This is a genomic window from Caulobacter sp. BP25, assembly GCF_002737755.1.
Classification (GTDB): domain Bacteria; phylum Pseudomonadota; class Alphaproteobacteria; order Caulobacterales; family Caulobacteraceae; genus Caulobacter.
The window spans coordinates 554,794-608,356 of the sequence record NZ_PEGH01000018.1; the positions used below are offsets into that span (position 1 = coordinate 554,794).

The following is a 53,563-nucleotide window of genomic DNA, read 5'->3' on the forward strand; positions in this document are numbered from 1 at the left end:
GCGCTGTTGATCGAGGCCTCGGCGTCGGGGCCCAGGCTTCGCCAGTCGATCAGCGGATCGTGGTCGCCGGCCAGGATCAGGGCCTTGGCGCGGTCGTTGAAGCGCTCGGCCCAGGGCAGGGTCTCGGGGCGGCGGAAGTCGATGGCGCGCAGGTTGTGGACGATGTCGCCGCTGCCCAGGATCATCACGCCCTCGTCGCGCAGCGGCGCCAGGCGGCGTCCGGCCTCGTAGTGCCAGCGCTCGGGGCGGCCGCGATCCAGGCTGAGCTGGACCACAGGAATGTCAGCCTCGGGATACATCGGCCTCAGCACGCTCCAGGCGCCGTGGTCGAGGCCGCGCGTCGGGTGTTGCACGACCGGATCGGGCGACAGCAGCTGCGCCACCCGCGCCGCCAGGGCCGGATCGCCGGGCGCGCGGTACTGAACGTCGAACAGCGCCTGCGGAAAGCCGCCGAAGTCGTGGATCGTCTGCGGCGCGGTCGCGGCGCTGACCGCCGAGGCGCCGCGCGTCTCCCAATGGGCGCTGATCATCAGGATCGCGCGCGGGCGCGGCAGCGCGCGGCCCAGGCGCGCCCAGTCGCGGCTCCAGGCATTGTCCTCGATGGCGTTCATCGGCGAGCCGTGGCCGAGGAAGAGGACGGGGGTGCGAGACATGGGTTAGCTCATTAGAAACAAGATAAGTTACAGATAGGCGGCGTGACGCTCCATCGCAACTCGGCGCCGTTACGGAGCCTTTCCCCCCGTCGTCTGCTTTGGTATGCGCGAGCCGTGACCGCGCCGCTTGCCCCCTCCGCTTCGACCTCGACCGAGGCCGCGCCGTCGCCGCCCGGCAAGGAGGCCGTGCGCGGTGGCGCCTTGGATTTCCTGCGCTTTCTCGCCTCGCTGCTGATCGTGGTCTATCACTATGGGGCCGAGAGCCCGATGCGGATCGAGCGGTTCGCCCAGGTGTTCTCGCGCGGTTTCCTGGCCACCGACTTCTTTCTGATCCTGTCTGGCTATGTGCTGGGCCGGGCCTATGGCGGCTCGGTGCTGAAGGGCCATATCAGCACGCCGCGCTTCTGGGTCCGCCGGGCGGCGCGGGTCTGGCCGGGGCATCTGGCGGTGCTGGCCATGCTGGCGGTGCTGGTGCTGATCCTGAACGCCTTCGGCACCGACGCTCACAAGCCCAGCCGCTTTGCCTGGGACCAGCTGCCGACCCAGGCCCTGCTGATCCACGCCTGGGGCTTCCCCAGCGACGGCTGGAACCTGCCCAGCTGGTCGCTGTCGGCGCTGATCGTCTGCTACGCCCTGTTCCCCGCCTTCTGGCGCGGGGTCAGCAAGATCAGCCACGCCTGGCTGTTGCCTGTGCTGGGTCTGGCGATCCTGGCGGCCTTCCAGGTCTTGGCCGAGGTGATTTTCGATCAGGCCCTGGCTGACCTTCGCTTCCAGTTCGGTGTGGTTCGGGCGCTGCCGCTGTTCATTCTGGGCGTCTGCCTGGCGCGGGCCGTCGACAGGCGCTGGCCCTCGGAGGGCGCGGCCAAGGCCCTGCTGTGGGGCGGCGTGGCCTTGTTGGTCGTCACCCAGCCGCTGGACCGCTACGCCCTGCCGGCTCAGTGGATGTTCGACGCCCCTTCGCTGCTGGCGATCACCATGATCGTGCTGGGCGCCGGCCGCCTGCCCGTGAAACGCCCGCAAGCCTGGATCGAGGAGGGCGCCAAGCTGTCCTTCGCCCTGTTCATCACCCACATCTTCGTCGGCGTGATCTATTGGAGCGCCGTCCACAAGCTGATCGACACCGTGCCGATCGGCATCGGCTGGCAGTGGCTGATGTGGCTGGCCGGCTTCCCGCTGGCCTATGGCGCGGCGTGGCTGTTCCACACCTATATCGACCAGCCGTTGCAGGACCGGATTCAGCCGCTGCTGCGGCGATAGCGTCCAAAGCCCGGGCTCACGCGTAACGGCGTTATCCTTGGCTTCGGAGAGACCCCCATGCTGGCGCTGCTGCTCGCCTTTTCGCTGGAGGCGGCTGCGCCGCCGGCGCCGCTGACCGGCGACTGGGTTGTGGACCTGTCGTCCAAGCCGTCCGAGCCCTACTTCAAAGGCATGAGTCTGACGCTAGAGGCGGACGGTCGCGTCACCGGCAGCTTCTATGACAGCGACATCCAGGCCGGTCGCTGGAAGACCTCCAAGGGCCGGACCTGCGCCAGTTTCCGGACCACCGACGGCCAGGGCCCCTATCACACCAGCGTCTGTCAGGCCGCCGACGGCCTTGAGGGCCAGACCTGGGCCGAGCATCGCAACTTCGTCTTCCTCTGGCGCGCCAAGCCGGCGACCGAGGAGGACCGCAAGGCCAAATGGTGGTGACGCCGCATCCCTCTCGCCATCCGGCCGCGTCGCGGCTAAATCCCCCGGCATGACCAGACTGATCCCCCTGCAAGGCGTCGAGAACTTCCGCGACTTTGGCGACTACGCCGCAGGGGCGGGGCGGCTGAAGAAGGGCGTGCTGTTCCGCGCCGCCCACCAGGCCGAGGCCACCGACGAGGACCTCGAGGCGCTGGCGGCCCTGGGGATCGTCACCCTGGTCGACCTGCGCCGCCCCAATGAGCGCGAGCGCTCGCCCTCGCGTCGCTGGACGGGCTTTGCGGCCCAGGTGATCGACAACGACCTGGGCGTGACCGGGACCGACCCCTGGATCGAGTTCATCACCAGCACGGACCTGACCGAAGACGCCGTCCACGACTATATGGACGAGTACTATCGCCGCCTGCCGTTCAAGGCGCGGCACATCGACCTCTTCCGCCGGTTCTTCCTGGCCTTGGCGGAAGGTCAAGGGGCGGCGCTGATCCACTGCGCGGCGGGCAAGGACCGCACCGGCGTACTGGCCGCCCTGACCCACCACATCGCGGGCGTGGCCGACGACGACGTCATCGACGACTACCTGCTGACCAACGACCCCACGCGCTTCGACCGGCGCGGCCGCATCTTCATGGATCATATCCAGGAGCTGACCGGCCGCCGTCCCGACGAGGCGGCGATGCGCGCGGCCATGGGCGTCGAAGCCCGGTATCTCGCCGCCGCCTTCGCGGTGATCAAGGCCGAGTGCGGCTCGCTGGACGGCTATCTGGAGCGGGTGGTCGGGCTGGACAACGGCGTCCGCGAGCAGGTGCGGGCGCATATTCTGCTCTAGCCGACCTCCCCGGCGAATGCCGGGGTCCAGATCGAAGGCGCTGATCTATCCGGCAAGCCCGGCCTTTTGGCGCGTTCACCCCAGCCGCTCCGGATGAATCTGGGCCCCGGCATTCGCCGGGGAGGTCGGAGGAAATAGCGGCCTCATCCGTAAGGTGACAAACGATCGTTTAAGGTCCAGCCTCGCCGCATGGCCCCGTCAGAGGGCCGGTGACATTCGGGTGCGGCATGAGCGAGTTGGCGGGGTCGCCTCCGGGCCTGAGCGAGGTCGTGGGTCCTAAGGGCCACGAGGACGTCCTGGTCCCGCCCCCCCGAAAACGGCTCTCGCGCGGAGCGCTCAGCTGGATCCTGCACCAGGGCAGCCGCGACCCCTATGTCATCCTCGTCACCATCTATGTGTTCGCGCCGTACTTCTCGCGGGTGCTGGTCGGCGATCCGGTCAAGGGCCAGGCGGTCGTGGCCGACATCTCGACTGTCTATGGGCTGCTCACCGCCCTGACCGCGCCGCTGCTGGGCGCCTCGATCGAGCGCTATGGGCCGCGCAAGCCGTTCATGGCGATGGTGCTGGCGATCATGCTGCCGATCCTCTTGGCGCTGTGGTTTGCGACGCCCGGCGGTCTCTCGGTTGGGCTGGTCGGGGCGGCCCTGATCGTGCTGGGCGTGGCCTATAACCTGGGCGACGTACTCAACAACTCGCTGCTGTCGCGCGCGGCGGAGCCTGGCCAGGAGCCGGTGCTGTCGGGCCTGGGCTACGCGCTCGCCAACGGGCTGTCGGTGTCCTTGCTGATCTTCGTGATGTGGGCCTTCGTGCTGCCGGGCCAGGTGTCGTGGTCGTTCGTGCCCGCTACGCCGCTGTTTGGCCTCAGCCAGGCCGACAACGAGCCCAGCCGCCTGGCAGGACCCCTGTCGGCGGCGGTGATGCTGCTGGGCGCGATCCCGTTCTTCCTGTGGACGCGCGATGCGGCCCGCACCGGCGTCTCGATCGGCGCCTCGCTGAAGGAGGGCGTGCGGCTGATCCTCGACACCTTCGCCAACCTCAAGGGCCATGCCGAGGTCGCCAAGTTCCTGGGCGCGCGGATGTTCTACTGCGACGGCATGACGGCCATGATCATCTTCGGCGGCCTGTTCGCTGCGGGGCTGATGGGCTGGGGCGCGCTGGAGATGCTGGCCTATGGCATTGCCTTGTCGGTGTTCGGGGTGCTGGGCGGCCTGATCGCGCCGGTGCTCGACCGGACGCTGGGACCGCGACGCGCCGTCCAGGCCGAGATCGCCGGCTGCATCCTGATGCTGCTGGGTCTGATCGGCACGAGCCGGGAGAAGATCCTGTATCTCTGGCCCTGGCCGGCCTCGGCCCATCCGCCTGTCTGGGGCGGCCCGCTGTTCCAGACCCTGCCTGAGCTTGTTTATCTGGGCTGCAGCCTGATGATCGCGGTGTTCGTCACCGCCCAGTACGCCTCGAGCCGCACCCTCTTGGTGCGCCTGGCGCCGCCCGACCGCATGGCCGCCTTCTTTGGCCTGTTTTCGCTGTCGGGGACCGCCACGGTGTGGCTGGGCTCGCTGCTGGTGGCCTTTGCGACCAAGCTGGCCGGCGCCCAGGTCGCCGGCTTCATCCCGATCGCGGCGCTGATGCTGGTGGGGCTGATCGGGCTGTCGACCGTGAAGGGCGGGGGCCGGGAGATCTAGTTCCTCCCCCGCGCCGCGGGGGAGGTGGCCCAGAGGGCCGGAGGGGGCCAACTCGGCGCGAGTCCAGTTCGCCCCCTCAGTCGCTCCGCGACAGCTCCCCCGCATCGCGGGGGAGCATCTGGCGCGCCGCCTTCCGGCCCTGCTATCACCACCCCCATGCGCCGCGTCGCCATCCTCACCGCCCCCTGGCGCGAGCCGGTCTGGGCCCTGGCGCCCTTCCGGGACGAGCCTTACGCCTGCGCGCTGATGTCGGGCGGGCAAGGCGGGCGGTGGTCGTACCTGCTGCGCGCGCCAGACAAGACCTTCAGCCTGACCGCCGCCGACGCGAGCGATCCGTTCGCGGCGCTGGCGGACCTGCTGGGCGCGCACCAGCCAAGCCATCCGGACGGCCCGCCATTCCAGGGCGGCGTCGTGGGTCTGGCGTCCTACGAGCTGGGCGATCGGATAGAGGCGCTGGGCCTTGCGCGCTCCGACTGGCCCGACCTGGTCTGCGCCCTCTACCCGGCCCTGCTGGCCTTCGACCACCACGCCCGTCAGGTGCTGGCGGTCGGACGCGGCGTCAGCGAGAGCGACGCGGAGGCCCAGGCTCGCGCGGCCCTGGCCTGGCTGGATGCGCCAACCGCCGCGCATCCGGAGCCCAAGGGCCCTCTCTGCCCCGACCTCGCCGCCGACGACCCCGCCGTCTACGAGACGGCCGTCGCCGAGGTGGTCGAGCGCATCCTGGCCGGCGAGATTTTCCAGGCCAACATCGCCCGCGCCTGGACCGGCCGCCTGGCCCCCGGCGCCGATCCGTTCGACCTGTTCACGCGGCTACGCGGCCAAAGCCCCGCGCCGTTCGCGGCCTATCTGCGGCTGCCGGGGCGGGCGGTGGTTTCCAACTCGCCCGAGCGGTTCCTGAAGGTCGGGGCGGACGGCGCGATCGAGACCAAGCCGATCAAGGGCACGCGGCCCCGCGACCGCGATCCGGCCCGCGATCTGGCCTTGGCCGCCGAGCTCTTGGCCAGCGACAAGGACCGGGCCGAGAACCTGATGATCGTGGATTTGATGCGCAACGACCTGGCGCGTGTCAGCCCGCCGGGCAGCGTGCGCGCGCCCGATCTCTTCAGGATCGAGAGCTTCGCCAACGTCCATCACCTAGTCTCGACGGTCACCGCGCGGTTGGCGCCGGGGCGTGGGATCGCCGACCTGCTGCGGGCGACCTTCCCGCCCGGCTCGATCACCGGCGCGCCCAAGGTGCAGGCCATGAAGGTCATCGCGGAGCTGGAGCCGCCGCGTGGTCCATACTGCGGCTCCCTATTCTGGGTGGGTCATGATGGCGCACTCGACTCCAGCGTGTTGATCCGAACCGTCGCCTTGGTTGAGGATGCCGGCGGCTGGCGGGTCGAGGCGCGCGCCGGCGCGGGGATCGTCGCCGACAGCGATCCGCGCGCCGAGCGGCTGGAGACGCAGGCCAAGATCGCCGCCATTCGGCGCGCGCTGACGGAGAGCCTCGAATGATCGCCCCCGCCGCCACTTTCAAAGACGCCATTCCCTTCGATGACCGTGGTCTGCTGCTGGGCGAGGGGCTGTTTGAGACCCTGCTGGCTCTTGACGGCGAGATCCGTCACCTGGACGATCACCTCGACCGCATGGCCGGCGGTTGCGCGGTGCTGGGCCTGCCCTTCGATCGGGCCGAGGCCGAGGGGCTGTGCCGCCGCATGGTCCCGGCGACCGGGCGGGTGGCGCTGCGCCTGACCTTGACCGGCGGCTCGGGCGGCCGAGGGCTGGATCGCCCCGTCGCCCTGACGCCCCGGCTCTTCGCCCGCGTGGCGCCCGTCGCCCCGGTAACGACGCCGGCGCGGGCCATGCTGTCGAGCGTGCGCCGCAACGAAGGCTCGCCCGCCTCGCGCCTCAAGACCCTGTCCTATGTCGATAGCGTCCTGGCGCGGACCCAGGCGGTCGCCGCCGGGGCCGACGAGGCGGTGATGCTGAACAATCGCGGCGAGCTGGCCAGCGGCGCGGCGGCCAACCTCTTCTGGATCGCGGGCGGGCGGCTGTTCACGCCGGCCCTCGACTGCGGCGTCCTGCCGGGGATCACCCGGGCCCGCCTGCTGGCGGCCCAGGCCGTCGAGGAGGTCGCCGTCGGGCCGCAGGCGCTGGACAAGGCCGAGGCGGTGTTCCTGACCAACAGCCTGATCGGCGTGCGCCCGGTCTCGCGGCTGGGGGATCGGACGTTTGAGGCCCACCCGCTGGTCGAGCGTCTGCGCTCGGCGTTGCCGGCTTAAGGGTTAGCTGGCGACCGACCACAGCACCGCGTCCACCCGGCGCGGGCGCAGGTAGAGCGTGCGGTTGAAGGTCAGCGGCCTTGGCAGGACCAGCTGGATCGGCGAGCTGTAGACATAGGCGGCGCGGGCCAGGATCACGCTCTTGTTGGCGGGCAGCACGGCGTCGGGCACGTCGGTCAGGACCGCGCCCTGGGTCGGGCAGTTGGTCATGTCCCCCACCGAGGCCTGGGACCAGGCCACCGTATCCTTGCCGCTCGCGTCCGAAACCACGCTGGCGACGCACATCTTCAGGCTCGCCGTCGGAAACGGGGCCATGATGATCGCGCCGATATTGAAGATGTCGGTCATTCTGGCCGGGCCGGTCTGAGAGGCCTGGGCCGTCAGGTCGCCGATCGAGGAGGTGATGTTCGACAGCCGGCGCTGGGCCATCATCGCCTGGGTCATCTCGGCCATACCGCAGTAGAGCAAGATCAGGACGGGCGCGATCAGGGCGAACTCCACCGCCGACACGCCGCGCCGGTCGCGCCAGAAGCGCCGCTGGAAGGGCGGGCGGGCGCTCATTGCTCGTAGGGCTCGTTCATGAAGGCGGTCGCGGCGTAGATGATCCGCTTGCCGTCGACGCTGCGCACCCCGGTGTCCATCAGGGGCGTGACCAGCGGCCAGGTGTAATAGGCCCGGATCAGCACGATCGAACCGGCCTTGCCCGGGTCCCAGGCGGGCGTCTCGGGCGGGGCTGCGTCGGCGGCCGACGCGCCGACGCCGGCGAAGTCGGCATAGGTGCGTACGTCCAGCGACAGGGCGCCGGCGCAACGGTCGCCCAGCCAGTCCATCCTGCCGCACACCGCCGTCTTGAAGTCGCTGGCCGTGGTCTTGGCGCCCTGGACCTCGCCGGTGCGGATCGTGCGGCCGACGTCGATGATGGCGTTCTCAAGGGTCAGCGAGACCAGGAATACCAGCCCCAGTTCGATCATCGCCATGACCAGCATCAGGAACGGGATCGACACGAGCGCGAACTCGACGGTTGTCGCGCCCTGCTCGGCCCGCGCGAAGCGGGCGGCGGTCCGCGCCGGGCGGAGTCTGGCCAGCCTGCGCCGGGCGCGCGTGAGAAGGGAGCGATGGGCCATGCGGGCGGTGCGCCTCGTGAACGGACCACGAGCCTAGGGGGATCGGTCCTAATCACTGGTTAGAAAAGTCAGGCGTTTTCCGGCGGTCAGGGGCGCGAGGCGCTCGCGGCCGAGGGGAGCCGCGTACACTGGAGGCCGCAGGCATAGGTGCTGGTGGCTGCGCCGCGATAGACTGTGACGGAGCCGACGCCGCCTTCGGAGACCACGACCTGGCGGTCGGTCAGTGGGCGGCCGCCGGGGCCGTAGATCAGCAGGCTGGTGACGCCCGAACGCTTGCCCAGCACCACCAGGGTCCGCTCGTTGACGAGGCTGACGTCAGCGACCTCGGGATCGCCGATCACCACGTCGCGTATGGCGCTGTCCAGGGAAAGGGAGATCGCCTGACCCGCCGCCAGAGGCAAGGCGATCGGCCGCGACTGGGCGGCGGCCTCGACGTTTCCGGCGACCAGAAGTGCGGCGAAGATGAACGAAAAGCGGCGCATGGATGGCCTTGGGCTGATGCCGACGCCGTTCAGGATCGGGCTGATTGGTCAATAAAGGCCTAAGGGCGGCGCCGAGCGGTCCTGCTGCCAGTGTGGAAAGTTTCGAACTTTCAGTGAGTTGTGGCAGATTCAAGTGTCATGGTTAAGTCTTGATAATCATGAATTTGAATAAACTTATCTAAATATGAAATAAACCATTTCTAATTTACTACCAATTAAGTGCGGGGCGGGAATTTGGTCGTGTTCTTGAGGGGTGGGCAAGTCGAGCTGACTTGGAAGCCTCAAATCACAAGCCCTGGTTTTGGAGACCAAGTCATGACCAAGTTTGTCACGCGCTTCCTGAAGGATGAATCCGGCGCTACGGCCATCGAATACGGCCTGATCGTCGCCCTGATCGCCGTTGTGATCGTGACCGCCGTCACGACGCTTGGCACCAAGCTCAGCACGTCTTTCGGCAAGGCCGGCGAAGCGATCGAAAAGACCCCGGCGGCCGCCGCCAGCTAAACGCCGGCGTCAAAGCATCGCTTAGAGAAAGGCCGGGGCTTCCCGGCCTTTTTTCTTTTCGGCCCATGAGGTTCGAACAGAGCGTTACTCGGTAATACGGAATTAACCTCGGCGAATAACGTGAAATTCACGGCGCCGCAGGTAGGTTGAGTTTCATCGGATCACCCTTTGGAAACCGCGCTGTGACCCAACTAATCAAGGCTTTCGCCAAGGACGAGTCCGGCGTCGCGGGCATCCAGTACGGCCTTTTCGTCGCCGTGATCGCGGTGATCACCACCGTCTGCGTCACCGGCCTGGGCGTCGTGTTCAGCCCTTCGGCGCGGGTCACCGGCGTGGGCGTCGGCGTCGGCGAATAACTTCACTTCTTGCTCCCTGGCAGCGAGGGGCCGCGACGCGGGGGCGTCGCGGCCCCTTTGTCTTTGGGGAAACCATTGCTTCACGGGTCGCGACGCAGGATGCGCCCGTCCTCAACAGGCGCGCGACGCGATGCAGTCTCTCCAGATCTTGCTGCTGCTGGTCTTTCCAGCCCTGGCCATTGTCGGGGCCCTGAAGGACCTCACCAGCTATACGATCCCCAACTGGGTCTCGCTGGCCCTCGTGGCCGCCTTCGTTCCGGCCGCCCTGGTCAGCGGGGCGCCTCTGGGCGGGGTCGGTCTGTGCCTGGCCGCAGGCTTTGGCGCGCTGGTTCTGGGCATGGGCATGTTCGCGGCCGGATGGATCGGCGGCGGCGACGGTAAGCTCTTGGCCGCCTGCGCGCTGTGGATGGGCTGGCCGGCGGTGCTGCCGTTCCTGCTGTACACCGCCCTGGCGGGCGGGGCGCTGACCTTCGCCATCCTGGCCCTGCGGTCGGGCTGGGTCGCGCCGATCGTGGCTGGAGGGCCCGCCTGGGTGCGCCGGCTGGGCCAGCAGGGCGGGGCGCTGCCCTACGGCGTGGCCATCGCCGCCGGCGCCCTGATCGCGTTCCCCGAAGCGCTTTTGGTTCAAGGTGTTCTGGGTTGAGGGCGTGACCGCCCGCCGCAGGTGACGGCGCGCGGCGTTAACCGGAATTTCAGTCCTCGTTAACCATAAGCGGACGACCATGCGCTTCGGCCAGAAAGGCCGGTGTTGAATCGCGCGTGCTCGCCCGGAGGCGGCCCCGGTTTTCCAGAGTGACCGCACGAGTTCCGCCCGCGCATGAGCCCCGTCCGCCTCCTGATCGTTCTGGTCGCCGCCGTCTGCGCCATCGGCATGGCCGTGGTGCTGCAGCGCGCGCTGGGCGTTAAGGCGGACAAGCCACTCGCCGCCGCCGCCGCGCCGGCCGCCGCGCCGACCAAGCCGATGACCCAGGTGCTGGTGGCCAAGCATGACCTGGCCGTTGGCGCTCGCCTGACTCAGGCCGATATCGACTGGCTGGCCTGGCCCTCCGACTCCGTCAACGCCGCCTTCATCACCAACGGCGCGGCCCCGCCCCCCGGCGAGGGCAAGACCGAAGGCGCGGTCGCCCTGGCCAAGGCCGCCGTCACCGGCCAGATGGTCGGCGGCGATCCGGCTATGGCCCTTGAGGGCGCCATTGTCCGCGACCCTATCCTGGCTGGCGAGCCCATCACCACGCGCAAGATCGTGCGGGGCGGCGAGGGCGGCTATCTGTCGGTCGTGCTCACGCCGGGCAAGCGGGCCGTCGCCGTGCCGGTCTCGGCCGACACCACCGCCGGCGGCTTCATCCTGCCCGGCGACCGCGTCGACGTGCTTTCGACCCGGGACGCCCCCATGCCCAGCGCCGGCGGCGGCCGGGTGATCGTCGGCGAGACCGTGCTGCGCAATGTCCGCGTCCTGGCGCTCGACCAAAAGACCGCCGCCGATAAGGACGCCAAGACGATGGTCGCCGCCACCGCCACGCTGGAGGTCGGCGCGGCCGAGGCCGAGGCCCTGGCCAGCGCCAAGGCCGGCGGGCCGGTCACCCTGGCTTTGCGCGCCTATACCGACATGGGCGCGCCCTCGGGCGGCGTCGCCGCGCCGCCGACCGAGGCGGCCGCCGTCCGGATCAATCGCGGCGGTCAGACCACGGTCATGGCGGTGCGTCCGTGAGCCGCCGCCTGCTGACCGTCCATCTGGCCGCCCTGCTGGGCCTGAGTACGGCCACGCCGGTCCTGGCCGACGGTCCCGTGCGCGGCTCGCACGTCTATCCATCTGTCCCTCGCGCCACGCCGCGGTCGCCGGCGTCGGCCATGACGTCGACCTTGGCGAGCGGCCAGGTCGCCCGTGTGGTCCTGACCGCCGACCAGACCGCCGCCACCCTGGAGTTGGCCAAGGGCAAGTCGGCGATCGTCGAGCTGCCGTCGGATGTTCGCGACCTGCTGGTCACCAGCCCGACCGTCGCCGACGCCGTGCTACGCGACCGTCGCCGGGTCTATATCGTGGGCCTGGCCGAGGGCGTCACTGACGCGGCCTTTTTCGACGACGCTGGCCGCCGGATCCTGTCGCTGTCGATCAAGGTCGCCCAGCCGGTCGACCAGCTGGCCGACACCCTGAACCGCGTCTTGCCCGAGGCGAAGATCGAGGTCCGGCCGATCCGCGACAGCGTGGTCCTGAGCGGCTTGGTCCGCACGCCCGCCCAGTCCGACGCGGCCGCCCGCATCGCCGCCCAGTATGTCGGCGGCGCGGACAAGGTGCTGAACATGCTGGCTATCGCTGGCAAGGACCAGGTGATGCTGCAGGTCCGCATCGTCGAGGTGCAGCGCAACGTCATCAAGCAACTGGGCGTCTCGACCGACAATCTGCTGAACGACGGCTTCAAGTCCTACACGGTGGGGCGCGAGAACACCTTCGGCGTCAATGGCGCGCTGCTGGGCGGCGGCGGGGCCTGCTACGGCCGCGACAATCTCCGCACGAGAAACTTCAGCAACAGCAGCAACGCTTCCAGCCAGACCACGACCAACACGTCGAGCGGCGACTCCGCCAACGGGACGTCCAGCGCGGTCAGCAATGCGATCAGCAGCGCGGCCTCGGCCGCGTGGTCGGCCACGACGGGCAACAGCCTGGGCGCCTGTCTTTCGGCCTTCGAGCGCGTGGGCCTGGTGCGCACCCTGGCTGAGCCCAACCTGACCGCCGTCTCGGGCGAGGCTGGCCACTTCCTGGTCGGCGGCGAGTTCCCGGTGCCCACCGGCAGCGACGACACGGGCCGGGTCTCGATCGAGTTCAAGCCCTACGGCGTGGGCCTGGGCTACACGCCGGTGGTGATGTCGGGCGGCCGCATCTCGCTGAAACTGTCGACCGAGGTGTCGGAGCTGTCCAGCCTGGGCGCCTTCACGCTCAGCAATGGTTCGGCGTCGTCGGCGCTGACGGTGCCGGGGCTGTCGGTCCGCCGCGCCGAGACGACCGTCGAGCTGCCGTCCGGCGGGTCGCTGATGATCGCGGGCCTGCTGCAGCAGACCACCAAGCAGGCGATCGACTCCCTGCCGGGCATGACCAACATGCCGATCCTGGGCTCGTTGTTCCGCTCGCGCGATTTTCTCAATGGCGAGACCGAGCTGGTGATCATCGTCACGCCCTACATCGTCGATCCGGCCAGGCCGCGCGACCTGCAGACGCCGGCCGACGGGCTGGACCTGGCGGGTGACATGAGCACGGTTCTGCTGGGACGGTTGAACCAGGTCGTCAAGGCGCCGCCGGGCGCCAATGCGGGGCGCGCCTACCAGGGCCCCGTGGGCTATGTGATCGAGTAGGACGCCGCCATGACGCACGCTCCCGTCAAGACCGTCCTGAAAGGCTGCCTCTGGCTTGCGGCCCTGGCCAGCCTGGCCGCCTGTGCGACCCAGACCGCCCCGGTCCAGCGCCCCCTGGCCGCGACCGCCACCCAGACCTGGGCCGAGCGGGTCAAGGTGGCCCCGGCCCCTGACGAAATCCTGCTGGCGGTTCACGCCAGCGGCCTTTCGGACAATCAGCGGGCGGCGCTGCAGGCCCTGGTCGGCCGCTGGCTGGAGGCCGAAGGCCGCGAGCTGACGGTGACCGCGCCCAGCGACGCGGGCGCCATGGCCGTCCAGGTGCGCGAGCGCTTGATCTTCCTGGGCGCGCCCGCCGCCCACGTGCGCATCGTGGCCGCCGATCCGGCCGCGCCGCGCGATCCGGTCCTGCGCGTCGGCTTCGTCCGCTATCAGGTCGAGACGCCCAAGTGCGGCCAGGCCTGGGAGAGCCTGACCGCGACCCGCGACAACCGGGCTTATGAGAACTTCGGCTGCGCCATCGCCGCCAACATGGCCGCCCAGGTCGCGAACCCCGAGGACCTTGTCCGGCCGCGCGACACGGCGCCCGCCGACGCCGGCCGGCGCGACACCGTGCTGGGCAAGTACCGGCGCGGCCAGATCACCAGCTCGGCGCGCGACGACCAGGCCAGCGGCTCGATTTCCAGGGCGATCCCCTGATGGCGCCGGCCGACAACGATCCTTTCAATCTGGGCCTCGAGGAGGCCGAGAGCTTCACCACGGGTCCGGCCGATCCCTGGCGCGCCTCGGCGCCGCCGGCGCTGGAGCCGACGCTGGGCGGGTTCGAGGACCCGCTGGCGTCGCGCGGACCGTCCAGCGCGGCTAGCGCGCCGCCGCCGATCACCGACAGTGGCTTGGGCGGGGCGGTGGTCCCGCGCGTGACCATCCACGCCTTCTGCGCTCGAACCGAGACCGCCGCCCTGCTGGAGCACGCGGCCAAGGACCGGCGCATGGCGCGGGCGACCACGGTCGTCCGGATGGGCGGCCTGGCCGCGGCCGTCGACGCCTACCAGGACCACCCGACGCCCTCGCTGGTGTTGGTCGAATGCCTGGACGACGCCCAGCGGCTGCTGGACCGCCTGGACGCCCTGGCCCAGGTCTGCGACGCGGGGACCAAGGTCGTGGTGATCGGCCAGGCCAACGACATCACGCTCTATCGCGAGCTGATGCGGCGCGGCGTCAGCGAGTACCTGACCCCGCCGCTGTCGGCCCTGTCGGTGATCCGCGCGATCGCCGAGCTCTACGCCGATCCGTCTGCGCCCTTCGTGGGCCGCCAGGTGGCGTTCGTCGGGGCCAAGGGCGGGGTGGGGGCCTCGACCCTGGCCCACAACTTCGCCTGGACGATGGCCGAGCGGCTGCAGACGGCGACCGTGCTGGCGGACCTGGACTTGGCCTTCGGCACCGCCGGCCTCGACTTTAACCAGGACCCGGTGCAGGGGGTGTTCGACGCCCTCAGCCAGCCCGACCGCCTCGATCCCGTGCTGATGGACCGGATGATGGTCCGCTGCGGCGATCGCCTGTCGCTGTTCGCCGCCCCCGCGACCCTGGACGACGACTACGAGATCGGCGCCGACGCCTTCGACGAGGTCACCCACCGCATCCGCGCCGCCGCGCCCTATGTCGTGCTGGACCTGCCGCACGTCTGGAGCGCCTGGACCCGTCGCGTACTGCTGGGCTCGGACGAGCTGGTCGTGGTGGCCACGCCGGATCTGGCCTCCCTGCGCAACGCCAAGAACATGATCGACCTGGTGCGCGCCGCCCGCCCCAACGACGCGCCGCCGCGCCTGGTGCTCAATCAGGTCGGCGTCCCTGGTCGGCCGGAAATCCCTGTCAAGGATTTCGGCGAGGCCCTGGGCCTGGCGCCCTCGCTGGTGCTGCCGTTCGATCCCAAGCCCTACGGCCTGGCGGCCAATAACGGCCAGATGCTGGCCGAGATCGCGCCGCGCTCCAAGGCCGCCGAAGGGATCGAGCAGCTGGCCCGGCTGATCAGCCGCCGCGAGCCGCCGATGGCCGCGAAGGGCTCGCTGCTGTCGGCGCTGTTCAAGAAGGGCTGAGATGTTCGGCAAGCGCGCCCCGTCCGCCGAACAGAAGGCGCCGCCCCCCGCTTCGGCGGAGGGCGCGCCGATCGCCACGCGGCCTCGGCGGATCGAGACGCCCGCCGCCGAGCCGATCGCGCCGCCACCCAAGGTGACCGGCCCGCCGCCGCGCGCCCTGGCCAACCAGGCCGCGCCGCCGGCTGCGCCAATCGTCCGTGAACAGAGCGACTACTACCACCTCACCAAGACGACGATCTTCAACGCCCTGCTCAACACCATCGACCTGTCGCAGCTGGCCCAGCTGGACCAGCGCCAGGCGGCGGAAGAGATCCGCGACATCGTCGCCGAACTGGTGGCGATCAAGAACGTCTCGATGTCGGTGTCCGAGCAGGAGGCCCTGGTCCAGGACATTACCAACGACGTCCTCGGCTATGGTCCGCTGGAGCCCCTGCTGGCCCGCGACGACATCGCCGACATCATGGTCAATGGCGCGCACCGGGTGTTCATCGAGGTCGGCGGCAAGGTTCAGCTGACCAATGTCCGCTTCCGCGACAACCAGCAGCTGATGAACATCTGCCAGCGGATCGTCAGTCAGGTCGGCCGGCGCGTCGACGAGAGCAGCCCGATCTGCGACGCCCGCCTGCCCGACGGCAGCCGCGTCAATGTCATCGCCCCGCCGCTGGCGCTGGATGGTCCGACCCTGACCATCCGCAAGTTCCGACGCGACAAGCTGACGATGAAGAACCTGGTGGAGTACGCCTCCATCAGCCCCGAAGGCGCGCGGGTGCTGGGCGTGATCGGCGCTTGCCGCTGCAATGTAATCATCTCGGGCGGCACCGGCTCGGGCAAGACCACCTTGCTCAACACCATGACCGCCTTCATCGACCCCACCGAGCGGGTTGTGACCTGCGAGGACGCCGCCGAGCTGCAACTGCAGCAGCCGCACGTGGTGCGCCTGGAGACCCGGCCGCCGAACCTGGAAGGGCAGGGGTCGGTGACGATGCGCGATCTGGTCCGAAACTGCCTGCGCATGCGGCCCGAGCGGATCATCGTCGGCGAAGTGCGTGGGCCCGAGGCCTTTGATCTCTTGCAGGCGATGAACACCGGCCACGACGGCTCGATGGGCACCCTGCACGCCAACAGCCCGCGCGAGGCGCTCAGCCGCGTCGAGAGCATGATCACCATGGGCGGCTATGGCCTGCCGTCCAAGACCATCAAGGAGATGATCGTCGGCTCGGTCGATGTGATCATCCAGGCCGCCCGCCTGCGCGATGGCAGCCGCCGCATCACCCACATCACCGAGGTCGTGGGGCTGGAGGGCGACGTGGTCGTGACCCAGGACCTGTTCGTCTACGACATCACCGGCGAGGACGAGCACGGCCACGTCCTGGGCCGTCACCGCTCGACCGGCATCGCCCGCCCCAAGTTCTGGGACCGCGCCCGCTATTACGGCCTTGAGCGCGAGCTGGCCGAAGCCCTCGACGCGGCGGAGTAGGCGGCGATGCTGTTCATCCTCGCCGGGGTCCTGGGCTTCATCACCATCGCGGGCCTGGGCTTTGCGTTCGTGGGCGATGACAGCCAGGCGTCCAAGGGCGCCAAGCGCGCTCAAGTGATCGGCGCGGGCGGGGCCGACCGCCAGGCCGCCAAGGGCAAACCGGCGGCCAACCCGAACGAGCTGCGCCGCCAGACGATCCTGAAGGCGCTGAAGGAGCAGGAGCGCAAGCAGAAGAAGGCCACCTTGAGCATCGCCGCGCGGATGCAGGCGGCGGGTCTGGGCGCCCATGTCCAGCTGTTCTGGATCGTCAGCCTGGCGCTCGCCCTCGGCGTCGTCCTGCTCGTCCTGGTCTTGGGCCAGAGCATCTGGATCGCCCTGGGCGCGGGCTTCGCGGCGGGGCTTGGCCTGCCGCGCTGGGTGCTGGCCGCCCTGTCCCAGAACCGCATCCGCAAGTTCACCGAGGCCTTCTCCGACGCTATCGACATCATCGTGCGCGGCATCAAGTCGGGCCTGCCGCTGCACGACTGCCTGCGCATTATCGGCCAGGAGAGCCCCGAGCCCCTGGCCGGTGAGTTTCGCATGCTGACCGAGAACATGGCCATGGGCGTGCCGCTGGACGCGGCGCTGGACAAGATGCACGAGCGCATGCCGACCAACGAGCTGCGCTTCTTCGCCATCGTCCTGGCCATCCAGCAGAAGACCGGCGGCAACCTGGCCGAGGCGCTGGGCAACCTCTCGACCGTCCTGCGCGCCCGCAAGATGATGAAGGAGAAGATCAAGGCGCTGTCGGCCGAAGCGGTCGCCTCGACCGCGATCCTAGGCGCTTTGCCGCCCGGTATCGTGGTTCTGATCACCGTCACCTCGCCGGCCTATATGAAGCCGCTGTTCACCGACCCGCGCGGCCACCTGATGCTGCTGGCGGCGGCGATCTGGATGAGCATCGGCGTCTTGGTGATGCGCAAGATGATCAACTTCAAGTTCTGAGGGGGACTCATGAGCATCCGTCCCTTTCCCCCGACCTCCCCGGCGAATGCCGGGGCCCAGATTCATCCGGAGCGTTTTGGGTGTTCGCGCCCTTGCGCTGCGCTTAAGCCTCAGACTCCTCCGCGTTCGATCTGGACCCCGGCATTCGCTGGGGAAATCGGGTCGAGGAATAGGGGCCCCGTCGCATGACGCTCGCCGAGACCCTGACCGATCCCTCGAACCTCTTGACCGCGTTCATCGCGGTCGTGGTGTTCGCCACCATCATCACCCTGGCCTCGCCGCTGATGCGCGACAACGGGCTGGAGGGGCGGCTGAAGTCGGTGGCCGATCGCCGCGAAGAGCTGCGCCGCCGCTCGCGCGAGGCCCTGGCCCAGCGGCATGGGGCGGGGATCGCCGGCACGCTGCGCCACCAGGACGAGGGGCTTTACAAGAAGGTCGTCGAGCGGCTGCAGCTGTCGCGTCTGCTGGAGGATCCCAAGGTCGTCGACAAGCTGGCCCAGGCCGGCTTCCGGGGCCCTCGGCCGGTGACGACCTTCTACTTCTTCCGCTTCGTGGCGCCGTTCGTGTTCGCCGCGGTGGTGGCGGCCTATCTCTACGCCGTGAACGACTTTGGCCTGCTGCCGGTCCAGAAGCTGTGCGCCTGCGTGGCGGCCCTGGCGTTCGGCTACTACGCGCCCAACGTCTACATCACCAACATCGCCCAGAAGCGCCGCGAGTCGATCGTGGCGGCCTTTCCCGACGCGCTGGACCTGCTGCTGATCTGCGTCGAAAGCGGCATGTCGGTCGAGGCGGCGATCCAGAAGGTCGGCTCAGAGATCGGGGCCCAGTCGATGGAGCTGGCCGAGGAGCTGAGCCTGCTGACCGCCGAGCTGTCCTACCTGCCCGAACGCCGTCAGGCCTATGAGAACCTGGCCCGCCGCACCAACCATCCGGGCGTCAAGTCGGTGGCCACGGCCATGATCCAGGCCGAGCGCTACGGCACGCCGCTGGGCGCGGCGCTACGGGTGATGGCCAAGGAGAACCGGGAGCTGCGCCTGTCGGCCGCCGAGAAGAAGGCCACGGCCCTGCCGGCCAAGCTGACCGTGCCGATGATCCTGTTCTTCCTGCCGGTGCTGTTCATCGTCATCCTGGGCCCGGCGATCATCAAGGTGCAGGACGTCTTCGCCGGGCGGTGAGGGCGGTCAGCGCCCCCCGCCGGCCTTCAGCGCATCCCACGTTCGGCCGCTCTGTCCGAGCGCGGCGCGGAGATAGGCCAGGTTGTTGGCGACCTGCTCGGGCGGCAGGTCGGCGCGGGCCAGTTTCTCGGCTTCCGGCAGACGGCCTTGCAGGCCGATCACCAGAGCCAGGTTCTGCCGCGCTTGAATCCCCGCCGAGGGCAGGGCGACCGCGCGGCGCAGCTGGGCCTCTGCGCCGGCCAGATCGCCCTTGGCGGCCAGGTGCATGGCGTAGTTGGTCAGCGGCGTAGCCACGTTCGGCGCCAGGGCCAGGGCCTGGCGATGGGCCGCCTCGGCCTCTTCGCCGCGTTGGGCCTGCTCATAGGCCACGGCCAGCAGGGTCAGGGGCCGCCAGTCCCTGGGCGCCAGGCTCGCGGCCTTGCGGGCCGGTTCGATGGCGTAGAAGCCCTGGCCGCGCGCGATGTGGGCGCGGGCCAGCTCCAGCAGCAGGGCCTGATCGTCAGGATGGGCTATGAGCGCCTTGGCGGCGACCTCGGCGGCGTCGTCGTTGCGGCCAAGGCCGCGCAGCGCCTGGGCCAGGCCCATGCCGGCCTCGGCGTCGGTGGCGTTCGCCTGGAACTCGGCGCCCCAGAAGGCCGCGCGCGCCAGCGGGTCCAGCCGCCCGGCCTCCGCGCGCTGCTGGGCATCAGCCGCCAGGGCGCCGCCGCTTGCGCAAAGGCTCGCCAGCGCCAGGACGGCGGGGGCGAGAACGGTTGCGAGGCGCGCGCGCTTGCGACACATGGGAAGACGAGTCTCCGAAAAGAGCCCTGCCATGATCGGCCAGGCCCTTAAAGGAAGCGTTAAGCATAATTTCGAAGAGGCCCGCCGATGTCCGACGCCACGCATCCGATCCTCAGCCAGGGTGAGACCGGCGCCATCCCGGTCCATCCGTTGGCCGAGGGCGAGGTCGAGGCGTTCCTGGCCCGCAAACGCGGTCCGGTGCGGACCTTCGCGGCCGCCAACAGGTTCACCGGCAAGCTTGGGCAGGTGCTGGCCGTGCCCGGCGCCAGCGGCGCGGTCGAGCAGGTGCTGCTCGGTCTGGGGGCCGGCCGTGTCGATCCGTCGCTGTTTCGGACCCTGGCCGGCAAGCTGCCCGCCGGCGACTACGCGCTCGCCAAGCTGCCCAAGGGGATCGACGCCGAGCAGGCGGCGCTGGCCTTCGCGCTCGGGACCTATCGCTTCGACCGCTACAAGAAGCACGGCGAGCCGATCGCCAGGCTGGTCGCGCCCAAGGGTGTCGACGCCGCCGCCGTCACCGCCATGGCCCACGCCTGCGCCCTGGCCCGCGACATGGTCAATACTCCGGCCAACGACATGGGCCCGCTGCAGATCGAGACGATCGCCGGCGAGATCGCCCAGAAGTACGGCGCGACCCTGTCGGTGGTGCGCGGCGATGACTTGCTGAAAGAGAACTATCCCGCCGTTCACGCCGTGGGCCGCGCGGCCGTCCCCTCGCGCGCGCCGCGCATGATCGAGGTGACCTGGGGCGATCCCGCTCACCCCGTGCTGGCGCTGGTCGGCAAGGGCGTGGTGTTCGACACCGGCGGCCTCGACATCAAGCCCTCGGCCGGGATGCGGCTGATGAAGAAGGACATGGGCGGTGCCGCCCACGCCCTGGCGCTGGGCCGGATGGTGATGGAGGCCGGCCTGCCGGTGCGCCTCGTCATCCTGACCCCGGTGGTCGAGAACGCCATCGCCGGCGACGCCATGCGGCCGGGCGACGTACTCCAGACGCGCGCGGGCCTCACCGTCGAGGTCGGCAACACCGACGCCGAGGGTCGCCTGATCCTGGCCGACGCCCTGACCCGCGCCGCCGAGCTCAAGCCCGCCCTGACCCTGGATTTCGCCACCCTGACCGGCGCGGCGCGGATCGCCATGGGCCCGTTCGTGATCCCGTTCTGGACCAGCGACGACAAGCTGGCCGGCCAGATCGAGGCGGCGTCCAAGGCGGTGGCCGACCCGCTGTGGCGCCTGCCGTTGACGGAGGCGTATCGCGACGCGCTGGACAGCGACATCGCCGACCTGAAGAACGATCCCGACGGCTGGGCCCAGGCGGGCGCGACGACGGCGGCTCTGTTCCTGCAGCGCTTCGCCCCCTCCGGAGAGGATATCGGCCCCTGGGCGCACTTCGACGTCTTCGCCTGGAACCCCAAGGGCCGGCCGGGCTGTCCGGTCGGGGCCGAGGTCCAGGCGATCCGCGCCGTCTTCGCCATGCTGCGCGCGCGGTTCGCCCGATGAGCGCGCCCGATCGCCGTCTGACCCTCGTTCGCGACGGCCTCGCCGATCGCCGGCTTGAGGGCCTGGTCGCCGCCGAGCGCTTCGTCGACGTGACGCCGATGCAGGTCAGCGCGCCGCTGGCCAGTCTGCGCGTGGCGCCGCAGCCCGACGCCGAGCAGGAAGACCAGGTGCTGTTTGGCGAGACGTTCGACGTGCTGTTCGAGACCGGCGAGTTCGCCTTCGGCCAGGCCCGCCGCGACCGCTATGTCGGCTATGTGCCGATCGAGGCCCTGTCGGCGCCGGTCCGAACGCCTGAGCATCGCGTTTCGGCGTTACGGACCTACGCCTTCGCCGAGCCGGACATCAAGTCGGCCATTGTCGGCCTCTATAGCCTGAACACCCTGGTCACGATCGAGGCGCGCGAGGGCCGCTTCGTGAAGGGCGCACGCACGGGCTGGTTCGTCGAGCATCACCTGGCCCCGATCGGCCAGTTCGAGACCGACTATGTCGCGATCGCCCAGCGGTTCCTGGGCGCGCCCTACCAGTGGGGCGGCCGCGAGAGCCTAGGCCTGGACTGCTCGGGCCTGATCCAGCAGGCGCTCTATGCCTGTGGCCGAGCCTGCCCGCGCGACACCGACCTGCAGCGCGGCTTTTTCCCGGAGATCGCGCAGGCCGAGCGCCAGCGCGGCGATCTCGTCTTCTGGAAGGGGCATGTGGCGATCCTGCTGGACCCCGACACCATCCTGCACGCCAACGCCCACCACATGGCCGTGGCGATCGAACCGCTGGCCGAGGCGATCGCGCGGATCGAAGCCTCTGGCGTCGGCGCGCCGCTGGGTTATAGACGCGTCGCATGAGCCAACCTGAAGTTCTCGCGCTTAGCCCCGGCCCCGCCAATGCCTTGGAGGGCCCGGCGCCCAACCGCGTGATCGAGACCGTCTCGCGCGGCGAGTTGCACGCCTATCGCGTCGCATCCCCCAAGGGGCGGGTGCTGGTCTGTCCCGGCGGCGGCTATCTGCGGCTGATGATCGACAGCGAGGGGAGCGAGATCGCCGCCTGGCTGAACAGCCTGGGCTACGACGCCTATGTGCTGGCCCACCGCCTGCCGGGTGCTGCGGGAGAGGGCGCGAACGGCGTCTGGCCCTTCGATATCGCCCTGACGGACGGGCTGGCGGCGCTGGACGTCATTCCGAGGGACCTGCCTCGCTTCGTGCTGGGCCTGTCGTCCGGCGGCCACCTGGCCGGCGTCCTGGCCTGCCAGCCGGGCGCGGACCTGGCGGGCGTGCTGATCGCCTACGCGCCGATCAACGCCAATCACCGCGCCTACAAGGCCCCGGCCGGCAAGCCCGACTATCCGCCGCCGCAGAAGCAGGCCTTCTACGACGCCTGGCCGATCGGGATTTCGGGAGAGCCGCACGGTATCCCGCGCTGTCCCGTGTTCCTGGCCTACGCCCTGATGGATCAGGCCGTACCGGTCGAGCACGCCCTGAACCTGATCAAGACCGCCCGCGACGCGGGGCTGGATCTCGACGCCCACGTGTTCGGAACCGCGCCGCACGGCTTTAGCCTGCGCGAACGCGACGGAACCCAGGCCGCCTGGCCGGACTTGGCGGCGGACTGGATGGCGCGGAAGGGGCTCTAGACGGATCGCCATTCAAAGCAGAGAACAAGCCCCGCCTTCCTGGGCACAGGGCCCAGGAAGGCGCGTTATCGCTTTCAGCGCAGTGCTGAATGTCGATCCGTCCTAGCCGCCTATTTCGCCGGCCACTGCGCCAGCCAGTCGACGATCGACTGCGGTGTCATGTGGCGGGCGTCGGTCAGGGCGAAGAAGGCGCCGTCATTGACCAGCTTGCCCTTGGTGTCGACGACCAGGAAGCTGGGCACGCCCTTTAGTTTGTCGACGCCGTAGCGGGCCGGGATCTGCATGTTCTTGGTGTAGCGGCCCACGTCGATGGCCACGACCTCGTAGTGCTTGTCGACCCAGCGCTTGACGTCGGGCTGCTCGATGACGCCGGCGAACACCCGGCAGTCGCCGCACCAGTTGCCGCCCAGGTCGATCAGGACGAGCTTCTTGTGCGCCTTGGCCTTCTTGATCGCGGCGGCGAGATCGGCTTCGGCGTCGGCCTTCTCGTCATAGGGATAGGGCAGGGGCGTGGGCAGGCCGTCGATCGACTTCAGGGCCACGGTCGGAGCCTTGGTGGCGGCGAGCGCGGCGGCCGGAGCGGTCAGGAGGGCGGCGGTCAGGCCGGCGGCGGCCAGGGCGCGAAGCTTCATGGGGCGGGACTTTCAACGAACGAGCGGTCCGTAATCCCTAGCTTCGCCATAGGAAAAGGGCCGCGAAGAAAACTTCGCGGCCCCTTCAGATTCAGTGACCGAGCAACCGGATGGTCGCGAAACGATCAGGCCTTGGGCGCGGCCGGAGCAGCGGCGGCCGGAGCAGCGCCTGCGGCCGGAGCCGGAGCGGCGCCTTCGGCCGGAGCAGCGCCCTCGGCGGGCGCGGCGCCTTCCGCCGGAGCGGCGGCGGCGGCCGGACGCGGCGGCGGGACCGGCAGGGTGCTGCCCAGGCTGTGCATGTAGGCGATGATGGCGACCCGGTCTTCCGGCTTCTTCAAGCCGACGAACGTCATGTTCGTGCCCGAGACGTACTTGCCCGGCGCCTTCAGGAATTCATACAGGTGGTCGTAGTCCCAGACCGGGGTCTTGCCCCCGAAGTCCTTCATGGCGCCCGAATAGTTGAAGCCCGCATGCGCGGCCGGCTTGCGGCCGACCACGTCCCACAGGCCAGGGCCGGTGCCATTGGCGTTCGAGGCGTCGAACTTGTGGCAGGCGGCGCACTTGGCCGCGACGGCCTGGCCGGCGGCCACGTTGGCCGGCGTCAGCACGGCGTTCCAGTCCGGCGGGACGTCCGCGACGGCGGCGGCGCCCCCGGCGCTTTCTTCCTGGACCGCGATCTCGTAGCCGGCCTTCTCGACTTCCGTCTTCTTGAAGACGATGCCGGACGCTTCCCGCAGACCAAAAATAACGAGGCCGGTCAGCAGCACGCCGCCAGCGATCTTGTTGAACGTCAGGTCGCTCATCTCAGCCTTGTCAGCCCCTTGCCAGCCCGTCGGATGGCGGGCTCGGATTCCCCGACGCGTGAAGACCCCGCAAGCGAGACCCTGCGCGCGTCATGTTGCGCTCGCGTCTCTTACACGCTACCGCCCCTCGCGCAACCGGTCCGCAAAGATTTGACGCCATGAACCCTATCGTCCTGATCCCCGCGCGGATGGCGGCGACCCGTCTTCCGGGCAAGCCGCTGGCCGATATCGGAGGCCTTCCGATGATCGTCCGGGTGCTGAACCAGGCCCGTGCTGCGGCGATTGGTCCCGTGGCCGTGGCGGCCGGCGATCCCGAAATCGTCGAGGCGGTTCAAAAGGCTGGCGGCATGGCGGTTCTGACCGATCCTGACCTGCCGTCCGGCTCGGACCGGATCCTGGCGGCGCTGGCGCAGCTCGATCCAGGCTTCGAGCACGACGTGGTGATCAATCTGCAAGGCGACATGCCGTTCGTTGATCCGGCCGTGCTGTCGGACTGCGCGCGAATACTTAAGGAGTTTGGCGACGCCGACATCGCCACTGTCGTCGCGCCCGAAGCCTCTCCCGCCGACCGTTCGAACCCGGACGTCGTCAAGGCCGTGCTGACGATGGAGGACGACGGTCAAAGCGGCCGGGCGCTCTATTTCACCCGCTCGACCCTTTACGGCGACGCCCCCGTCTGGCGCCACATCGGCATCTATGGCTATCGCCGCGAGGCGCTAGAGGCGTTCAACGCCGCCTCGCCCTCGCCTCTGGAAAAGCGCGAAAAGCTGGAGCAGCTGCGCGCCATGGAGCTGGGCCTGACGATCCGCGCCGCCGTGGCCAAGACCGCCCCGATCTCCGTCGACAACCCTTCCGACCTCGAGGCGGCCCGCGCGGCCGCCGGAAAGTAACCCATGAGCATCCTCAAGAAGATCGCCTTCCAGGGCGAACTCGGCGCCAACAGCCACGAGGCGTGCCGGACCTACTTCCCGGACTACGAGGCCTATCCCTGCAAGACCTTCGAGGAGGCGTTCGAGGCCATCAAGACCGGGACGGCCGCGCTGGGCATGATCCCGATCGAGAACTCGATCGCCGGCCGGGTCGCCGACGTCCACCACCTGTTGCCGGCCTCGGGCCTGAAGATTATCGGCGAGCTCTTCAAGCCGATCCGCTTCCAGCTGATGGCCAACAAGGGCGTCAAGCTGGCCGACATCAAGACCGTGGCCTCGATGCCGATCGCGCTGTCCCAGTGCCGCAACAGCCTGAAAAAGCTGGGCGTCGCCACCGAAGCGGCCGGTGATACGGCCGGCGCGGCCAAGGACCTGGCGGCCAAGCCTGACCCGACGCGCGGCGCCGTCGCCCCCGCCCTGGCGGCCGAGATCTATGGCCTGGACATCCTGGCCCGCGACATCGAGGACGAGCGCCACAACACCACCCGCTTCCTGGTGATGACGGCCGATGCGAACCCGCCGGCGCCGGAATTCACCCACCGCTGCGTGACCAGCTTCGTGTTCCGCGTCCGCAACCTGCCGGCGGCGCTGTACAAGGCGCTGGGCGGTTTCGCGACCAACGGCGTCAACATGACCAAGCTGGAAAGCTACATGGAGGGCGGCAACTTCACCGCCACCTTCTTCTACGCTGAGGTCGACGGCCGCCCCGAGGACCGCTCCCTGGCCCTGGCCTTGGACGAGCTGAAGTTCTTCTCGGAGAAGTTCGAGATCCTGGGCGTGTATCCGGCTGATCCGTTCCGGGATCGGGGGGCTTAAAGTTCCTCCCCCGCATCGCGGGGGAGGTGGCCCATAGGGCCGGAGGGGGCTAACGCGGCATCCGTCCGGCTCGCCCCCTCAGTCGCTCCGCGACAGCTCCCCCGCATCGCGGGGGAGCATCTTAGCGCCCCCCCCTCCCCAAACGTCACCATTCCCCATAACGTCGTTCTCTGGTCTTCTGTCTCCCGCATAACAACATCCCGGGGAGGGAGCCCATGCAGAGTTCGATGATCGCGCCAGTGATGGCGCTGGTGGCCTGGTCTTTGGTGATCTGGGCCTGGATGTACGTCCAGCGCATACCGGCCATGCAGAAGGCGGGGATCAAGCCGCAGGACGCGCGGTTTCCGGGCTCGCTGGACAAGCTGCCGGACGCCGCGCGCCAGGCGGCCGATAACTACAATCACCTGATGGAGCAGCCGACGATCTTCTACGCGGCGGCCCTGGCGATCGAGGTGGCGGGCCACGGGGACGGCATGGCCGTGCACCTGGCCTGGGTCTATGTCGGCCTGCGCGTGCTGCACAGCCTGGTGCAGGTCAGCGTCAACCTGGTGGCCGTGCGGTTCCTGCTGTTCGCGCTATCCACCGGCGTGCTGGCGGGGATGGTGGTGCGGGAGTTGATGAAGATTTTCTAGCGCGCCCGCCAAGCCCCTCTCTCAAAGAGAGAGGGAGGGTGAGAGGTTTCAACGCTCGCCGGCGTGCCGGCACTCCGTCAGGCGCTGTAACCTCTCACCCCAACCCTCTCTCTAAGAGAGAGGGAGGGCGCATTGCCGCTAGTTGGCGTCCAGCCCGATATCCAGCACCGGCGCCGAGTGCGTCAGCGCCCCGACGCTGATCACGTCGACGCCCGTCTCGGCGATGGCGCGGACGGTGGTCAGGTTCACCCCGCCCGAGGCCTCCAGCACCGCGCGGCCCTTGGCGAGGCGGACGGCGGTCTTCAGGTCGTCGAGGCTGAAATTGTCCAGCATGACGACGTCGGGGCTGTGCTTCAGGGCCTCTTCGAGTTGATCCAGGCCGTCGACCTCGACCTCGACCTTGACCAGGTGGCCGGCGTGAGCGCGGGCGCGCCTCACGGCTTCGCCGACCCCGCCGCAGGCGGCGACGTGATTGTCCTTGATCAGGATGGCGTCATCCAGACCGAAGCGGTGGTTGACCCCGCCGCCGCAGCGGACGGCGTATTTCTCCAGCGCCCGCAGGCCCGGCGTGGTCTTGCGGGTGTCGACGATCGTTGCGCCCGTGCCCTCGACCAGGCGGACGTAAGCGCGCGTCAGGGTGGCGATGCCCGACAGGCGGCCCAGCAGGTTCAGGCCCGTGCGCTCGGCCGCCAGCACGGCGCGCGCATTGCCCTCGGCGCGGGCCAGGATCGCGCCGGGCGCGGCGTCGGCGCCGTCGGGCGTCACCACCTCGAAGGTCGCGGCGGGGTCCAGGGCGGCCAGCGACAAGCGCGCGCAGGAAAGGCCCGAAACCCTCCCATCCTGCCGGCTGGCCCAGACCACCGACAGGCGCGCGTCCGGATCAATGCAGGCCTGGCCGGTGATGTCGCCGGCGCGGCCCAGGTCCTCGGCCAGGGCGTGGTCGACGATCGGGCGGACGAGGATGTCGTCGAGAGGTTGGATCATCATTCGGCGGCGTAGCGGACGGCGGCGTCCGCGCTCGTAAGGGTTACGAAGGTGCGGACGGGCTGGGCGGTCGCGGGGAAGTCGGTGCGGTAGTGGCCGCCCCGGCTTTCCTGGCGAGCCAGGGCCGCCTCGACGATCAGGCGGGCGGCGACGATCGTGGGGCAGGGGCCGTAGGCGGGCTCGAGGGCCTCGATCTGGTCTAGCAGGCGGGCAAGGCCGCTGGCGTCGCGGATCACCCCGGCGTCGCGGCTCATGGCCTTGCGCAGGATCTGCAGGGCCGCCTCGGGCAGGTCGGGCAGGGGTTCAAGGCTGGCCGGCTCGCCGCCATGAACCGCTTCCGCCGCCGCCGCGCGGCCGGCGCGGGCGCCGAACACGGCCGCTTCCAAGAGGCTGTTGGAGGCCAGGCGGTTGGCGCCCTGCACCCCGGTCGAGGCGCATTCGCCGGCCGCGTACAGGCCTGGCAGGCTGGCGCGGCCATCAAGGTCGGTGGCGACCCCGCCCATGTGATAGTGCACGGCCGGCGTGACCGGGATCATCTCGCGGCGCGGGTCGATCCCGGCGCTCTGGCAGGCCTCGAACACGGCCGGAAACTCGTGCGGGAAGTGCGCGCCGACGGCCTGGGTCGCATCCAGGAACGCGCCGCGTCCGGCCGCGCGCTCGGCGTGGAGGGCGCGAGCCACCACGTCGCGCGGCGCCAGCTCCTTGGCCGGGTGATAGTCGGCCATGAACGCCTTGCCATCGGTGTTGCGCAGGATCGCGCCCTCGCCGCGCAGGGCCTCGGTGGCGAGTGGCGCGGGGTCCTTGCCGATGTCGATGGCCGTAGGATGGAACTGCACGAACTCGGGATCGGCGATCGTCGCGCCGGCGAGCGCGGCCAGGCCCAGGCCTTCGCCGCGCACCTCGGCGGGCGTGGTGGTGACCGCATAGAGGCCGCCGACGCCGCCGGTGGCCAGGATCACCGCCGGGCTGCGGATCTCGACCAGGGCGCCGTCGATCTGCGCCAGCACCCCGACCACGCGGCCGGTGGCGTCCTGAAGCAGGCGGCGGGCGCGGGCGTTCTCGCGGATCTCGATCGAGGGCGTCGCGCGGACCGTGGCGATCACGGCGGCCATGATTGCCGCGCCCGCCCCGTCGCCGCCGACCCGGGCGACCCGGGCCTTGGCGTGGGCGGCCTCCAGGCTCAGCACGAAGGCGCCACTTTCGCCGTCTTTGGGGGCCTTGCGATCGAACGGCGCGCCCAGGGCGGCCAGATCGCGGACGGCTTGCGGGCCCTCGCGGGTCAGCAGCGCGACGGCCTTCGGATCGCAGAGGCCCGCGCCCGCCGCGATGGTGTCGGCCGCGTGCAGCTCCGGCGAGTCCTCATCCGACAGGGCCGCGGCCATGCCGCCCTGCGCCCAGGCGCTGGAGCAGCCGGTCGCCAGCGGCGTTGGCGACAGGACCAGCGCCTTCCCGGCCGCGAGGGCCGCGCTGAGACCGGCCAGGCCCGCGCCCAGGATGACGGGGCCGTCGAAGGTGATGCGTTCGATCATCGTCTACTCCAAAGCCCCTCCCCCTTGCGGGGAGGGGTTGGGGTGGGGGTGTAGGCTCGGACTCACAGCCGACACCCCCATCCGACCGCTTCGCGGCCACCTTCCCCGCCCCTTTTTTCGAGAAGGAGGGGGGAAGGGGACCCTTTGTCTAGATCAGCTCCACATCCACGTGATGCCGGGCCTTCACCAGGTCGTAACGCGCCGGAACGGTCGGCGGCGGCAGGTCGATCATCCGCTGCACGGCCAGGCGGGCGCGGTCGAGGACGTCTTCGTCCACCGTCACCTCGAACTGCTCATGCACCAGGGCGTCGTAGATGTTCTGGAGGGTGATCCGCTTCATGTGCGGGCACATGTTGCAGGGGCCGATGAACTGGGTCGCCGGGCTTTCGGCCTGGACGTTGCTGGCCATCGAGCACTCGGTGATCAGCACCACCTGGGCCGGCTTCTTGGCGGCCACATAGTCGTTCATCGCTGCGGTGGAGCCGGCGAAGTCCGCGGCCTCCAGGATCTCGGCCGGGCACTCGGGGTGGGCCAGCACTTCCGCGCCCGGCCAGGCCGCGCGCATGTCGGCGATGTCCTGGGCGGTGAAGCGCTTGTGGACTTCGCAATGGCCGGCCCAGGCGATGATCTTGACGTTGGTCTGGCGGGCGACGTTGCGGGCCAGGAACTCGTCGGGGATCAGGATGACCTTGTCGGTCCCCCATTCCTTGGCCGCCCACTCGACCACCTGAACGGCGTTGGCGCTGGTGCAGCAGATGTCGGTCTCGGCCTTCACGTCGGCGGTGGTGTTGACGTATGTGACGACCGGGATCCCCGGATAGCGCTGCTTGATCAGCCGCACATCGGCGCCGGTGATCGAGGACGCCAGCGAGCAGCCGGCCTGAAGGTCCGGGATCAGGATCTTCTTCTGCGGCGACAGGACCTTGCTGGTCTCGGCCATGAAGTGCACGCCGGCCTGGACGATGATCGTCGCGTCGCTCTTGGCGGCCTCCTTGGCCAGCGCCAGGCTGTCGCCCACGAAGTCGCCCACGCCGTGGAAGATGTCCGGCGTCATGTAGTTGTGGGCCAGGATGGCGGCGTTCTTCTCGCGCTTGATCCGGTTGATCTCGGCGATCAGCGGCGCCTGCGTGCGCCACTCCAGCGGCGTGACGTGGTGCTTGACCTTGTCCCAGACCAGCGCGGTCTCCGCCTCGATCGCGGCGGTGAACTCCCCCTTGAAGTTATCGGGGGCGGGAGCGAACCCATCGGCCATCTGATCCTCCGTTATGCTCAAAGTGAGCATTTCCAGGGCCTCAAAAAACGCCGGGGCCTTTTCCAAGCCTCCGACGTCGGGGTTATGCTGAAACTGAGCATAACTGACGCGACACATATAGCGCTTAACGGGGCAATTGCAAACCTGCCGCGCGGGTCAGCCGCGAAGACGGGCCCCGAAGGGCGAGGCGGCGAGCCTCACCCGCGCCAGGGCGTGACGACGATCGGCGCGGCCTGGATGGCCAGATCGGGCGTGTGGAACGCCGGCGGCTTGCCGTGCTCGAAGGCCATCGGAACCAGCGAGGCGACCAGCAGCACGGCCATGGTGACATTGAAGGTCCGCAAGACCGCCGGCCTGTCCAGGAACGGCCGCAGGCCTTTGCCAAAGCCCGCCCAGGCGGCGCTGCAGGGCGCGCCCACCAGCATGAAGGTCCCGGCCAGCAGCGGGATGATCGTCCACGAGCCGCCCTCGGGCGCATAGGTCGTGACCGCGCCCAAGGCCATGGCCCAGGCCTTGGGATTGACCCACTGGAACGCGGCGGCCTGCAGGAAGGTCATGGGCTGACTGGCGGCCTGGCGGTCGCTGACCCTGTCCGAGGTTCCGATCTTCCAGGCCAGCCACAGCATATAGGCCGCCCCGACCCAGCGCAGGATCTCGTGCAGCACGGGGAGGGCCTTGAACACCCCGCCCAGGCCAAAGCCCATGCACAGCACCATGAAGCCCAGGCCGCAGCTGATCCCCAGGATGTGCAGCACCGTGCGGCGGAAGCCGAAGTTCGCGCCCGAGGCCAGCAGCATCATGTTGTTCGGCCCCGGCGTGCCCGCCGTGGCGAAGCAGAACAGAACGTAGGCGAGCAGCAGTTCGGGCGTCATCACGGCCTCTTTGTCTCGGTTGGTGAGCACAGAATGTCACGGTGATGATTTCTATTGTATCGCGAGTCAAACTGCATATTGTCACGATGACAAAGTGGAGGTCAGCGTGACGTCGCCCTGGACGCCCCATATCCCCGACGGCGAAGCCCCCCTCTACGAGCGGCTGGTCACGGCGCTGCGGGCCGACGTCGCCTCGGGTGCGTTGGCGGCCGGCGCGCGCCTGCCGCCGCAACGGGACCTGGCCTATCGCCTGGGGATCGGGCTTGGCACCGTCACGCGGGCCTATGTCGAGGCCGAGAAGGCGGGGCTGGTCAGCGCCCATGTCGGCCGGGGCAGCTTCGTCAATGCGCCCGCCGATCACCGCGCGCCGGTCCGCGAGGGACCGATCAACCTGGCCCAGAACATCGCCCCGGCCGGTCCCGCCGCCAGCCGCATCGCCGAGGCCATGGCGCGCCTGCGCCGGCGGCCGGACCTGCTGGAGCACCTGGCCTACGCCCCGGCGGCGGGGCACGAGGTCCAGCGGCGGGCCGGAGCGCAGTGGCTGCGGCGGTTCGGCGGCTTCGAGGGCGCGGACTGGGGGCGTCTGGTTTGCTGCGGCGGCGCCCAGCAGGGCCTGGCCCTGGCCATAGGCGCGGTCGCGGGGGCCGGCGACACGGTGCTGTGCGAGGCCTCGACCTATAACGGCGTCAAGGCGCTGGCGGCGCACATGGGTCTGCGGCTTCAGGGCGTGGCGCTGGACGAGGAGGGCTTGGCGCCCGACGCGCTGGAGGCCGCCGTCAGGGCGACCGGCGCGCGGGTGCTGTCGGTGATCCCCACGCTGCAGAACCCGACCGGCCGGATCATGAGCGTTTCCCGGCGCGAGGCGATCGCGGCCATCGCCCGGCGCCTGGACCTGACGATCATCGAGGACGACATCTACGGCGCCTACGCCCCCGACGCGCCGCCGCCCCTGGCCCTGCTGGCGCCGGAACGCACCTTCCACGTCTCGGGCGTCTCAAAGACCCTGGGGCCGGGCCTGCGGGCTGGCTTCCTGGTCGCCCCGACCCAGGCGGCGTTCGAGCGCGTGCTGGACGCGGTGCGGGCCCTGACCTACGCCCCTTCGGGCTTTGGCGGCCTGGTCGCCACCCAGTGGATCGAGGACGGCGCCGCCGACCAAATCGTCGCCGAGGTGCGGGAGGAGGCGACCGCGCGCCTCTCCCTGGCTCGCGAAATCCTGGGCCCGGCGATCGAGCCCCCGCGCTCGGACTGCGCGCCGCACGTCTGGCTGCCGATGAGCGAGCTTGAGGCCGAGCGCCTGTCGGGGCGCGCCCTGCGCGGCGGCGCCGAGGTCACCCCGCCCGACGCCCCGATCGTCACGCCCGGCCTCGTCACCGGCGTCCGCGTCTGCCTGGGCGCGGCGCCCGATCGCGCCAGCCTGCGCCAGGGCCTGGAGATCGTCGCCGGCGCGCTGTCCAGCGAGGTCGGGGAGCGGTCGCGGGCGGTGATCTGAGGCGCGCCTTAAAGCCGCTTCTCCAGCACCACGAACGCCAGGTCGTCGCGCTGGGGCTCTCCAAAGCGTTCGTCTCCGTAGGGGAAGGGCTCGGTCTCGCCGGTCAGCTGGTAGCCGCGCCGTTGGTACCAGGCGATCAGGGTGTCGCGGACCGAGATGACCGTCATCCGCATCCGCTGGCCGCCGTTGGTCTTCGCATGGGCCTCGCAGGCCTCCAGCATGGCGCGGCCAAGGCCGCCGTCCTGGCGCAGGGGCGAGACGGTGACCATGCCGACATACCAGGCCTCGCCGCCCGTGGGCTCGAGCCAGGCGCAGGCATAGGCCTTGTCGCCGGGCGCGTCGCGGAAGGTCAGGATGGTCGCGCCGGGCTTGGCGGCGAGATCGGCGCGCAGGGTCGCCTCGTCCGTCCGCTGTCCGCCCAACAGATAGCTTTCGCTGGTCCAGCCTTGGGCCGCCAGCTCTCCGCGATAGGCCGAGTTCACCAGGGCGACGATGTCGGCGATCTCATGGTCTTGGGCGGGGGCGAGCAGGGGCATGGGGTCTTCATAGGCGGACGCGTTTATCCGCGGCAAGCGCTTGCCAGCGCCTGAGTCGGCTCCGATCCTGCCGCGCCATGAACGCCAAGATCGCCTCGCTCTATCGCCACCCCGTCAAGGGCTTCACGCCGGAGCGGCTGACCTCGGTCACGTTGGAGGCGGGGGCGTGTTTCCCCTGCGATCGGCTCTACGCGGTCGAGGACGGGCCCAGCGGCTTTGATCCGGCCTCGCCGGCGCACATCTCGAAGATGAAGTTCACGGTCCTGGCCAAGATCCCGGCCGTGGCGCGCGTGCGCACCGCCTATGACGCGGCGACGGGGGTGCTGAGCGCCAAGGCGCAGGGGCATACCGACTTCGCTGGCGACCTGCGCTCGGCGGAGGGGCGGGCGAGCTTCGAGGCCTGGCTGGCCGCCGTCCTTGGCGAGGAGGCTTCCGGCCCCCTGCGGGTCATCGAGGGCCCCGGCGCCCACCGGTTCATGGACAGCAAGTCCGGCTTCGTCTCGATCGTGAACCTGGCTAGCGTGCGCGACCTTGGCCAGAAGATCGGCCGCGAGCTGGACCCCTTGCGCTTCCGCGCCAACCTCTATGTCGAGGGCTGGCCGGCCTGGGTTGAGAACGACTGGACGGGCCGGACGCTGACGATCGGCGGGGCGACCGCCGAGGTCCTCAAGCCCATCGTCCGCTGCGCCGCCACCCACGTCGATCTCGACACCGGCCAGCGCGACGCCGACCTCGTCAAGGCCTTGTTCGACCACTACGGCCACATGTTCTGCGGCATCTACCTGACCGTGACAGCCGGCGGGGCGGTGGGCGAGGGGGATGGGGTGGCGCTGCGCTGAGCGTCAGCCCAGCCGGTTTGTCACGTCCATCTGCTGGTGCAGAACCCGAACGACGACAACGCCATTTCCGGATGTCGCGTAGAAGATGATGTGAGAGCGAAAGATCAGCTTGCGATGGGTTCCGTCATCCATGGCGACGCCGAGATAAGGATCTGCGGCGACGCCTTCGATCGCGGCGGTCAATTCGCGGATGTATCCATCGGCGATGCGCCTGCCCCACTGCTGGACGGTGTAGGTCCAGATCTCGCGCATATCGAAACGCGCGAGTGGAGTGAGGTGGTAACCGCTCACGACTTGGCGTCGTAGTCCGCGTTCACATCGGCCAGGAAGGCCTCGACATCGAAGGGTTCAGGCTTTCCGCTTTCCCAACCCTCCTTGAGAGCGGAGCGCAAAGCCGCGAGTTTGGCTTCCTGGATTTCCAAGAGACGAAGACCGGCGCGAACCACTTCGCTCGCCGAGCCGTATCGCCCCTCCTCGACCTGTTCGGCGATGAACGCTTGGAAGTGCTCGCTGAGCACGATGGATGTGTTCTTGCTCATCGAGGACCTCCGTCGGTGAGTTAAAATACCAAAACTTGGTATCGCATTCAATCTCGCCTCCCGGCCGCTGACGCGCTAAATGCCCCGCCCATGACCCAGACCCTCGTCAAAGCCTGGACCGCCGCCAAGGATCGTCTGAAGGACGCCGGCATTGATCAGCCGTCGATCGACGCGCGCCTGATGCTGGAGGTCGCCGCCGGCGTCACCCGCACCGAGATCGTCACCGATCCCTATCGCGAGCTCACCGCCGAGCAGGCCGCGATGCTGGACGACTTCCTCACCCGCCGGGCCCGCCGCGAGCCGGTCAGCCACATCATCGGCCGCAAGGGCTTCTGGAAGATCCTGCTGCAGGTGAACAAGAACGTCCTGACCCCGCGTCCCGAGACCGAGGTCATCGTCGACGAGGTGCTCAAGGCCTTCCCGGAGAGCATGCCGTTCTCGATGCTGGATCTGGGCGTCGGCTCTGGCACGATCCTCCTGGCGGTGCTGGCCGAGCGGCCGGCGGCCAAGGGCCTGGGCGTGGATGCGTCCAACGAAGCCCTGGCCGTGGCGCGCGACAACGCCGCCAACCTCGATTTGAACACCCGCGCGGCCCTGATGCACGGCGACTGGACGGCGGGTCTGTCCGACGCCAGCTTCGACTTGGTGGTCTCCAACCCGCCCTACATCCCCTCGGCCGTGATCGAGACCCTCGAGCCCGAGGTTCGCGACCACGAACCGCGCCTGGCCCTGGACGGCGGCGAGGACGGCCTGGAGGCCTATCGGCTGCTGGCGCCGGAGATCCTGCGGGTGCTGAAACCGGGCGGCATGTTCGCCGTCGAGATCGGTTACGACCAGTCCAAGGCGGTCGAGGCGCTGTTCAACGCGGCCGGCGCGCAGGGCGTCCGGACGGTCAAGGATCTGTCGACGCACGACCGTGTTGTGATCGGGGTGAAAAATCCCTTGGAAACCGGTGCGTGAACCGTTAGACGAGTCATGTCTCCTTCCAGATCGCCGGGTGACGGGAAAAGTTAGCGCGTTCAGCGCTCGCGACACCCCCTCGGCAGGCGCGCCCGGTCCGCCGGTCGTCGCGCCGCAAAGAGCAGGGCGGGGGCTCTACGGAAACCAGTGTCTCTGAAACGAACAGGGTTCGACCCGCCCAGAGACCAACAAGGCCGGATGCGCCAGCCTCAAGACTGACCCTCCGGACAGGTCCAGAAGAGAACATGAGAGATTTCAAGGGCATGAAGCGCCAGCGCGGCCGCAACAATCGTGGCGGCAACGGTGGCAAGCCTCAGCAGCACAACGCCAACCGCGCGTTCGACTCGAACGGTCCGGAAGGCGTGAAGGTGCGCGGCGCGGCCCAGAGCGTCTACGAGAAGTACCAGCAACTGGCCCGCGACGCCTCGTCGTCCGGCGACCGGGTGCTCGCGGAAAACTATCTCCAGCACGCCGAGCACTATTTCCGCGTCCTGCGGGCCATCCAGCCGAATCGTCCGGTGTCCGACATCGTCGGCAAGGACGTCTACGCCGCCTACGAGATCGACTTCGAGGCCGAGCCGCCGGAAGAGCCTGAAGTCAGCGAGGCCCCGGCCGAGCAGGCTCAGGGCGACGGCGCCGAGGGCGAGAGCGGCGAGCAACGCCGCGACCGCTTCGAAAGCCGCGACCGCGATCGCAACCGGGATCGCGACCGCAACCGCGACGACCGTCCCCGCGATGACCGCAGCCGCGATGGCGACGGCCGCCGTGACCGCTGGCGCGACCGCGACGACCGCGATCGCAACCGCGACGACCGCCCGCGCGATGATCGCCCGCGCGACGACCGTCCTCGTGATGATCGGCCCCGTGACGATCGCCCGCGCGATGACCGTCCTCGCGATGATCGCCCCCGTGATGATCGCCCCCGTGACGATCGTCCCCGTGAGGACCGCTTCCGCGATCGTGACGACCGCCCCCGTGAAGACCGTCCGGCCGCCGAGGGCGACCAGCCCCAGGCCGAGGGCGAGTTCCGCGAAGGCCGCCGTCGCCGCGACCGCAACCGCGATCGTGACTGGCAGCCGCGCGGCGAGCGCGACCCGATGGCCGTGATCGAGCCGGAAGCCTCGCCGCTGACCGCCGAGGCCCCCGCCAGCGAGGGTTCGCCCTTGTTGCGCGGCCAGGACGGCGCCGTCAGCCACGCTCCGGCCTTCCTCGGCCGCAAGACCGAACGCCCCGCCCCCGAGGCCGCGCCGGCCCCCGCGCCGGAAGCTTCGGCCGACGGCGAAGAGGTCAAGAAGCCCCGCCGCCGCCGCGCCCCGCGCAGCTTCGAGGCGGGCGAAGGCGCTCCGGCCGAGACCAGCGCCGACGAGGGCTGATCTTTCGACCAGACGTCAGGACGACATGCGAGGGAGCCGTGCAAGCGGCTCCCTTTTTCTTTGGAGAACGCCGCTGACGGCCACGTTTCGGTCCGAGTTTCGCCATCGACCTTGGCGCTAGTACCCCGACCGGGGGTTTAGGCGGGGGCGATCGTGCGGCGACGGCGGCTGCGATGGGGCGTGGCGCTTGCGTCTTTGGCGCTACATGCGCTGCTGGCGGCGCTGTTCATGCTGGAACCGAAGCCAGCGCCCGAGACCGCGCCGCCGCGACCCATGACCGTGTGGCTGGAGCCGCCTTTCGAAACGCTCTCGGCGCGGCGGCGGGAGAGGGCGCGCGGCCCCAGCCGATCGCGCGTCCAGGCGCCGTCCCCCGACACGGCCTCACCCGTTCCAGCGCCGTCGTCGATCGCGACAGACGCCGCGCCTTCCGCGCCCGTCTCCGGCTTGCGGGAGGGCGCTCCCGGAAGGCCGGCTCTGCTGGGGCTTGGCGGCTGTCCGGCCAGCGGGCTTGAGCGTCTGCCGCCGGAAGCCCGGGCCCGCTGCGAGGAGCGGCTGGCGGCCCTGGGCGAAAAGCCGCCGCCGCGCGTGAACTTCGACCTCACCGGTCGTTACGCCCGCGACGCCAGGCCCTATCTGACCCGGCCGCCCAAGAACGGCTGCAAGCCCGTGGCGGCGGTGAAGGATGAACCCATGGGCCAGACCAGCGCCACGATCGGCGTCGGCTGCGCGTGGTCATTTTGAACGCCAAGCTTGACCTGTTGCGCGCCTCACCTCGCCCGGTGATAACCTTCGTATCTCGTTTGAAACATTCGCCCCGAGCCCCATGGCCTTCCTTCGTCGCCTGACCCTGCCGCTGCTCCTCGCCGCCGCCTGCGCGCTGGGAGGCTGCGCCTATAATGCCGACCTCGGGCGCGACCAGCTGCTGATCGTCAATGACGACAACCTGGCCCGCGACGGTGAGAAGGCCTGGGCCGACACCTTGCGCACCGCCTACATCTCCAAAGAGCCGCGCAAGAACGAGCGGGTCCGGTTCGTCGGCCAGCGGGTGATCACCGCCGCGGGCCTGGCCGATCGGCCTTGGGACTATGCGGTGTTCCTGGACGAGGCCCCCAACGCCTTCGTGCTGCCCGGCGGCCATGTCGGGGTGACGGTGGGGCTTTTGGCGATGGTCGAGAACGACGACCAGCTGGCCGCCGTGATCGGCCACGAGGCCGGCCATGTCGTCGCCCGCCACGCCGCCGAGCGCGCCTCGCAGCAGACCACCACCAAGCTGCTGCTGGGCCTGGCTGGCGCGGCCGCCGGCGGCACCGAGTTTGGCAAGCTGATCAAGGACCACGGCGACGACGCGGCCAAGTACGGCGTGCTCTTGCCGTTCTCGCGCAAGCAGGAGCTGGAGGCCGACAAGCTGGGCGTCGATTTCATGCAGCGGGCCGGCTATCGCCCGCGCGAGGCGGTCAAGCTGTGGCGGAACATGCAGGCGATGGACCAGGCCCAGAACGCCAAGGGCGCCGAGGGTGATCTGGGCTCAACCCACCCCTCCGACGCGGTGCGGATCCAGGCGCTGGAACGATATCTGGCCAGCAAGGGCTGGTAGGGCCTTGTGTGGCTGAACGGCCACACCTAAATGCCCCCTAGAGCGCGTTAGGGTCGGGCCGCAAGGGCGACCCGCTCGAACGCGCTCTAAGTACTTAAAGATCGAGCCTGTTTGCTGGCCTCGGCCAGAAAACAGGCTTGGGGATGCGTTGTGCTTGATCAAGGCGACGCGTCCCGATCCGCCTATGAAGGGGACATCATGAACATCGACCTCTACTCTGATCGCGCCAAGCAGGCCGTTCAGTCGGCCCAGAGCCTGGCCCTCGCGCGCGGCCATCAGCAGTTCGCGCCCGAACACATCTTGAAGGTCCTGCTCGAGGAGAAGGACGGCCTTAGCCGCGCCCTGATCCAGAGCGCCGGCGGCCGCCCCGACCAGCTGGACGGCGGCGTCGAGACCCTGCTGGCCAAGACTCCCCGTGTCGACGGCGCCGGCGGCCAGCTCTACATGAAGCCCGACACCGCCCGCGTCTTCGCCGAAGCCGAGAAGGCCGCCAAGACGGCGGGGGACGCCTTCGTCACCACCGAGCGCCTGCTGATCGCCCTCGCCAAGGAAGGCGGCGACGCGGCCAAGCTGTTCAAGGAGGCCGGCGTCTCGGCCCAGAGCCTGGAGACCGCCGCAGGCGCCATCCGCAAGGGCCGCACCGCCGACAGCGCCAATGCCGAGGAGGGTTATGACGCCCTCAAGCGCTACGCCCGCGACCTGACCCAGGCCGCCCGCGACGGCAAGCTGGACCCCGTGATCGGCCGCGACGAGGAGATCCGCCGCACCATCCAGGTCCTGTCGCGCCGCACCAAGAACAACCCCGTCCTGATCGGCGAGCCGGGCGTGGGCAAGACCGCCATCGTCGAGGGCTTGGCCCTGCGCATCGTCAATGGCGACGTGCCCGAAAGCCTGAAGGACAAGAAGCTGCTCTCGCTGGACATGGGCAGCCTGATCGCCGGCGCGAAGTATCGCGGCGAGTTCGAGGAGCGCCTGAAGGCCGTTCTGGCCGAGACCACGGCGGCCGAGGGCTCGATCATCCTGTTCATCGACGAGATGCATACGCTGGTCGGGGCCGGGAAGAGCGACGGGGCGATGGACGCCTCCAACCTCTTGAAGCCGGCTCTGGCGCGCGGCGAGCTGCACTGCGTCGGCGCCACCACGCTGGACGAGTACCGCAAGCACGTCGAGAAGGACGCGGCCCTGGCCCGGCGCTTCCAGCCGGTGTTCGTCGGCGAGCCCACGGTCGAGGACACCATCTCGATCCTGCGCGGCCTGAAGGAGAAGTACGAGGTCCACCACGGGGTGCGCATCTCGGACTCGGCCATCGTCGCGGCCGCCACCCTGAGCAACCGCTACATCGCCGACCGCTTCCTGCCCGACAAGGCCATCGACCTGATGGACGAGGCCTCCAGCCGCGTGCGCATGCAGATCGACTCAAAGCCCGAGGAGCTGGACGAGATCGACCGGCGCCTGGTGCAGTTGAAGATCGAGCGCGAGGCGCTGTCGAAGGAAACCGACGCGGCCTCCCGGCAGCGCCTGGAAAACCTTGAAGTCGAAGTGGACGACCTGCAGTTTCGGTCGGACGAGATGACCGCCCGCTGGAAGGCCGAGAAGGACAAGGTCGGCGGCGCGGCGCAGGCCCGTGAGGCCCTCGACCGCCTGCGCGCGGACCTCGCCAACGCCCAGCGCGCCGGCGACTTCGCCCGCGCCGGCCAGATCCAGTACGGCGAGATCCCGGCCCTGGAAAAACGCCTGGCCGAGGCTGAAGAAGGCGACACCCAGGCCCTCACGCCCGAAGTCGTCGACGCCGAACAGATCGCCGCCGTGGTCAGCCGCTGGACCGGGGTTCCGGTCGAGAAGATGCTGGAAGGCGAGCGCGAGAAGCTGCTCAAGATGGAGGACGAGCTGCGCGGTCGCGTGGTCGGCCAGGACGAGGCGCTCGAAGCCGTCTCCGACGCCGTCCGCCGCGCCCGCGCGGGTCTGCAGGATCCGTCCAAGCCGATCGGCAGCTTCCTGTTCTTGGGCCCGACGGGCGTGGGCAAGACCGAGCTGACCAAGTCGCTAGCCGAGTTCCTGTTCGCCGACGAGGCGGCCATCACCCGGATGGACATGTCCGAGTACATGGAAAAGCACTCGGTCAGCCGCCTGATCGGCGCGCCTCCCGGCTATGTCGGCTACGACGAGGGCGGGGCGCTGACCGAAGCCGTGCGCCGGCGGCCGTACCAGGTGGTGCTGTTCGACGAGATCGAGAAGGCCCACCCCGACGTTTTCAACGTGCTGCTGCAGGTGCTGGACGACGGCCGCCTGACTGACGGCCAGGGCCGCACGGTCGACTTCCGCAACACGCTGATCATCATGACCAGCAACCTGGGCGCCGAGTTCCTGGCCAACCAGGAGGAGGGCGAAGACGTCGAAGCGGTTCGGCCGATGGTCATGAACATGGTGCGCGGCCACTTCCGCCCCGAGTTCCTGAACCGGATCGACGAGATCATCCTGTTCAAGCGCTTGTCGCGCCACAACATGGGCGACATCGTCCGCATCCAGCTGCAGCGGGTCGAAAAGCTGCTGACCGACCGCCGCATGGCCCTGTCGCTGGACGCCGAGGCCCTGAACTGGCTGGCCGACAAGGGCTACGACCCCGTCTACGGCGCGCGCCCCTTGAAGCGCGTGATCCAGAAGGAACTGGTCGACCCGATCGCCAAGAAGCTGCTGGCCGGCGAGATCGAAGACGGCGGCGTCATCGCCGTCGGGGTCGCCGATGGGCAGCTGTCGTTTGGAAAAGCGGTGCTGCAGTAATAAAAGTGAGCCCCTCTCCCCTTGCGGGAGAGGGTGGCCCGCGAAGCGGGTCGGGTGAGGGGGTGAAGAACCTATCCGCCACGACGGGCCTTTCCGCCTGTCGCGACGGTTTTCGTTCGCGCGACCCCTCATCCGTCGCCTTCAGCGACACCTTCTCCCTCAAGGGGAGAAGGGGGAGGCTTTTTCTCCGCCGCCCTTCGCGCTATCTCCCCCCATGGCCAAGACCACCAAGCTCACCACGGAATTCGACATCGAGGTCGACGGAGACCCCTATGTCTGGCGTCTGCATCGCCTGCCGCAGTGGTCGTACGACCCCTCCGAGCGCCACGGCAAGGTGATCGCCGCGCGCCACAAGGAAGGTCAGCGCGAGGCGATGATCGAGTTCCCGCCCGGCCCCAAGCCCAAGTTCAGCGCCCCGCCGCTGAAGCCCTCGCAGATCCCGGTCCGCGTCGTCGCCAAGGCCATCGCCTCGGCCATCGAGGCCGGCTGGGAGCCGCTGTCGCGCGGCAAGCCGGTGGTCATCTACGTGGACGAGGAGGGGGCGTAAGCGCCCCCGCGTCTCAGGGGCGCAGCAAGGCGTCCAGATAGGCCACGTGGTCGGCGAAGGCCTTGGCCCCCTTGGACGTCAGCAGGGCGCGGGTGCGGGGGCGATTGTTGGCGTAGTCCTTGATCAGCTCGATGTAACCGGCCTCGGCCAGGGTCTGTAGCTGGCGACCCAGATTGCCGTCCGTGGCCTGAGTGACCGAGCGCAGGCGCTTGAACTCCACGGCCTCTTCCGGCGTGGCGGCCAGGGTGGCCATGACCTTCAGGCGCAGGCTCTGATGGATGATCTCGTCCACCTATTGCCTCCACAGCCAAAGGCCCGTGCCGGCCAGCAGCCCGCCGCCGGCCAGGGCCAGGATCAGATCGAACGCGGGGCGCGCGCCGAACCAGGCCGCGAGCACGACCACAGCCAAGGCTAGGCCCAGCCAGGCGATCCGCGCGCCGGTCATCAGGCCGACGAAGACATAGGCGGCCGCCACGATCAGGGCGACGGCGGCGCTGGCCGCCTGCATGTCGGCGGGGCCTACCACGGCGAGAACGGCGACCAGCAGTCCGGCGAAGGTCGCGCCGCCCAGGGCGCTCTTGAGCTGGGGTCTTGGCCGGCCCGACCGTCGCGCCAGCAGGCCCCCGGCGATGCTGGCGGCGATCCCGACCAGCATCGCCGCCGACCCGATCACCGCCGCCTGCGCCGGCTGAAGGACCTTGGCCAGGTTGGTGACGATCCAAACGACGCCCCAGACGGCGATCACCGGTCCCGCCGCCGCATAGGCCTGAAAGGCCCGCGCGCGCTGCGTGGCGGTCTCGATATCCTTCCGGGCCTGCTCAGCATCGAGCTGCATCGCGCTTCTCCTGCCGCGCCCAGGGGGCGCGAGACGTCCTGACTTGAAGCCTGTCTAGCGGGTTTGGCTGAGTCACCCAAACCCCTCAGAAAGAGCGTCAAGACTTACCGCTTCAGGGCGCCGTCGAAGAAGCAGACCAGCTTGGGCCACATGTCGGTCCGGGCGAACCGGTTGCCCTCGGCTGTGCCGCCCACGGCCTCGTCGGCGCCCTTGTCCGACGCGCCCATCAGCGCGGGCATGCCGGCGGTGTGCCCGGCGTCGGGATAGGCCAGGTGCGTCACCCGATAGGCAAAGCCCTTGTCCTTCAGCCGCGCCACGACCGCGTCCGACATCGCCGAGGACGGCCACATGGCGTCGGCGCGACCGCTGATCAGCATCACCGGGCCGTGGATGCGCTCGACCGGGATCGCCGCCTGCGGATGGGCGCCGGCGGCCTTCAGACCGGTGTCGTAGAGGCCGTAGATGAAGGCCATGTAGTTGCTCGGATCAAAGCGCACGCCGGGGCCGTAGGGCAGGTAGTCGACCGGCTTGCCCGCCAGGGTCCAGCTGGACTTGGCCGCGCCGCCGGTGGTGCTGATGCCCTGCCAGACGAACGACGTGCCCACGCCCGCGGCCGCCGCCTTCAGCGCCGGATTGCGGCTGGCGACCAGCAGCGAGGCCTCGGCGCCCTTGGAGACGCCATAGACGCCGATCGTCTTGGGATCGACCGACGGCTGGGCCGCCAGCCAGGCCACGGCCCGGTCGAAATACTCCAGCGGCATTTCCTCGGCCGTCGCGGGCAGGCCCGGCGCGGCGAAATAGGACAGCGCCAGGACCGCATAGCCCTGCTCGGCGAAAGGCTTGGCCAGCTGGCGCACGCCGGCCGAGCCGCCCTCCGACCCGCCCAGGATCAGCAAGGCCGGATGCTTGCCCGGCGTGGTCGGTTGCAGGAACTGAGCGACCAGGCCCTGGTCGCCGACCTCTTGAGACGTGATGGCCGCCGGCGCGCGGGGCGCGCAGTCGGGGGCCGCCGAAGCCGAGCCGGACCACAGCAGCAAGGCCGCGATCGCCGAGGCCGTGAAAGTGAAAGTACGCATCAATCCCTCCTGATTTAGAATACTCTACCAAATAGAGTTCTCTCGCATCAGTGTCAACCGCCGTTCTTTGGGGTGGGTGAAGGGGCGAGGGCGCGAGACCGCGGCCCGCCGCTGTCGCGCGGCAAGCCGGTGGTGATCTATGTCGACGAGGAGGGGGCGTAAGCGCCAGCTGTCACTTCGGCGTTGGTCGCCAGCTTGACTGGCCAGCCCCCTCGCCGAAGCGCATCTCGATCACCTGGCCGCTTGCGTCCAGCGTAGCCTCGCCCAGCGAGCCGTCGGAGGCGAAGCGGAAGCGGGAAGGGCTCTCGGCCAGCAGCTTGTCGCTGGACATGCCGCCTGGAGGTTCCACCACCAGAGCGTCGCCTTCGCGACGGATCGCGAGCGTCGTCTCGGGGCGGCCGACCAGAGCGTAGCGGCCGACATAGCGCTCCAGCACGGCCGGAGGCAGGGTGATCGCGCCCTTGGGGCGGGCTCTGGGCGTCGCGCCCGCCCGCGCCGCCGCGTCGCCCAGGAAGGTCCAGGCGTCGTCGCGGCGCCAGGCCTGGTCGAAGACGCCCGAGGCGATCCAGCCGCGATCGGGCGCCCGGCCTCGCGCCTGGACCGGCCGGCGGCCGTCGCCGATCCACCAGTCGAAGGGCTGGCCGATGGTGTCGCTCATGGCGGTGATCAGCGAGAACGGCTCCCAGGCCAGCAGGCCGTCGGCGCCGTTGGCCGCTATGGTCAGCACATAGCGATCGGCCGCGAGAGGACTGGGCCGCAGCATCACCGCATAGGCCTCCTTGGCCTCGAACCGGCGGCCGTCGATCGTGATCGTGTCGGACGCCACGGTCAGCGGCAGGTCGCGCCGCAGCCGCGCGGCGACGGCGTTGGCGTCGGGGCCGCCCAGCAGGATCAGCGACAGGTTTTTCTCCTGCTCGGCCGTCAGGGCCTTGTCATCGACGATCCGAGGCTGGCCGCCGCCATAGATCCCGCGCCACAGCCCCGCCAGCTGGTCGGCCTTGCTCCTGAGCAGGGCGCGGGCGTTGGGATCCTTGGACGTCGTGCCGACCACGATGACGAACGGCGTCGACAGGATGTCGAACACCCCGCCGGGCAGGGCGGGCGTCTTCAGGCGCGGCCCCTTCGGCGCGTCCGGCGCGGCCAGGACGAAGCGGCCGTTCGCGTCGGGCGCGGCCTGCAGGGCGCGGCCGTTCCAGACGACCTTCAGCGGCGCGCCGGGCGTCAGCAGCACGGCCGGCGGCGTCAGGGCCAGGCGCGCGACGTTGCGGGTGTCCAGGCGCAGCACGCCCGGCTGGACCATCGCCGCGTCGGCCTCGATCAGCGACAGTGGAGCCAGCGCGCCATCGACCGCCAACCAGTGGGCGCGGGCCGCGCGCAGGTCGGCAGCGCGCAGCCGGACCTCGCTGGGGCCTCGGCCAGGCGGTGCTGCAGGAACCAGCCGACGACCAGGTCCTCCCAGCCCTCCAGCGCCTCGTGGACGCGGCCGGGATACTCGCGATAGCGGACGTCGTAGCCCCAGCGCTGCAGCATGGCGACCGCGTGGCGGGCCTGGCGCGGATCGGCGGCGGCGTCTTGGTCGCCTTGCAGCACGAAGACCGGCGTGTTGTTCAGCGCCTCCAGCCCGACGAAGTCGCTCTCGATCTCGCGGGTCCAGCGCTCCATCGGGCGGTCGGCGGCGGGATCGTCGCGACCAAACTGGGGATCCAGGCGCAGATCGGCCCCGCCGAACACCGGCGCCAGGGCCGCGAAGACGCCCGCGTGGCGGCTGCCGATCAGCCAGGTCCCTTTGCCGCCCATCGAGCCGCCGGTCAGATAGGTGCGCGTCGGGTCCACGTTCAGCCGCGCCCGCGCCGCCGCAAGGCAGTTCAGCACGTCCCGCTCGCCGGGACCCATATAGCCGTTGGTGCCGCGCCCGTGCGGCTCGATCCAGATCACGGGCCAGCGTTCCGACGCCGCGCCATGGCGGGCGTCGACGCTCCAGTAGCGGATATAGGGCGGCTGAGCCCCGTTGGCGCCGTGCAGGTTCAGCACCGTCGGCCACGGGCGAGCCGGATCATAGTCGGCCGGCAGGTTGGCCCGGCAGAACTGGGTGGAGCCGTCCAGCGGATCGACCCAGGCCAGGCGCGTAAAGCCCAGCGGGCGGATCGCGGCCTGGGGGCCAAGGCGCATTTCGGCCGCCTCCATCAGGGCCGAATGGACCGAGGCGTAGGCGTCCTTCAGTCGCGAGAGGTCGGGGCCCGCGCGATCCTTCACCAGGTCGGCCAGCATCCGCCAGTGGCCGGCCTCGGCGTCAGCGCCCGTCGCCGCGGCGGCCTGGTCCAGCAGGGCCTTGGCGGCGGGCGCCATGTCGCCCTTGTACCAGGGGCTGAAGGCCCGGAGAGGACGGCCGGCGGCGCTGGTCCCCCGCACCTCGACCTCATAGGGGCCGTCGGGCCAGTCGGCGGTCGGCAGGGCGGCGATCGCTCCGCGCCCAGCCTCGATGCGGCCCATCTCGCGCCCGCCCGGCGCTGTGACCAAGACCGTGACGGTCCCCGGAGCGGGGGCGGCGTCGGTGCGCACCTGCAGCTGGTCGCCGTCGGTCCAGACGCCGGGTTGCAGCCGCAGGTCGGGCAGGGGTTGAGCAGGCAAGAGGATGCGCGCGGTCAGGACCGTGGCCCCCGAACCCCGCTCGGCCCGCAGCAGCACCACATTGTTTCCGGCGTTCAGCGAAACGGGAACGCGCACGGTGTCATACAGACCCGAGGGGCGCTCGGGCAGGGCGACCGGCGCGCCGTTCACCCAGGCCGCCAGAGGCCCGCCCGCGCCCAGGGACAGCTCGGCCGGTCCTTCGGCGTCGCGCCGCACCAGGGCCAGAGCGTACAGCCAGCGGCCTTCCGCTCCGGACGCCGTCAGGTCCACGGGGTCATCCCAGGCGGTGACAGGTTTCCAGAGGTTGGTCGAGCGCAGGCCGGCCTCGTCGGCGGGGCGCTGGGCCGCGCCCATCACCATCCAGGACCGAAGGTAGCGGGCCTCGCCCGGCGTCCACAGGGCGCGCTCGGCGTCGCGCGCGGCCTGGGCTTTCCCTGCGGGAGCGGTTGGCGGCGGCGTCTGGGCCAAGGCCGCGTTCGCCATCAAGATCAGCGCGGCCATCGACGCCGTAAGCTGGAAACCCTTCACGTCTCACGCCTCCCCCAGGTTGGGTGTAGCGGTAACACGGTTATCTCGGGTTGCGCAGCGGGCGATACGCTCATCGGCTGCCCAGGTGGAGCCAAGACCCGTCCGCATCGTCGACAAGGCCATCGAGGCCGGGTGCGAGCGCCGCCGTATTGCTTTTGTTTTCGGTAGTGTTAGTATCAAAAACAACCATTGAGGGTGTTGCGTGCGGCCGGGGGGCTTTGGCATGAGCGATCAATCGGCGGTCCAGGCATTGGAAAAGGAATTTGCTGACGTCCTGAAACGGGCGCGCGAACTCGCCGCGAAGCTCAGTCCCATCACGCCGGCCATGGTCGCCGCCGCGCCGACCTGGCGCGCGGCCTATTCGGACCGCACCTGCGCGCTGATGGCCTCGCTGTGCGGCGTCGCCTACGACAATTTCGAGGATCAGACGGGCGCGGCCCTCGACCTGATGAGGGTCCGTCTGCGCAGCGGCGGCTTCGAACTGGTTGAGGTCTACGACACGCCGATCGGCAGCCAGGCCTATCTGGCGACCAGCGACCAGATGACGGTCCTGGTTTTCCGGGGCACGGAAGACCGCAAGGACTGGGCGGTGAATCTGGAAGCGGGGCTGACGCCTCTGAACACCTCCGTGGACGCGGTGCGGGTCCACACGGGGTTCCTGGAGGCTTTCCAGAAGATCGAGCCGGCGATCCGGCGGGATCTGGCCGATCCCAAGAAGGTTCCGGCCGACAAGGGCCTCTACATCACCGGCCATTCGCTGGGCGGCGCTCTGGCTCAGATCGCCTCGGCCGCGTTTGAGCGCGACACCCTGGCGGCCTGCTACACCTTCGGCTCGCCGCGCGTGGGCCAGAAGCGGTTCGACACCGAGGTGAAGTGCCCGCACTACCGGCTGGTCAACGAGAAGGACGTCGTCGCGTCTGTGCCGCCGCCTTGGCTCGGCTTCTCGCATGGCGGCGACGTGCGCTACTTGAGCAAGGCGGGCGAGCTTAGGCACGATCGCCCGCCCGCCTCGCTGCTTCTGCGCTTTTTTGGGTTCGGGCTCTGGTGGCTCTTCACGCGTAAGTTCCCGCTGATCGACGACCACATGATCGGTGTCTATCGCCAGAAGCTGGTCGCCGCCGCAAAGTTGCGCGCCCCCCGGCTGGACTGATCCGGCTTAGGGGCCATCGACATTCGAAGCAGGGATCAATTTCCGCCTTCCTGGGCACAAGGCCCAGGAAGGCGGGTTCTTGGCTTCAAAGCCGGGCTTGAATGTCGATTGGCCCCAGGACGCTCGCCTCAGCGCCGCTTCAGCTTTCGCAACGCGTTTTGCATCGCCACGGCCTGGGCGGCGGGGGGCTTGCCGGTTTCGGCGGCCTCCTTGCGCGCGGCGGCCGCCAGGATCGGCGCGGTGGCCGCGTCCAGGCGGTCGAACGCCTCGTGGATGAAGCCGGGCAGGTTGGCGGGCTTGGGCTGGGGCGGATCCAGCGCCAGAACCTTGCGGGCCATGCCGGCGATGTGGCCGGCCAGCCGCGACTGGTCGCGGGCCTTGGCGATGACGGCCGGGTCGTCGGTTCCCTCGGCCAGGGCCCAGGCCGCGTCCAGCGCGTCCATCAGCTTGCGTTGCAGGGCGTCGCACCAGCGACGGGCGGCGGTGGGGTTTTGGGCGGTGCTCATGACTTCAAATCATGAGGGCGCCGGGAACACCGTGCGTAAGAAACCTGCGTTTTTGTCTAAGGGGCTGTGGCGTAACGGAAACGGTCGTTTCTAGGCGGGGATAGGTATGGGTGTTCAAAATCCCCGACCTCCCCGGCGAATGCCGGGGCCCAGATTCATCTCGGGCGTTTGGGGTGGGCTCGCCTTCGGCTTTTCGAGTTCTCAGACCATCGAGGGCTCGATCTGGGCCCCGGCATTCGCCGGGGAGGTTGGGATTATTATGACGCCCTGTGGATAACTTTTCCGCCTAAGCTCCAAGCCCCGCCTTCACAACCGCCCGCGCGACCTCCGCGTGAACGGTGTTGCGGGCGCCCTCGTCGCCGCCCCGGTCGTGGAACACCGCCAGCAGGATCGGCCCCCGCCCCGGCGGCCAGGTGATGGCGACGTCGTTGGTGGTGTCCTTGCCGTTGTTGCCTGTCTTGTCGCCGCCGCCGGTCTCTCGCCGCCGCCGATCCGGGGGGCGGTGTTCGACAGTTCCTGGGTGATGGTCGAGGCGGCGATCCAGGGTCTTGGCGTAGCGCTGGCGCCGCCCAATATGTTCACGCGAGACCTGGCCCAAGGAAGCCTGGTCCGCCCCTTCGACATCGAGGTCGGGGCGGGTCGCTACTGGCTGACCTGGCTGAAATCCAAGGCCCCGAACCCCGCCTTGAAGGCCTTGCTGGCGTGGCTTTCTATGTCGCAAACGGAATAATTTTCATCGGAACCAAACCCTGCCGTTCGGGTTCGCGCGCGGTAGTAATGTGCTTGAAAATCAATGCTCAAGCTTGACCCGGAAGCGCCAGAATCGCGCCCATCTTTGGCCAAGTTCGGCTGTCCGTTTTGACGATGCGAGCGTTGCAGGACGCCGCGTCAGTACGGACGAGAAACCAATGATAGCAAGCTCCAAGACCATCATGGTCGCCGCCGCCCTGGTGATGGGCGGCCTTACGGTCAGCGGCTGCGCGACCAAGAAGTACGTCAACACCCAGGTCGGGGCGGTCAACGAGCGGGTCAGCGCTCACGACACCCAGATCGGCGAGCTGGACAAGACGTCCAAGGACGCCCTGGACCGCGCCATCGCCGCCGGCAAGCTGGCGGAGGGCAAGTTCCAGTACGCCCTGGTGCTCAGCGACGACTCCGTGAAGTTCCCGGTCAACGCCGCCACCCTGTCGCCGGAAGCCGAGCAACGCCTGTCGGAGTTCACTGAGAAGCTGAAGGCCGACAACAAGAACGTCTACCTGGAGATCCAGGGCCACACCGACAATTCGGGCTCGAAGGCATACAACGACGAGCTCGGCGAAAAGCGCGCCGAGACGGTGCGCAAGTTCCTCAGCCAGCACGGTGTCGCCCTGAACCGGATGGCGACGATCTCCTACGGCCAGGACGCTCCGGTCGCCCCGAACGAGACGCGCGAAGGCCGAGCCCAGAACCGCCGCGTCGTCGTGATGGTGCTCTCGTAGAGCGTGGCAGCCGAAAGTGTGAGCGGTTTGGGCGCCCGCCACGCTCTACACTTTGAAGAACGAGCCTGTTTATCCAATTCGGATCGCGATCCGAATTGGACAGGCTCTCTAGTTTTCCCGCGTTCCGGATCGGCGCTTCGGTCGGCATCAAGCCGGAGAGCCGGTCCTGGGCGGACTCGCCGGCGCGGGAGTGAGCGCCGCGCCGGCGAGGATTCGTCCTTCGGTCAGCCCGCCGTGTAGCGCGCCGCCGGAACACGCCGCGACAGGTTCGGCCCCAGCTTGCCGCGCGCGGCCTGGAAAGCGTTCCAGTCGTCCTGATCGGGCAGCGACGGGATGGTGACGAGCTCGCCCTGGTCGAAGCCGGCGAGCGCCGCGTCGACCATGGCGTCGACGTCCATGACCATTTCCGGGTCGAATGCGCCGACGTCGATGCCCGCGCGCTCCCAGATCTCGGTGCGGGTGGCGCCGGGCAGCACAGCCTGCACGCGCACGCCCGTCGGAAGTTCCTGGCGCAGGCCCTGGGTCAGGAAGAGCACGAAGGCCTTGGTCGCCCCGTAGACCGTCGAGCGCATCTCCGGCAGAAGGCCGACCACCGAGCTCAGGTTTATGATGGTTCCATGGTCGCGCGGCGCGAAGGACGAGGCTGCGGCCTGGGCGAGACGAGTGACAGCCGTGACGTTCAGCTGGATCAGGCGCTCGATCGCATCGCGATCGCTGGCCACGAAGCCTTGACCGTCAGCCGCGCCGGCGTTGTTGACCAGAACCTCTATCGCCGGATCAGAAGCCAGGCGTTCTTCCAGTTTTACGAGGTCGGCCTTGTTGGTCAGGTCGGCCTTGATCACCTCAACCTTCACGCCGGTTTCGGCCCGCAGGCGCTCGGCTACGGTGTTCAGGCGCGCCTCGTCGCGGGCGACCAGGATCAGGTCATGGCCGCGCTTGGCCAGACGGTCGGCATAGACCGCGCCGATGCCGGTCGAGGCGCCGGTGATCAGGGCCGCGCCTTTGGGGTTGCTGTCGCTCATGGTTCTCTAAAGTCCCTTGCCGAGGCCCCAGCGGTCCGGCTTGAACTCCTAGCTATGAGGTAACTTGCATTTCGCAAGTAAGTGGCCAGATATTTCGTCATGAGCAAATCTGAACGCGCCCCCACCCAATGTCCGGTCGCTCGCACGCTGGAGCGGGTCGGCGATGCGTGGACCTTCCTGATCCTGCGTGACGCGGGCCAGGGACTGACCCGCTTCGACCAGTTCGAGAAGAGCCTGGGCGTGGCGCCCAATATCCTGACCAAGCGGCTGGCGGCGCTGGTCGAGAACGGCCTTCTGGAAAAGCGCGCCTACAGCACGCGGCCGCCGCGCTACGAGTATGTGCTGACGGACCTGGGGCGAGACTTCGGCGGCGTGCTGACGGCGATGCTGGCCTTCGGCAACCGCCACTTCGCGGTCGAGGGGATCGCTGGCCAACTCGTGGACCGCCAGACAGGCCAGGCGGCCGAACCGATTCTGGTCGACCGGATCAGCGGCAAGCCGATCACGTCCGAGGGCTTCACCTACGCTCCCGGACCGGCGGCGGGGGCGGAGGTGTTGGAACGCATGGCGTTCATGGCTGGGCGGGCTCAATAGTTCTTCCGATCTCCCCGGCGAAGGCCGGGGCCCAGATCGAACCCACGGAAGCAGGAAAGCTCGCTCAGCCGCTGGCGCGATATCCCAAACCGATCCGGATGAATCTGGGCCCCGGCCTTCGCCGGGGAGGTCGGGTTTCGGGGTTGTCTGTTGAGTGTCGGACCGGCAACGTTCGCGCCTGTCTTCCGGAGTCGCCATGCGCCTGTCTCTCGTCCTTGCCGCCGGCCTGATGGCGGCCGGCGTCGCCCACGCCGAAACGCCGGCTCCCCAAGCCCCTTCTGGTGACCAGCCGCTACTGCGCTCGCTCGCCGCCGACGTCGACGCCAAGGCGCTGGAGAGCACCATCCGCTCGCTGGTCGGTTTCGGCACCCGCCACACCCTGTCGGACACCACCTCGCCGACGCGCGGCATCGGCGCGGCCCGCCGCTGGACCAAGGCTCGCTTCGAGGCGATCTCCAAGGACTGTGGCGGCTGTCTGACCGTCGAGACGCCGTCCCAGGTGGTCACCGGCCGGCGCATCCCCAAGCCGACCGAGGTGATGAACGTCCTGGCGATCCAGAAGGGCGCCACCGATCCTGGTCGGGTCATCATCATCGCCGGCCATATCGACAGCCGCGTCTCCGACGTCATGGACTTCACCAGCGACGCCCCGGGCGCCAATGACGACGCCTCGGGCGTGGCGGCGGTGATCGAGGCCGCGCGTGTGCTGTCCAAGCACAGGTTCCCGGCCACCCTGGTCTATGCGGTTCTCTCGGGCGAGGAGCAGGGCCTGTACGGCGGCAAGATCCTGGCCGACTACGCTCGCGTCAACGGCTGGAAGGTCGTGGCCGACCTCAACAACGACATCGTCGGCAACAGCCGCGGCCAGAGCGGGTTGATGAACAACACGCAGGTCCGGGTCTTCTCCGAAGGCACCAAGGCGGTCGAGACGCCGGAGCAGGCCAATAGCCGCCGCTACAACGGCGGCGAGGTCGACAGTCCCTCGCGCAACCTGGCCCGCTATCTGGACGGCCTGGCCGACAAGTACCTGACCAACTTCGACGTGGTGATGGTCTATCGCACCGACCGCTACGGCCGGGGCGGGGATCAGGTGCCGATGCTGGAGGCCGGCTATCCGGCCGTCCGGGTCACCGAGGCGGTCGAGAACTATGACCGCCAGCACCAGGACCTGCGCACCGAGAAGGGCAGGGTCTATGGCGACACCATTGAGGGCGTGGACTTTGCCTATCTGGCCCAGGTCACCCGCCTGAACACGGTCGCCATGGCCAGCCTGGCCTCGGCCCCGCCGCCGCCGGCGGGCGTCAAGATCGAGGGAGCGGTCAGCGCCGACACCAAGGTCTCGTGGACCCCGACCCCCGGCGCGGCCGGTCACCGCGTCTGGTGGCGCGTGACCACCGACCCGCAATGGCGCCTGAACCGCTGGGTTCCGGAAGGGGCCACGGCGACCCTGAAGGACGTGGTCATCGACGACTACTTCTTCGGCGTCTCGTCGGTCAGCCCCGATGGTTGGGAAAGCCCGGTGGTGTTCCCCGGCGCAGCGGGGAGTTTCGAGAGCCCGCCGCCGGCGGGGGCGGCCAAGCCTTAGCGGATAGGCGAAACGACAAAGCTGTGGATCGTCGGGCGAGGTTTCGCCCGGCGACAAAATTTCGCCCCAGCCGGCCTTGGATACAGCAGGCTCCTCGAATTAAGCGGCTTGCGGAGCGGGCATGAGAGCGTTTGGCGTGGCTTTGGGTCTGGCGGTCGCGGTCGTCGTCTCCGGATGTTCGGCGCGTTCCGACGCCGAGCCGGCCAAGCCCCAAGCCTCGACCGAAGGCGCGCCCTATGCGCTGAAGGACACGCAGGTCTGGACCGTGCCCGATCCGGTCTCCGGGCGTCAGTACGAGGTCTTTGTCGCCCTTCCCCCCAACTATGAGAGCCAGCCGCAACGGCGCTATCCGGTGCTCTATGTCACGGACGCCGACTATGCCTTTCCCGTCATTCGTCAGCTGACGCGGCGGATGAACCTGGACGGTCCGGTGATCGAGGATTTCATCCTGGTCGGCCTATCCTATTCGCGAGGCGACAATGGCAAGGTTAGCCGCAACCGAGACTACACC

The 53,563-nt window shown here is 69.3% G+C and carries 58 protein-coding genes and 2 pseudogenes (2 of these 60 running past the window's edge); 37 read left to right on the top strand and 23 right to left on the bottom strand.

Annotation, left to right across the window (positions count from 1 at the left end):
- Positions 1-653 carry the 5' portion of a 4,5-DOPA dioxygenase extradiol gene (gene ygiD / locus CSW59_RS16520; RefSeq protein WP_099445060.1) on the bottom strand. The gene continues 118 nt to the left of window position 1, outside the view, so only the first 653 of its 771 coding nucleotides appear in the window; it begins with the start codon at positions 651-653; its stop codon lies beyond the left edge, outside the window.
- 114 nt (positions 654-767) lie between these two features.
- Between ygiD and CSW59_RS16525 the strand changes: the two genes are divergently transcribed.
- The 6 genes from CSW59_RS16525 to CSW59_RS16560 all read left to right on the top strand — a co-directional run bounded on the left by CSW59_RS16525 (position 768) and on the right by CSW59_RS16560 (position 7,111).
- Positions 768-1,910 (top strand): acyltransferase, encoded by a 1,143-nt coding sequence (locus CSW59_RS16525; protein WP_099445061.1) that lies wholly within the window; start codon positions 768-770, stop codon positions 1,908-1,910.
- A 57-nt stretch (positions 1,911-1,967) separates the two neighbouring features.
- Entirely contained in the window at positions 1,968-2,342 is a 375-nt protein-coding gene (locus CSW59_RS16530; RefSeq protein ID WP_099445062.1) for a hypothetical protein, read from the top strand.
- Positions 2,343-2,391: 49 nt separating this feature from the next.
- On the top strand, positions 2,392-3,165 hold the full coding sequence (locus CSW59_RS16535; protein ID WP_099445063.1) for a tyrosine-protein phosphatase: 774 nt from the start codon (positions 2,392-2,394) through the stop codon (positions 3,163-3,165).
- Positions 3,166-3,392: 227 nt separating this feature from the next.
- Positions 3,393-4,847 (top strand): MFS transporter, encoded by a 1,455-nt coding sequence (locus CSW59_RS16545; RefSeq protein WP_099445064.1) that lies wholly within the window; start codon positions 3,393-3,395, stop codon positions 4,845-4,847.
- Between the two features lie 156 nt (positions 4,848-5,003).
- Positions 5,004-6,344 (top strand): aminodeoxychorismate synthase, component I, encoded by a 1,341-nt coding sequence (gene pabB, locus CSW59_RS16555; protein WP_099445065.1) that lies wholly within the window; start codon positions 5,004-5,006, stop codon positions 6,342-6,344.
- Positions 6,341-7,111 carry an aminotransferase class IV gene (locus CSW59_RS16560; protein WP_099445066.1) on the top strand — a complete coding sequence of 257 codons (771 nt, stop codon included), beginning with the start codon at positions 6,341-6,343 and terminating at the stop codon, positions 7,109-7,111. The genes pabB and CSW59_RS16560 overlap by 4 nt, the downstream gene beginning before the upstream one ends.
- A gap of 3 nt (positions 7,112-7,114) precedes the next feature.
- Here the strand turns inward: CSW59_RS16560 and CSW59_RS16565 are convergent, their stop codons facing one another.
- The 3 genes from CSW59_RS16565 to CSW59_RS16575 all read right to left on the bottom strand — a co-directional run bounded on the left by CSW59_RS16565 (position 7,115) and on the right by CSW59_RS16575 (position 8,717).
- Entirely contained in the window at positions 7,115-7,672 is a 558-nt protein-coding gene (locus CSW59_RS16565) for a TadE/TadG family type IV pilus assembly protein (protein WP_099445067.1), read from the bottom strand.
- Positions 7,669-8,235 (bottom strand): TadE/TadG family type IV pilus assembly protein, encoded by a 567-nt coding sequence (locus CSW59_RS16570; RefSeq protein WP_099445068.1) that lies wholly within the window; start codon positions 8,233-8,235, stop codon positions 7,669-7,671. The genes CSW59_RS16565 and CSW59_RS16570 overlap by 4 nt, the downstream gene beginning before the upstream one ends.
- An 86-nt stretch (positions 8,236-8,321) precedes the next feature.
- Positions 8,322-8,717, bottom strand: coding sequence for a pilus assembly protein N-terminal domain-containing protein (locus CSW59_RS16575; protein WP_099445069.1), 396 nt, complete (start codon positions 8,715-8,717; stop codon positions 8,322-8,324).
- A 315-nt stretch (positions 8,718-9,032) separates the two neighbouring features.
- On the opposite strand from CSW59_RS16575, the gene CSW59_RS16580 reads away from it, so the two are divergent.
- The 10 genes from CSW59_RS16580 (at position 9,033) to CSW59_RS16630 (ending at position 18,648) form a co-directional block, all read left to right on the top strand.
- Positions 9,033-9,221: a Flp family type IVb pilin gene (locus CSW59_RS16580; protein ID WP_099445070.1), complete on the top strand. Its 189-nt coding sequence runs from the start codon at positions 9,033-9,035 to the stop codon at positions 9,219-9,221.
- A 182-nt stretch (positions 9,222-9,403) separates the two neighbouring features.
- A complete protein-coding gene (locus CSW59_RS16585; RefSeq protein ID WP_099445071.1) occupies positions 9,404-9,577 on the top strand; it encodes a Flp family type IVb pilin in 174 nt (57 codons plus the stop codon).
- A 130-nt stretch (positions 9,578-9,707) separates the two neighbouring features.
- The gene (locus CSW59_RS16590; protein WP_099445072.1) at positions 9,708-10,220 is read left to right on the top strand and encodes a prepilin peptidase; all 513 of its coding nucleotides are present in this window, start codon (positions 9,708-9,710) and stop codon (positions 10,218-10,220) included.
- 174 nt (positions 10,221-10,394) lie between these two features.
- On the top strand, positions 10,395-11,285 hold the full coding sequence (gene cpaB / locus CSW59_RS16595) for a Flp pilus assembly protein CpaB (RefSeq protein ID WP_099445073.1): 891 nt from the start codon (positions 10,395-10,397) through the stop codon (positions 11,283-11,285).
- Positions 11,282-12,922, top strand: a complete 1,641-nt coding sequence (locus tag CSW59_RS16600) for a type II and III secretion system protein family protein (protein WP_099445074.1) — start codon at positions 11,282-11,284, stop codon at positions 12,920-12,922. The genes cpaB and CSW59_RS16600 overlap by 4 nt, the downstream gene beginning before the upstream one ends.
- A 9-nt stretch (positions 12,923-12,931) precedes the next feature.
- Complete coding sequence (locus CSW59_RS16605; protein ID WP_099445075.1) at positions 12,932-13,618, top strand: CpaD family pilus assembly lipoprotein; 687 nt, start codon at positions 12,932-12,934, stop codon at positions 13,616-13,618.
- On the top strand, positions 13,618-15,012 hold the full coding sequence (locus CSW59_RS16610; RefSeq protein WP_099445076.1) for a CpaE family protein: 1,395 nt from the start codon (positions 13,618-13,620) through the stop codon (positions 15,010-15,012). The genes CSW59_RS16605 and CSW59_RS16610 overlap by 1 nt, the downstream gene beginning before the upstream one ends.
- Before the next feature lies 1 nt (position 15,013).
- A complete protein-coding gene (locus tag CSW59_RS16615) occupies positions 15,014-16,489 on the top strand; it encodes a CpaF family protein (RefSeq protein ID WP_099445077.1) in 1,476 nt (491 codons plus the stop codon).
- A 6-nt stretch (positions 16,490-16,495) separates the two neighbouring features.
- A complete protein-coding gene (locus CSW59_RS16620) occupies positions 16,496-17,473 on the top strand; it encodes a type II secretion system F family protein (RefSeq protein ID WP_099445078.1) in 978 nt (325 codons plus the stop codon).
- 185 nt (positions 17,474-17,658) lie between these two features.
- Complete coding sequence (locus CSW59_RS16630; RefSeq protein WP_099445079.1) at positions 17,659-18,648, top strand: type II secretion system F family protein; 990 nt, start codon at positions 17,659-17,661, stop codon at positions 18,646-18,648.
- Positions 18,649-18,654: 6 nt separating this feature from the next.
- Here the strand turns inward: CSW59_RS16630 and CSW59_RS16635 are convergent, their stop codons facing one another.
- Positions 18,655-19,428: a tetratricopeptide repeat protein gene (locus CSW59_RS16635; RefSeq protein ID WP_099445080.1), complete on the bottom strand. Its 774-nt coding sequence runs from the start codon at positions 19,426-19,428 to the stop codon at positions 18,655-18,657.
- Positions 19,429-19,515: 87 nt separating this feature from the next.
- Here CSW59_RS16635 and CSW59_RS16640 point away from each other — a divergent pair, with 87 nt between their 5' ends.
- From CSW59_RS16640 to CSW59_RS16650, 3 genes are read left to right on the top strand one after another with little or no spacing between them, the layout of a single operon-like run.
- Positions 19,516-20,925, top strand: coding sequence for a M17 family metallopeptidase (locus CSW59_RS16640; protein ID WP_099445081.1), 1,410 nt, complete (start codon positions 19,516-19,518; stop codon positions 20,923-20,925).
- On the top strand, positions 20,922-21,761 hold the full coding sequence (locus CSW59_RS16645) for an NlpC/P60 family protein (protein ID WP_099445082.1): 840 nt from the start codon (positions 20,922-20,924) through the stop codon (positions 21,759-21,761). The genes CSW59_RS16640 and CSW59_RS16645 overlap by 4 nt, the downstream gene beginning before the upstream one ends.
- On the top strand, positions 21,758-22,546 hold the full coding sequence (locus CSW59_RS16650; RefSeq protein ID WP_099445083.1) for an alpha/beta hydrolase: 789 nt from the start codon (positions 21,758-21,760) through the stop codon (positions 22,544-22,546). The genes CSW59_RS16645 and CSW59_RS16650 overlap by 4 nt, the downstream gene beginning before the upstream one ends.
- A 110-nt stretch (positions 22,547-22,656) precedes the next feature.
- Here the strand turns inward: CSW59_RS16650 and CSW59_RS16655 are convergent, their stop codons facing one another.
- Both CSW59_RS16655 and CSW59_RS16660 read right to left on the bottom strand, forming a co-directional pair.
- Positions 22,657-23,178 carry a co-chaperone YbbN gene (locus CSW59_RS16655; RefSeq protein WP_099445084.1) on the bottom strand — a complete coding sequence of 174 codons (522 nt, stop codon included), beginning with the start codon at positions 23,176-23,178 and terminating at the stop codon, positions 22,657-22,659.
- A 125-nt stretch (positions 23,179-23,303) separates the two neighbouring features.
- Positions 23,304-23,981, bottom strand: coding sequence for a cytochrome c family protein (locus CSW59_RS16660; RefSeq protein WP_099445085.1), 678 nt, complete (start codon positions 23,979-23,981; stop codon positions 23,304-23,306).
- Between the two features lie 158 nt (positions 23,982-24,139).
- Between CSW59_RS16660 and CSW59_RS16665 the strand changes: the two genes are divergently transcribed.
- The 3 genes from CSW59_RS16665 to CSW59_RS16680 all read left to right on the top strand — a co-directional run bounded on the left by CSW59_RS16665 (position 24,140) and on the right by CSW59_RS16680 (position 26,358).
- The gene (locus tag CSW59_RS16665) at positions 24,140-24,871 is read left to right on the top strand and encodes a 3-deoxy-manno-octulosonate cytidylyltransferase (RefSeq protein ID WP_099445086.1); all 732 of its coding nucleotides are present in this window, start codon (positions 24,140-24,142) and stop codon (positions 24,869-24,871) included.
- Between the two features lie 3 nt (positions 24,872-24,874).
- Positions 24,875-25,726, top strand: a complete 852-nt coding sequence (locus CSW59_RS16670; protein ID WP_099445087.1) for a prephenate dehydratase — start codon at positions 24,875-24,877, stop codon at positions 25,724-25,726.
- A 215-nt stretch (positions 25,727-25,941) separates the two neighbouring features.
- Positions 25,942-26,358 carry an MAPEG family protein gene (locus CSW59_RS16680; RefSeq protein ID WP_099445088.1) on the top strand — a complete coding sequence of 139 codons (417 nt, stop codon included), beginning with the start codon at positions 25,942-25,944 and terminating at the stop codon, positions 26,356-26,358.
- 138 nt (positions 26,359-26,496) lie between these two features.
- On the opposite strand, the gene nadC is transcribed toward CSW59_RS16680, so the two are convergent.
- The 4 genes from nadC to CSW59_RS16700 all read right to left on the bottom strand — a co-directional run bounded on the left by nadC (position 26,497) and on the right by CSW59_RS16700 (position 30,995).
- Positions 26,497-27,345, bottom strand: a complete 849-nt coding sequence (gene nadC / locus CSW59_RS16685) for a carboxylating nicotinate-nucleotide diphosphorylase (protein WP_099445089.1) — start codon at positions 27,343-27,345, stop codon at positions 26,497-26,499.
- On the bottom strand, positions 27,342-28,871 hold the full coding sequence (locus CSW59_RS16690; RefSeq protein WP_099445090.1) for an L-aspartate oxidase: 1,530 nt from the start codon (positions 28,869-28,871) through the stop codon (positions 27,342-27,344). Before CSW59_RS16690 ends, nadC begins: the two co-directional genes overlap by 4 nt.
- Positions 28,872-29,019: 148 nt before the next feature.
- Positions 29,020-30,123 (bottom strand): quinolinate synthase NadA, encoded by a 1,104-nt coding sequence (gene nadA / locus CSW59_RS16695; protein WP_201722828.1) that lies wholly within the window; start codon positions 30,121-30,123, stop codon positions 29,020-29,022.
- A 197-nt stretch (positions 30,124-30,320) separates the two neighbouring features.
- Positions 30,321-30,995 (bottom strand): LysE family translocator, encoded by a 675-nt coding sequence (locus CSW59_RS16700; protein WP_099445091.1) that lies wholly within the window; start codon positions 30,993-30,995, stop codon positions 30,321-30,323.
- Positions 30,996-31,101: 106 nt separating this feature from the next.
- On the opposite strand from CSW59_RS16700, the gene CSW59_RS16705 reads away from it, so the two are divergent.
- Positions 31,102-32,484, top strand: a complete 1,383-nt coding sequence (locus CSW59_RS16705; RefSeq protein WP_099445284.1) for a PLP-dependent aminotransferase family protein — start codon at positions 31,102-31,104, stop codon at positions 32,482-32,484.
- A gap of 8 nt (positions 32,485-32,492) precedes the next feature.
- Here CSW59_RS16705 and CSW59_RS16710 read toward each other — a convergent pair whose 3' ends face one another.
- A complete protein-coding gene (locus tag CSW59_RS16710; protein WP_099445092.1) occupies positions 32,493-33,020 on the bottom strand; it encodes an N-acetyltransferase in 528 nt (175 codons plus the stop codon).
- A gap of 77 nt (positions 33,021-33,097) precedes the next feature.
- Between CSW59_RS16710 and CSW59_RS16715 the strand changes: the two genes are divergently transcribed.
- Complete coding sequence (locus CSW59_RS16715) at positions 33,098-33,859, top strand: MOSC domain-containing protein (protein WP_099445093.1); 762 nt, start codon at positions 33,098-33,100, stop codon at positions 33,857-33,859.
- Between the two features lie 3 nt (positions 33,860-33,862).
- Here CSW59_RS16715 and CSW59_RS16720 read toward each other — a convergent pair whose 3' ends face one another.
- Together CSW59_RS16720 and CSW59_RS16725 are read right to left on the bottom strand one after the other, a co-directional pair.
- On the bottom strand, positions 33,863-34,150 hold the full coding sequence (locus tag CSW59_RS16720; RefSeq protein ID WP_099445094.1) for a type II toxin-antitoxin system RelE/ParE family toxin: 288 nt from the start codon (positions 34,148-34,150) through the stop codon (positions 33,863-33,865).
- Positions 34,147-34,398 carry a type II toxin-antitoxin system ParD family antitoxin gene (locus tag CSW59_RS16725; RefSeq protein WP_099445095.1) on the bottom strand — a complete coding sequence of 84 codons (252 nt, stop codon included), beginning with the start codon at positions 34,396-34,398 and terminating at the stop codon, positions 34,147-34,149. Before CSW59_RS16725 ends, CSW59_RS16720 begins: the two co-directional genes overlap by 4 nt.
- 90 nt (positions 34,399-34,488) lie before the next feature.
- Here CSW59_RS16725 and prmC point away from each other — a divergent pair, with 90 nt between their 5' ends.
- The 6 genes and pseudogenes from prmC to clpB all read left to right on the top strand — a co-directional run bounded on the left by prmC (position 34,489) and on the right by clpB (position 41,103).
- On the top strand, positions 34,489-35,358 hold the full coding sequence (gene prmC, locus CSW59_RS16730) for a peptide chain release factor N(5)-glutamine methyltransferase (RefSeq protein WP_099445096.1): 870 nt from the start codon (positions 34,489-34,491) through the stop codon (positions 35,356-35,358).
- A 37-nt stretch (positions 35,359-35,395) separates the two neighbouring features.
- A pseudogene (locus tag CSW59_RS21925) lies at positions 35,396-35,607 on the top strand (hypothetical protein).
- Positions 35,604-36,731 (top strand): DUF4167 domain-containing protein, encoded by a 1,128-nt coding sequence (locus CSW59_RS16735; RefSeq protein WP_099445097.1) that lies wholly within the window; start codon positions 35,604-35,606, stop codon positions 36,729-36,731. Before CSW59_RS21925 ends, CSW59_RS16735 begins: the two are co-directional and overlap by 4 nt.
- 180 nt (positions 36,732-36,911) lie before the next feature.
- Positions 36,912-37,472, top strand: a complete 561-nt coding sequence (locus CSW59_RS16740) for a hypothetical protein (protein ID WP_143755008.1) — start codon at positions 36,912-36,914, stop codon at positions 37,470-37,472.
- An 82-nt stretch (positions 37,473-37,554) separates the two neighbouring features.
- Positions 37,555-38,325 (top strand): M48 family metallopeptidase, encoded by a 771-nt coding sequence (locus CSW59_RS16745; protein WP_099445099.1) that lies wholly within the window; start codon positions 37,555-37,557, stop codon positions 38,323-38,325.
- A gap of 198 nt (positions 38,326-38,523) precedes the next feature.
- The gene (clpB, locus tag CSW59_RS16750) at positions 38,524-41,103 is read left to right on the top strand and encodes an ATP-dependent chaperone ClpB (protein ID WP_099445285.1); all 2,580 of its coding nucleotides are present in this window, start codon (positions 38,524-38,526) and stop codon (positions 41,101-41,103) included.
- Here clpB and CSW59_RS21930 read toward each other — a convergent pair.
- Positions 41,102-41,266: pseudogene (locus CSW59_RS21930) on the bottom strand (hypothetical protein); the annotation flags it as partial. The gene clpB and the pseudogene CSW59_RS21930 sit on opposite strands and share 2 nt — an antisense overlap.
- A gap of 51 nt (positions 41,267-41,317) precedes the next feature.
- On the opposite strand from CSW59_RS21930, the gene CSW59_RS16760 reads away from it, so the two are divergent.
- On the top strand, positions 41,318-41,650 hold the full coding sequence (locus CSW59_RS16760) for a hypothetical protein (RefSeq protein WP_099445101.1): 333 nt from the start codon (positions 41,318-41,320) through the stop codon (positions 41,648-41,650).
- Positions 41,651-41,663: 13 nt separating this feature from the next.
- On the opposite strand, the gene CSW59_RS16765 is transcribed toward CSW59_RS16760, so the two are convergent.
- The 5 genes from CSW59_RS16765 to CSW59_RS16785 all read right to left on the bottom strand — a co-directional run bounded on the left by CSW59_RS16765 (position 41,664) and on the right by CSW59_RS16785 (position 46,717).
- On the bottom strand, positions 41,664-41,942 hold the full coding sequence (locus CSW59_RS16765; protein WP_099445102.1) for a transcriptional regulator: 279 nt from the start codon (positions 41,940-41,942) through the stop codon (positions 41,664-41,666).
- Positions 41,943-42,485 carry a hypothetical protein gene (locus tag CSW59_RS16770; protein WP_099445103.1) on the bottom strand — a complete coding sequence of 181 codons (543 nt, stop codon included), beginning with the start codon at positions 42,483-42,485 and terminating at the stop codon, positions 41,943-41,945.
- A gap of 104 nt (positions 42,486-42,589) precedes the next feature.
- Positions 42,590-43,561 (bottom strand): acyl-CoA thioester hydrolase/BAAT C-terminal domain-containing protein, encoded by a 972-nt coding sequence (locus tag CSW59_RS16775; RefSeq protein WP_099445104.1) that lies wholly within the window; start codon positions 43,559-43,561, stop codon positions 42,590-42,592.
- Between the two features lie 172 nt (positions 43,562-43,733).
- Positions 43,734-44,915, bottom strand: a complete 1,182-nt coding sequence (locus CSW59_RS16780; protein WP_099445105.1) for a hypothetical protein — start codon at positions 44,913-44,915, stop codon at positions 43,734-43,736.
- On the bottom strand, positions 44,879-46,717 hold the full coding sequence (locus tag CSW59_RS16785) for a prolyl oligopeptidase family serine peptidase (RefSeq protein WP_099445106.1): 1,839 nt from the start codon (positions 46,715-46,717) through the stop codon (positions 44,879-44,881). The genes CSW59_RS16780 and CSW59_RS16785 overlap by 37 nt, the downstream gene beginning before the upstream one ends.
- 223 nt (positions 46,718-46,940) lie before the next feature.
- On the opposite strand from CSW59_RS16785, the gene CSW59_RS16790 reads away from it, so the two are divergent.
- Complete coding sequence (locus CSW59_RS16790) at positions 46,941-47,867, top strand: lipase family protein (protein ID WP_099445107.1); 927 nt, start codon at positions 46,941-46,943, stop codon at positions 47,865-47,867.
- Positions 47,868-47,995: 128 nt separating this feature from the next.
- On the opposite strand, the gene CSW59_RS16795 is transcribed toward CSW59_RS16790, so the two are convergent.
- Positions 47,996-48,373, bottom strand: coding sequence for a hypothetical protein (locus CSW59_RS16795; RefSeq protein ID WP_099445108.1), 378 nt, complete (start codon positions 48,371-48,373; stop codon positions 47,996-47,998).
- A 286-nt stretch (positions 48,374-48,659) separates the two neighbouring features.
- Entirely contained in the window at positions 48,660-48,971 is a 312-nt protein-coding gene (locus CSW59_RS21485) for a hypothetical protein (protein WP_236632259.1), read from the bottom strand.
- Between CSW59_RS21485 and CSW59_RS16805 the strand changes: the two genes are divergently transcribed.
- Together CSW59_RS16805 and CSW59_RS16810 are read left to right on the top strand one after the other, a co-directional pair.
- A complete protein-coding gene (locus CSW59_RS16805) occupies positions 48,897-49,103 on the top strand; it encodes a LysR substrate-binding domain-containing protein (protein ID WP_304441819.1) in 207 nt (68 codons plus the stop codon). The two genes, CSW59_RS21485 and CSW59_RS16805, sit on opposite strands and share 75 nt — an antisense overlap.
- A 178-nt stretch (positions 49,104-49,281) precedes the next feature.
- Positions 49,282-49,851: an OmpA family protein gene (locus CSW59_RS16810; protein WP_201722829.1), complete on the top strand. Its 570-nt coding sequence runs from the start codon at positions 49,282-49,284 to the stop codon at positions 49,849-49,851.
- A gap of 224 nt (positions 49,852-50,075) precedes the next feature.
- Here CSW59_RS16810 and CSW59_RS16815 read toward each other — a convergent pair whose 3' ends face one another.
- Positions 50,076-50,873 carry an SDR family oxidoreductase gene (locus tag CSW59_RS16815; RefSeq protein ID WP_099445109.1) on the bottom strand — a complete coding sequence of 266 codons (798 nt, stop codon included), beginning with the start codon at positions 50,871-50,873 and terminating at the stop codon, positions 50,076-50,078.
- 99 nt (positions 50,874-50,972) lie between these two features.
- On the opposite strand from CSW59_RS16815, the gene CSW59_RS16820 reads away from it, so the two are divergent.
- From CSW59_RS16820 to CSW59_RS16830, 3 genes are all read left to right on the top strand, one after another.
- Positions 50,973-51,467, top strand: a complete 495-nt coding sequence (locus CSW59_RS16820) for a helix-turn-helix domain-containing protein (RefSeq protein WP_099445110.1) — start codon at positions 50,973-50,975, stop codon at positions 51,465-51,467.
- A 196-nt stretch (positions 51,468-51,663) separates the two neighbouring features.
- Positions 51,664-53,052, top strand: a complete 1,389-nt coding sequence (locus CSW59_RS16825) for a M28 family peptidase (protein WP_099445111.1) — start codon at positions 51,664-51,666, stop codon at positions 53,050-53,052.
- A gap of 121 nt (positions 53,053-53,173) precedes the next feature.
- Positions 53,174-53,563 carry the start of an alpha/beta hydrolase gene (locus CSW59_RS16830; protein WP_099445112.1) on the top strand. It continues 510 nt past the right edge of the window, so 390 of the gene's 900 nt are visible here — the first part of the coding sequence; it begins with the start codon at positions 53,174-53,176; its stop codon lies beyond the right edge, outside the window.

Excerpts from the sequence above, each read along its gene's own strand:
- CSW59_RS16615 (WP_099445077.1), top strand. The coding sequence starts at position 15,014 with ATGTTCGGCAAGCGCGCCCCGTCCGCCGAACAGAAGGCGCCGCCCCCC.
- CSW59_RS16745 (WP_099445099.1), top strand. The coding sequence starts at position 37,555 with ATGGCCTTCCTTCGTCGCCTGACCCTGCCGCTGCTCCTCGCCGCCGCC.
- CSW59_RS16590 (WP_099445072.1), top strand. The coding sequence starts at position 9,708 with ATGCAGTCTCTCCAGATCTTGCTGCTGCTGGTCTTTCCAGCCCTGGCC.
- CSW59_RS16660 (WP_099445085.1), bottom strand. The coding sequence starts at position 23,981 with ATGAGCGACCTGACGTTCAACAAGATCGCTGGCGGCGTGCTGCTGACC.
- CSW59_RS16825 (WP_099445111.1), top strand. The coding sequence starts at position 51,664 with ATGCGCCTGTCTCTCGTCCTTGCCGCCGGCCTGATGGCGGCCGGCGTC.
- CSW59_RS16665 (WP_099445086.1), top strand. The coding sequence starts at position 24,140 with ATGAACCCTATCGTCCTGATCCCCGCGCGGATGGCGGCGACCCGTCTT.
- CSW59_RS16775 (WP_099445104.1), bottom strand. The coding sequence starts at position 43,561 with ATGCGTACTTTCACTTTCACGGCCTCGGCGATCGCGGCCTTGCTGCTG.
- CSW59_RS16630 (WP_099445079.1), top strand. The coding sequence starts at position 17,659 with ATGACGCTCGCCGAGACCCTGACCGATCCCTCGAACCTCTTGACCGCG.
- pabB (WP_099445065.1), top strand. The coding sequence starts at position 5,004 with ATGCGCCGCGTCGCCATCCTCACCGCCCCCTGGCGCGAGCCGGTCTGG.
- CSW59_RS16680 (WP_099445088.1), top strand. The coding sequence starts at position 25,942 with ATGCAGAGTTCGATGATCGCGCCAGTGATGGCGCTGGTGGCCTGGTCT.
- CSW59_RS16735 (WP_099445097.1), top strand. The coding sequence starts at position 35,604 with ATGAGAGATTTCAAGGGCATGAAGCGCCAGCGCGGCCGCAACAATCGT.
- CSW59_RS16635 (WP_099445080.1), bottom strand. The coding sequence starts at position 19,428 with ATGTGTCGCAAGCGCGCGCGCCTCGCAACCGTTCTCGCCCCCGCCGTC.
- CSW59_RS16710 (WP_099445092.1), bottom strand. The coding sequence starts at position 33,020 with ATGCCCCTGCTCGCCCCCGCCCAAGACCATGAGATCGCCGACATCGTC.
- CSW59_RS16770 (WP_099445103.1), bottom strand. The coding sequence starts at position 42,485 with ATGCAGCTCGATGCTGAGCAGGCCCGGAAGGATATCGAGACCGCCACG.
- cpaB (WP_099445073.1), top strand. The coding sequence starts at position 10,395 with ATGAGCCCCGTCCGCCTCCTGATCGTTCTGGTCGCCGCCGTCTGCGCC.
- CSW59_RS16790 (WP_099445107.1), top strand. The coding sequence starts at position 46,941 with ATGAGCGATCAATCGGCGGTCCAGGCATTGGAAAAGGAATTTGCTGAC.
- CSW59_RS16560 (WP_099445066.1), top strand. The coding sequence starts at position 6,341 with ATGATCGCCCCCGCCGCCACTTTCAAAGACGCCATTCCCTTCGATGAC.
- CSW59_RS16650 (WP_099445083.1), top strand. The coding sequence starts at position 21,758 with ATGAGCCAACCTGAAGTTCTCGCGCTTAGCCCCGGCCCCGCCAATGCC.
- clpB (WP_099445285.1), top strand. The coding sequence starts at position 38,524 with ATGAACATCGACCTCTACTCTGATCGCGCCAAGCAGGCCGTTCAGTCG.
- CSW59_RS16575 (WP_099445069.1), bottom strand. The coding sequence starts at position 8,717 with ATGCGCCGCTTTTCGTTCATCTTCGCCGCACTTCTGGTCGCCGGAAAC.
- CSW59_RS16820 (WP_099445110.1), top strand. The coding sequence starts at position 50,973 with ATGAGCAAATCTGAACGCGCCCCCACCCAATGTCCGGTCGCTCGCACG.
- prmC (WP_099445096.1), top strand. The coding sequence starts at position 34,489 with ATGACCCAGACCCTCGTCAAAGCCTGGACCGCCGCCAAGGATCGTCTG.
- CSW59_RS16580 (WP_099445070.1), top strand. The coding sequence starts at position 9,033 with ATGACCAAGTTTGTCACGCGCTTCCTGAAGGATGAATCCGGCGCTACG.
- CSW59_RS16810 (WP_201722829.1), top strand. The coding sequence starts at position 49,282 with ATGATAGCAAGCTCCAAGACCATCATGGTCGCCGCCGCCCTGGTGATG.
- CSW59_RS16530 (WP_099445062.1), top strand. The coding sequence starts at position 1,968 with ATGCTGGCGCTGCTGCTCGCCTTTTCGCTGGAGGCGGCTGCGCCGCCG.
- CSW59_RS16570 (WP_099445068.1), bottom strand. The coding sequence starts at position 8,235 with ATGGCCCATCGCTCCCTTCTCACGCGCGCCCGGCGCAGGCTGGCCAGA.
- CSW59_RS16815 (WP_099445109.1), bottom strand. The coding sequence starts at position 50,873 with ATGAGCGACAGCAACCCCAAAGGCGCGGCCCTGATCACCGGCGCCTCG.
- CSW59_RS16670 (WP_099445087.1), top strand. The coding sequence starts at position 24,875 with ATGAGCATCCTCAAGAAGATCGCCTTCCAGGGCGAACTCGGCGCCAAC.
- CSW59_RS16690 (WP_099445090.1), bottom strand. The coding sequence starts at position 28,871 with ATGATCGAACGCATCACCTTCGACGGCCCCGTCATCCTGGGCGCGGGC.
- CSW59_RS16565 (WP_099445067.1), bottom strand. The coding sequence starts at position 7,672 with ATGAGCGCCCGCCCGCCCTTCCAGCGGCGCTTCTGGCGCGACCGGCGC.
- CSW59_RS16545 (WP_099445064.1), top strand. The coding sequence starts at position 3,393 with ATGAGCGAGTTGGCGGGGTCGCCTCCGGGCCTGAGCGAGGTCGTGGGT.
- CSW59_RS16655 (WP_099445084.1), bottom strand. The coding sequence starts at position 23,178 with ATGAAGCTTCGCGCCCTGGCCGCCGCCGGCCTGACCGCCGCCCTCCTG.
- CSW59_RS16725 (WP_099445095.1), bottom strand. The coding sequence starts at position 34,398 with ATGAGCAAGAACACATCCATCGTGCTCAGCGAGCACTTCCAAGCGTTC.
- CSW59_RS16640 (WP_099445081.1), top strand. The coding sequence starts at position 19,516 with ATGTCCGACGCCACGCATCCGATCCTCAGCCAGGGTGAGACCGGCGCC.
- CSW59_RS16715 (WP_099445093.1), top strand. The coding sequence starts at position 33,098 with ATGAACGCCAAGATCGCCTCGCTCTATCGCCACCCCGTCAAGGGCTTC.
- CSW59_RS16620 (WP_099445078.1), top strand. The coding sequence starts at position 16,496 with ATGCTGTTCATCCTCGCCGGGGTCCTGGGCTTCATCACCATCGCGGGC.
- nadC (WP_099445089.1), bottom strand. The coding sequence starts at position 27,345 with ATGATGATCCAACCTCTCGACGACATCCTCGTCCGCCCGATCGTCGAC.
- nadA (WP_201722828.1), bottom strand. The coding sequence starts at position 30,123 with ATGGCCGATGGGTTCGCTCCCGCCCCCGATAACTTCAAGGGGGAGTTC.
- CSW59_RS16610 (WP_099445076.1), top strand. The coding sequence starts at position 13,618 with ATGGCGCCGGCCGACAACGATCCTTTCAATCTGGGCCTCGAGGAGGCC.
- CSW59_RS16645 (WP_099445082.1), top strand. The coding sequence starts at position 20,922 with ATGAGCGCGCCCGATCGCCGTCTGACCCTCGTTCGCGACGGCCTCGCC.
- CSW59_RS16605 (WP_099445075.1), top strand. The coding sequence starts at position 12,932 with ATGACGCACGCTCCCGTCAAGACCGTCCTGAAAGGCTGCCTCTGGCTT.
- CSW59_RS16700 (WP_099445091.1), bottom strand. The coding sequence starts at position 30,995 with ATGACGCCCGAACTGCTGCTCGCCTACGTTCTGTTCTGCTTCGCCACG.
- CSW59_RS16805 (WP_304441819.1), top strand. The coding sequence starts at position 48,897 with ATGGTCGAGGCGGCGATCCAGGGTCTTGGCGTAGCGCTGGCGCCGCCC.
- CSW59_RS16535 (WP_099445063.1), top strand. The coding sequence starts at position 2,392 with ATGACCAGACTGATCCCCCTGCAAGGCGTCGAGAACTTCCGCGACTTT.
- CSW59_RS16795 (WP_099445108.1), bottom strand. The coding sequence starts at position 48,373 with ATGAGCACCGCCCAAAACCCCACCGCCGCCCGTCGCTGGTGCGACGCC.
- CSW59_RS16760 (WP_099445101.1), top strand. The coding sequence starts at position 41,318 with ATGGCCAAGACCACCAAGCTCACCACGGAATTCGACATCGAGGTCGAC.